Raw genomic sequence first — 55,700 nt, forward strand, 5'->3', positions numbered from 1 at the left:
CGAGAAGGCCAGGTTGCCGAGCGCGCCGCGCAGGTCGCCGATCGAGTCGACGACGACGGTGTTGACGCCCGCCTTCTCGGTGTAGACCGCCTTGCCCGCCGCGGCCGCCTCGGTCTCGAGCCAGTGGCCGAACGTCGGCCCACCCGTGTAGTCGATGACCTTCACCAGCGGGTGCAGCGCGAGGGTCTTGGCCAGCCCCTCGCCGTCCGCCTCAGGTGCGAGGGTCACGAGGTCCGGGTCGAAACCGCTGTCGCGCAAGGCTTGCCGGATCGCCGCGACGCTGATCGCGAGCGGCAGCACCGCTCGCGGGTGCGGCTTGACGACGACGGCGTTGCCGGTGGCGAGCGACGCGAACAGGCCGGGGTAGGAGTTCCAGGTCGGGAAGGTGTTGCAGCCGATGATGAGCGCGACGCCGCGCGGCACGACCTTGTAGTCCTTGGTCATGCGCAGCGGCTCGCCCTTGGCCGGCTTCTCCCACACCACGGACGACGGCACGCGCCGCTGCTCGAACAGCGCGTAGGCGATCGCCTCGTAGGCGCGGTCCTGCGCGTGCGGCCCGGCGGCCTGGAACGCCATGACGAACGGCTGCCCGCTGGTGTGCATCACGGCGTGCGCGATCTCGAACGACCGGGCGTGGATGCGGTCGACCGCCTCGAGGCAGACCGCTGCGCGCACCTCGGCGCCGGCGTCGCGCCAGGCGGGCACCGCCGCGGCCGCGGCCGCGAGCAGCCGGTCGACGTCCTGGTGCGGGTAGCCCACCCGCAGCGCCGGGCCGTAGGGCGAGACCTCGTCGCCCACCCGGCCGTCGGTGGCGGGCTGGTCGTCGAGCTCGTCGAAGTCGCGGGTGAGCTGGGCCTCGAACGCCTGCTGCCCGGCCTCGGCCGTCCCCTCGCCGTAGACGCGCGGCGACGGCGACTCGGGGTAGCGCGAGAGGTACTGCCGCGACGTCACCGCCGCGAGCGCCGCGTCGAGCGCCTCGCGGTGCGTCTCGACCAGCGCGCGGGCGGCCTCGGGCGCGCTCTCGGGCACCGGGTGGGGCTGCGGCACGAACGCGCCGGGGGCGTAGGTTCCTGCGTGCGGCTCTGCACTCATACGGTGACCCTATCCGCCGACGTCCGACGCACCCGTCGTGCCCACCGCCGCCAGGAGGCCTCCTCGTGACCCCAGTCCAACCGGGTTCTCCCGTGGCCGTGATCGGCGCCGGCACCATGGGCGCGGGCATCGCCCTGGTGGCCGCGCAGGCCGGTCACCCCGTGCGGCTGCTCGACGTCCGCGAGGGCGCCGCGCAGAGCGCCGTCGACGGGCTGCGCGGCAAGCTGCACCGCCTGGCGCAGCGCGGCAAGCTCGACGCCGAGGAGGCCTCGGCGGCGGCCGACCTGCTCGCCGTGGCCGGCGCGGTGGCCGACCTGGCCGGCTGCTCGGTGGTGGTCGAGGCGGTGGCCGAGGACCTCGCGGCCAAGCGGGCGCTGCTCGCCGACGTCGAGGCCGTGGTGGGGCCGGACGCCGTGCTGGCCACCAACACGTCGTCCCTGTCGGTGACCGCGGTGGCGGCCGGGCTCGAGCACCCCGAGCGCGTGGTGGGCCTGCACTTCTTCAACCCGGCCGACCGCATGCGCCTGGTCGAGGTCGTGCGCGGCGAGCAGACCGCGCCGGGCGTCGTCGAGGCCGCCGTCGACCTCGCGCGCGAGTGGGGCAAGACGCCGGTGGTGTGCACCTCGACGCCGGGCTTCATCGTCAACCGGGTGGCGCGGCCGTACTACGGCGAGGCGCAGCGCATGGTCGAGGAGGGCGTCACCGACGCGGCCACCGTCGACGCGGTGCTGCGCGAGGCCGGCGGGTTCCCCCTCGGGCCGTTCGAGCTCACCGACCTGGTCGGGCAGGACGTCAACCTCGCGGTGTCGCGCTCGGTCTGGGAGCAGACGTTCCACGACGCCCGCTACGCGCCGACCGTCTTCCAGCAGCGGCTCGTCGACGCCGGTCGGCTGGGGCGCAAGAGCGGGCGCGGGGTGTTCACCTACGGCGCGGACGGCGGCGCGACGGACGCCGAGCCGCGCACCGAGCCCTCGCGCGCCGTGCCCACCGGCCTGGTGCTGCGCCACGACGAGGAGGGCGACGGTTTCCCGGTGATGGGGGCGTTCCTGCGCCGGGCCGAGGCCGCCGGCGTGGTGCTCGAGCGGGTGCTGCTCGACGAGGAGGACCTCGTCGACGACGACGTGCCCGGCATCGAGCTGCCCGGTGGGGCGCTGCTGCGCGAGGCGAACGGCGAGCTGCCCTCGGAGTGCTGGACGCACGAGGCGTCGGGCGTCGTCCTGCTCGACTGGGCGCACGACCCCGCCACCTGCACCCGCGTGTCGCTGTCGGCGTCCGCCGACTGCCCGCCCGAGTCGCTCGACGCCGCCGTGGGGCTGTGCCAGGCCGCGGGCGTCGCGGTCAGCGTCGTCGGCGAGAGCCCGGGCGGCGTGGTGGCGCGCACCGTCTGCATGCTCGTCAACGAGGCGGTCGAGCTCGTCACGCGGGGCGAGGCGAGCGCCGAGGACGTCGACGTCGCGATGATCCTCGGCACCGGCTACCCGAGCGGCCCGCTGCAGTGGGGCGACCGCCTCGACGCGGCCGGGGTCGACGTCGAGACCGTGCTGCGCGAGCTGCACACGGTCTTCCCGACCGGCCGCTACCGGCCCAGCCCGGCGTTCCTGCGGCTGGCCCGCACCGGAGGCCGGCTGCGCGACGTCCAGGCGGGTGGACGTCGTGCCTGACGCCGACCAGCAGGAGCTCGCGCGCGCCAGCGCCGAGGCCATGCTCGGCGAGGACCTCGCGAGCGCCGGCCTCGGCATCACGCTGGACGACGTCGGGCCGGGCACCGCACGGCTGCGCATGACCGTGCGCGACGACATGGTCAACGGCCACGCGATCGCCCACGGCGGCCTGGTCTTCACGCTGGCCGACTCGGCGTTCGCGGTGGCGTGCAACAGCCACGGCATGGTCACCGTGGCCGCCGGCGCCGACATCACGTTCACCGCGCCGGCCCGGCTGGGCGACGTCCTGCTGGCCGAGGCGGTCGAGACCGACACCTTCGGCCGCAGCGGCAGCACCGACGTCCGGGTGACGCGCGCGGACGACGGCGCGCTCGTGGCGCTGTTCCGCGGCCGCTCACGATCGCTGGGCCGGCCCATCCCCGGTGTGCCGCAAGGGAATTCGCAGGAGGACGCATGAGCCTGCCGGTCGTCGAGCCGCGGCCCGACCTGTACGACGACGCCGAGCGCTGGTCCGTCGACGAGCTGCGCGCCACCCAGCTGGAGCGGCTGCGCTGGTCGCTGACCCACGCCTACGACCACGTGCCGCACTACCGCGCGGCCTTCGACGCCGTCGGGTTCGACCCGCGCGCGATGACGAGCCTGGACGACCTGCGGCACGCGCCGTTCACGGCCAAGGCCGACCTACGCGCGAACTACCCGTTCGGGATGTTCGCCGTGCCGCGCGAGCAGGTGAACCGGGTGCACGCGTCGTCCGGCACGACGGGCCGCCCGACGGTCGTGGGGTACACGGCCGAGGACGTGCGCACCTGGGCCGGCGTGATGGCGCGCTCGATCCGCGCGGCCGGCGGACGGCCCGGGGACGTCGTCCACGTCGCCTACGGCTACGGGCTGTTCACCGGCGGGCTCGGGGCGCACTACGGCGCCGAGGCGCTGGGCTGCACCGTGGTGCCGATCAGCGGTGGCATGACCGAGCGGCAGGTGCAGCTGGTCGCGGACTTCCGGCCGCGCGTGATCATGGTGACGCCGTCGTACTTCCTGTCGGTGCTGGACGAGATGGAGCGGGCGGGCGTCGACCCCGCGTCGTCCTCGCTCGAGATCGGGATCTTCGGCGCCGAGCCGTGGACCGACGCCATGCGCACCGAGATCGAGCAACGGGCGGGCATGCACGCCGTCGACGTGTACGGGCTGTCGGAGGTCATGGGCCCGGGCGTCGCCCAGGAGTGCGTCGAGACCAAGGACGGCCTGCACGTCTGGGAGGACCACTTCTACCCGGAGGTCGTCGACCCCGTCACCGACGAGCCGGTGGCCGACGGCGAGGTCGGCGAGCTGGTCTTCACCTCGCTGACCAAGCAGGCGATGCCGGTGGTGCGCTACCGCACCCGCGACCTCACCCGGCTGCTGCCCGGCACCGCCCGGCCCGGCATGCGGCGCATGCAGAAGGTCACCGGCCGCACCGACGACATGATGATCGTCCGCGGCGTGAACGTCTTCCCGACCCAGGTCGAGGAGATCGTGCTGGCGACCGAGGGCCTGACGCCGTACTTCCAGTGCGTGCTGACACGACCCGGCCGCATGGACGAGCTGACCGTGCGCGTCGAGGCGGCGGACGGCGTGGGGCGCGAGGGCCGCGAGGCGCTGGCCCGCGCCGTGGCCCAGCAGGTCAAGGACCGCATCGGCGTCACCGCGGCGATGGACGTCGTCGAGCCGGGTGGCGTCGAGCGCAGCATCGGCAAGGCCCGCCGCATCGTCGACGAGCGCCCGCGCTAGGCGGGGACGCCGCGCCTCAGGCGGGGACGCCGCGAGCGTCGAGGGCGCGCTCGACGAGGTGCAGGCCGTCCAGCCCGGGCAGCCCGTCGAGCTTCTGGTCGATCTTGCGCGCCTCGGCCCGGCCCTCGGGTCCACCCATCAGGTAGGTGAGCATGAAGACCACCTCGTCCTCGGGCATGACGCCCGAACCGACCGGGTTCCAGGCCTTCTGCAGCGCGAACCGGGTGATGCGCTGCGCCTTGCGGCTGCGCTCGAGCCGCTCGCGCGCCTGGCTGTTGTAGAACGCCACGTGCCGCGTCTCCTGCTTGATGATGCGGCGCAGCAGCTCGGTGAGCACCGGGTGGTCCTCGTGCCGGGTGAGCGCGAGGTAGCCGGCGTGGGTCGACCACTCGTTGATGGCGCCCCAGGTCATGTGGGTGGCGATGAAGTCCTCGCCCACCAGGTTGGCCAGCAGCAGCTGCTTGAGCGGGCCGGTCTTGGCCTTGCGGCCCTGCCGCTCGCGGACGTCGCGCAGGTGCGCGTTGCCGGTCTCGACACCGTGCGCCGCCAGGACGTCGGCCAGCGCCTCGCCGTGCCAGTACTCCTCGTAGTTCCACATCGTGAGGAACGTGGTGATGTCCGGGTCGTTGTGCGACGGCGTGACGAGCAGGTCGCGCAGGTAGCAGACCGTGTACGACTCCACGTCGCTCATGTACCGCAGGCAGCGCAACGCCCCGGGCGACAGCGGCCGCTCGGCGAAGGCGCCCGACAGGTCGAGGTCGTCCCACTGCACCGGTGCTGCGGTGCGGGCGTACTGGTCGATGAGGAAGGTCACGCGAGGAGTTCGTCCCGGGCAGCGCGCCGGATTGGTCGACGTCCGGCGCCGTCGTCCATCATCGGCGGGTGGATCCCCTGCGCGTGTGCTTCGTCTGCTCCGGCAACATCTGCCGCTCACCGATGGCCGAGGTGATCACCCGCCACCTGGTCGAGGACGCCGGGCTCGACGGCCAGGTCGAGGTCTCCAGCGCCGGCACCGGCGACTGGCACGAGGGGCAGGGCGCCAACCCGCCCGCCGTCCGGGCGCTCGCGGACGCCGGGTACGACGGCTCGCAGCACGTGGCCCGCGCGTTCGACCCGGCCTGGTTCGACGAGCTCGACCTCGTCGTCGCGCTGGACCGCGGGCACGAGCGGGTGCTGCGCGGCTGGGCCCGCACCGACGACGAGCGCGGGCGCGTCGTCCTGCTGCGATCGTTCGACCCGGCGGCGGACGGCGACGAGGTGGCCGACCCCTACGGCCACGACGACGAGGTCTTCGCCGCCTGCCGCGACGAGGTCGAGGCGGCCTGCCGCGGCCTGGTCGAGGAGCTGCGCCGACGGGTGTCCGCTCGCGCCTGACGCTGCGTCCGAAGAACTGGTCGCGATACCGACCAGATCGTCGGACGCGACGTCCCTCATCCGTTCGGCGGCAAAGGCGCGAAAACGGGCGCACCGGGTCTCTCCGGCGGGTTAGTCTCCGCGGCCACGGAGCGGCACGACGCAGACCAGGGGGTCTCGGCCGGACCGGGCAGGGGGAGTCCCATGCGCAACGCCCGCACCCGTTGGCTCGTCGCGGCGGTCGCCGCGGCCGGTCTCGGGGCCACGCTCGTCCCGGCCACGTCGGCGCAGGCCGACGTCGCCGACCCGGTGGTGGTCTTCCAGGACTACTCCAACCCCAAGGTCGTGCTGAAGTCCGGCGCGCCCGACGGCACGGCGACGCAGACGCTGACCCCCGGGTCGGTCGACGCGTTCACCTACGACGTGTCGGAGGACGGCAGCACCATGATCGTCGGCGGCGCGGTGCCGTCGGCCTCCGGGAACGACGCGAGCTACGGCTTGGTCCTGGTGACGGGCGGCGTGACCACGCTGCTGACGACGAACTGGGACACGCACCCCGCGCTCTCGGCCGACGGCCAGACGGCCTGGTGGCTGTTCGACGGCCACGTGTACACGTACCACGCGGGGACGACCACGCGCAGCAGCGCTGTGCTGTTCGCCGCCACGGGCTACGAGCCGGCGCGCTTCGAGGTCTCCCCGGACGGCCTCACCGGCGTGGTCATGCTCAAGAAGTACAACGCCGCCCGCACCGCCACCGTCGCGGGGAAGACCATCGCGCTGCCGCTGGACGGCGGCGCCGGTCCGCGGTGGAGCAAGAGCTACCCCGACTCCACCACCGTGCCGGACACCAGCAACCTGGCCTTCGCCGACGACAGCACCCTGATCTTCGGTGAGCGGTCCGGCAGCACCATGCGCTACTTCACGGTGCCCTTGCAGGCGGACGGCCTGGGCATGCCCACCGAGGGGCCGGCCGGCCGCTACCTGGTGCAGAAGTTCGGCAGCCAGTTCTGGAGCTGGGCGGACACGGCCGGTGTCACGAGCTTCGGCCAGGCCGCCGACGCCCTCACCGCTCCCGCCGCCGAGCAGAGCCGGATCGACGGCGACCACACCTCGGCGTACCACCCCGCTGCGGTCGCGCCCGGCATCATGCGGACGGCCGCCAACCGGGCCGGCGCGCACGCCAACCTGGTGACCCGCTACTCCTCGGTCTACACCGGGCAGAAGTCGTTGTTCGACGCGTGGAACGGCTACGTCTTCCCGACGTCGTCCGCGCTGGGCGGGCAGCTGTCCTACACCTCGCTGGGCAAGCTGCAGATGTCGACCGACGGCGGCCGCACCTGGCGCACGGCGTCCAGCACGAGCTACGACCACCCGGTGGCGTGGCCGGGCCAGAAGGGCGCGTACGGCATCGGCTACACGCCCTCGCTGACCCGCAACACGCGGTTCCGCTGGTACTACGCCGGCGACGTCTTCACCGCCCCCGGCTACAGCGCGCAGCGCAGCATCACCGTGATGCCGACCATCACGATCTCCGCGTCGCGCTCGGGCAGCAAGCTCACGCTGCACGGCCACATCTCGCGCGTCGGCGGCACCGCGTCGCTGTACAAGATGAGCTCCGGCGGCCGCAAGACCCGCATCGCGAGCGCGCGCATCTCCAGCGCCGGCTCGTACAGCTTCGGCGCGCGCACCCTCACCCGGGGCACCTACCGGATCTACGCGGTCGGCGACAGCACCTGGGCGACGAGCTACCGGGGTCTGACCCTGCGGTAGCGCGACCGGCCCACCACGACGGCTCGGCAGGCACGGCCTGCCGGGCCGTCGTCGTCCGGGTCGTTCAGGGTGAAGTCCGCGCGCCGCACCTGCCGCGCGGGTTACCCTCCGCTCGCGGCGACTGCTGTGGCGCCTGCGGTCGGAGGGGGATGTCGTGCCTGCAGCCCGTGCGGTGGGGGCGGTCGTTGCCGGTCTCGTCGGCTCCCTTGCCGCCGTCGCACCGTCCGCTCAGGCGGCCGACGACCCCCCTTCGCCGACGCACGTGCTCTACCGGACGTCGGCGCCAGCCAGCACGGGTAGCACCCACCGCTTGATGTTCGCGCCACCGGCCGGCGGAGGAGCCTTCGCGGCGACGCCGGTGTCCGTCGACACGATGACGTTCGACGCGTCGGACGACGGCCGGGTCCTCCTGGTCGGCGGCTACCAGCGCATCGGCGGCGAGAACATCTGGTTCCTGGTGCGCAGCGAGGGAGCGGCGTGGGAGCACGCCGCCTCCACCGTTCTGACGTCGACGTTCGAGGGCCGCCCGGTGCTCTCGCCCGACGGCTCCACCGCATGGTGGATCGACCGGGGGTTCGTCTTCACCCACCGAGGCGGGACCACGACGCGGTCGCCAACTCCGCTCTTCGCCGCGCCGACCACGGCCTACCGGCCCGTCGGTTTCGACGTGTCACCCGACGGGACCTACGGCGCGGCCATGTACGCGCGGTACGACTCCGCCGGGAAGACCGTGGCGTCCAAGGTCGTCGCCCGCCGCCTGGACGGTTCCGCCGGCGACACCGTCGACCGCTACTGGAGCACGACGAGCGCTCCCGTCCTCGCCGTCCCGACCACCTTCAGCTGGGCGGACGCGACGACGCTGCTCTACGGCACGCGCCGCGAGGGCGTGCTGGGTTACGAGGCCACCTCTCCGAGCCCCGACGGCGGGACGCCTGCCCGGCGTGGCGCTGACGGCCGCTACCTCGTCCAGCCGTTCGACGGCGGGTTCTGGAGCTGGGCGGACGTCGACGGCGTCACCAGCTACGGCACGAGCTCCGACCCTCTCGCCGCGCCGACGACGTCGAGCGATCGCGTGGACGGTCGGACGACGACCGACTACCTGCCGATCTCCGGCGGGGCCGTGATCATGGACCGCCCGACCAACCCGATGCGCACCTACGCGTACCTGTACCCCCGCTGGACGGACGTGCTGGTCGACGACACCGTCCCGTACCTCGCCTGGGCCGGCTACGTCGGCCCGACGCCTGGCGCCACCCTGGCTGACGACGGCCTGTCGACGTCATGGGGGTCGCTGGAGCAGTCCTACGACGGGCTGCACTGGAAGACGGTCGACCACAGCAGTGCCACGCGGGGGATCAGGTGGCCTGGGTCCGCCACCCGTCGGGCCAGCGGCTCCACCCAGCAGCTCCAGCGCAGCGTCTTCCTGCGGTGGCGCTACGCAGGCAGCTGGTACACGCAGCCGTCCACCAGCGTGGTCCGGCGGGTGACCGTGCACCCCAAGAGCCGCAAGCTGTTCCACGACTGGGCCTACCACGGCACGCGGTTGACCCTGCACGGCAGCTTCACCCGCGTCGGCGGCGTCGCGGTGCTGTACCGGTTGTCCGGCAACGGGCACCGCACCCGGCTGAAGTCGGTGCGCATGGGGGACGTGGGCAACTACACGTTCGCGCTGTACCGGCCGCGAGGGACCTACGAGATCGTCTCCCTCGCCGACTCGGGCTGGGGCGACGCGCGGTACCGCCTGCGCGTGCTCTGAGCCGGCTCAGGCACCGCACCAGCAACAGGCACGACGGGCCTCGCGAGCCCCGGCCCGTGCTCGGCATCTCGACGGACGGCCCGATCCGCATGTCGGCCGGGTCGCTGGGTAGCGTGCGAGCCGTGACGACGACGCCCGGCCGCCGCGCCGCCGGCGGCGTCGTGCTGGCGGTGTCGGCGTCGGTGCTGTTCTCGATCAACGCCACGGTCAGCAAGATCGTGCTGCAGCACGGCCTGGACTCGGTCGACCTCGTGTCGCTGCGCTCCGCCGGTGCCGCGGTGCTGCTGATGGGCTGGACGGCGCTCACGAACCGGCGCGCGCTGCGCGTCGGCCGCCGCGAGCTGGCCTTCCTCGCGGTCTACGGGATCCTCGGCATCGCCATGGTGCAGTGGCTCTACTTCGTCGCCATCGCCCGCATGCCCGTGGGGGTGGCCCTGCTGCTGGAGTACACCGCGCCGCTGATGGTCGCGCTGTGGGTGCGGTTCGCGCGCGGCGAGCAGGTGCGCTCGCGGGTCTGGCTGGCCCTCGCGCTGTGCCTGGCCGGCCTGGCCCTCGTCGCCCAGGTCTGGCAGGGCCTCACGCTCGACGGGGTCGGTGTCCTGGCGGCGCTCGGCGCGGCGGCGGCGCTCGCCACGTACTACCTGATGGGCGAGCGCGGCCTGGGCCAGCGCGACCCGGTCTCGCTGATGGGCTGGATCTTCACCTTCTCGGCGCTGCTGTGGGCCGTGGTGCGGCCGTGGTGGCGGTTCCCGTTCGACGTCCTGGCCGACCCGGTCGCGCTGCCCGGCGGCCTCGACGGCCTGACCGTGGACGTCGGCGTGCTAGCGGCCTGGGTCGTCGTCCTCGGCACCGTGACGGCGTTCGGGCTGGTGCTGCTGGCCGTCGGCCGGGTCGGACCGGCCCGCGTCGGCGTCCTCGGCATGCTCGAGCCCATCGGCTCCGGCCTGGTGGCCTGGTGGGTGCTCGGCGAGGACCTCGCCGCCGTGCAGCTCGCCGGCGCGGTGGTGGTGCTCGTCGGGATCGTCCTCGCCGAGACCGCGCGACGACGTCCGGACGGCGCCCGCGACGCCGTCCCGCTGCCGGAGGGCGTGGCCCCCGGCTAGGCGACGCAGCCGGGGCTACGCCACGTGCGAGCGCAGGAAGTCGACCGTGCGCGACCAGGCCAGCCGCGCCGACTCCTCGTCGTACGTGCCGAGCTTGTCCTTGTCGTTGTGGAACGCGTGCCCCGCCGGGTAGTAGAAGAACTGGACGTCGGCGCTGCCCGACTCGTCGCGGATCTGCTGCTCCTGCGCCCGCGCCTGGTCGACCGGGTAGAAGTCGTCCTGCTCGGCGTAGTGGCCCTGCACCGCGGCGGTCAGTCCCTGGTACTGGTCGGGCACGGCCTCGCCCACGCCGTAGAACGGCACCGCGGCGCTGACCTTCTCGCCCTGCTGGGTGGCCAGCGCGAGCACGAAACCGCCGCCCATGCAGAAGCCCACCGCACCCACGGTGGACGACGTCACCGCGTCGTGGGCGAGCAGCCAGTCGACCGCGCCGCCGAGCTTGTGCGCCGACTCGTCGACCGGCAGCTGCGACATCATCTCGCCGGCCTCGTCGCTGTCGTGCGCCACGCGTCCACCCATCAGGTCGGGCGCGAGCGTGACGAAGCCCTCGGCGGCGAAGCGGTCGCAGATGTCGACCATGTGGTCGTCCAGGCCCCACCACTCCTGCACCACCAGCACGCCCGGGCCGGTGCCCGCGGGGGGCGTGGCGAGGTAGCCGTGGATCGTGGTGCCGGCGCTGTCGAAGGTGACGTTCTGGCGCGGGTTGTCGTGCTGCTGGTCAGCCATGCGCCGATGCTAACCAGGCGCCCCGATGGCGGCCCGTCGAGCGGTCCCTAGGCTGGAGACATGACCAGTGCCAGCCGCCGTCGTCCGCGCGTCGTCGTCGTCGGGGGCGGGTTCGCGGGGTTGTCGGCGGTGCGCCAGCTGAGCGTCGCCGACGTCGACGTCCTGCTCGTCGACCGCAACGGGTACAACACCTTCCAGCCGCTGCTGTACCAGGTGGCGACCGGCGGGCTGAACCCCGGCGACGTGACGTTCGCGCTGCGGGCCTTCACCAGCAAGTTCCGCAACGCCGACTTCCTGCGGGCGACCGTGACGCGCGTGGACGCCGACGCCCGGCTCGTGCACCTCGCCGACCACGACCCGCTCGAGTACGACTACCTGGTCATCGGCTGCGGCGTGACGGCGAACTACTTCGGCATCACCGGCGCGAAGGAGAACGCCCTCGCGATCTACACCCGGGCCGGCGCGATCGCCACGCGCGACCGGGTGCTCACCGCGATCGAGAACGCCTCGCAGGGCAAGCCCGGCGCGCCCGAGCCCACCGTCGTGGTCGTGGGCGGCGGCGCCACCGGCGTCGAGATGGCCGGCGCGCTCGCCGAGCTGCGCAACGCGGCGGTGCCGATCGCCTACCCGACGCTGGACGTGGCCCGGGTCAAGATCGTGCTGGTCGAGATGACGGACGTCGTCCTCGGGCCGTTCCACCCCAAGCTGCAGGCCTACGCGGCCAAGCAGCTGCGCAAGCGGGGCGTCGACCTGCGCACCGGCACCGCCCTGCAGGAGGTGCGGCCCGACGCCGTGGTCGTGAAGGGCCCGGACGGCGCGCTCGAGACGATCCCGTGCGCCGTCACGGTGTGGGCCACCGGCATCACGGCCGAGCCGATCGTCGGCGGCTGGGGCCTGCCCACCGGCAAGGGCGGTCGTATCGCGGTCGGCGCCGACCTGCGCGTGCAGGGGCACCCCGAGGTCTTCGCGGTCGGCGACGTCGCGCTCGACCCCGAGGACCTCGCGCAGGTCGCGCAGCCGGCGATCCAGGGCGGCAAGCACGCGGGCGTGCAGATCCGCCGGATCCTCGCCGGCTCACCCACGCAGCCCTTCAAATACTTCGACAAGGGCACCATGGCCACGGTCGGCAAGGGCGACGCCGTCGTCCAGTTCCCGTTCGGGCTGCGGCTGCGCGGCACGCTCGCCTGGCTGTCGTGGCTGGGGCTGCACATCGTCGAGCTGATGGGCGGCCGCAACCGGCTGGCGACCTTGATCAACTTGTCGGTGCGGTACTTCAGCTGGCCCCGCAGCCTCAACGTCGTGGTGGGCGATCCGGCCGACTGACCTGCGAGACTGTCGGTTCGCGGCGATCAGAGGCATGCTGAGGACATGAACGCACGCGCCACGGGAAGCCGCAGAGTGATCCCCGGCAGCCCGTTCAACCGTCCCGAGGTCGCACAGGACCACCCGACCTACGCCGTCGGCGACCAGGTCTGCCACGACCGCCACGGCCTGGGCAAGGTCATCCAGGCGAGCGACCCCGCCGAGGTGGTCGCGGACTTCGGGACGACGGTGCGCCGGATCCCCCTGCCCTGCAGCAAGCTCACCAAGCTCTGAACGCCCCTCCCCCGGGTCGCGCCCGCGGGGTGCGGGACGGTGGTCCGCGTCTGGGACCATGGGGCACGTGACCTCGACGCCACCCACCCCGCTGGCCGACGCCGGTACCGCCCTCGGCGCCCTGGACGGCCGCTACCGCGCCGCCGTCGCCCCGCTGGTCGAGCACCTGTCGGAGGCCGCGCTCAACCGCGAGCGCGTGCGGGTCGAGGTCGAGTGGCTGGCCCACCTGGCCACCACCGGTGCCGTGCCAGGCGTCCGTCCCCTCACGGACGACGAGCTGGCCGGCCTGCGCGCCGTGGTCGACGGCTTCGGCCCGGACGACGTCGCCGAGCTCGCCGCGATCGAGCGCGAGACCGTGCACGACGTCAAGGCGGTCGAGTACTTCCTCAAGCGGCGGCTGCAGGCGGGGTCGTTGGCCGACCTGACCGAGCTGGTGCACTTCGCGTGCACGAGCGAGGACGTCAACAACCTGTCGTACGCGCTGATGGTGCGCGGCGCCGTCCGCGAGGTCTGGCTGCCCGCGGCCACCGCGCTGGCCGACCAGGTCGCCGACCTCGCCCGCGAGCTGCGCGACGTCCCGATGCTGTCGCACACGCACGGGCAGCCGGCGACGCCCACGACGCTGGGCAAGGAGCTCGCGGTGCTGGCGCACCGGCTGCGCCGCCAGCTGCGCCGCGTCGGGGCCGCCGAGTACCTCGGCAAGATCAACGGCGCGACCGGCACGTACGGCGCGCACGTGGCCGCCGTCCCGGGCACCGACTGGGTCGAGGTGTCGCGCAGCTTCGTCGAGGGCCTGGGCCTGACCTGGAACCCGCTCACCACCCAGATCGAGTCGCACGACTGGCAGGCCGAGCTGTACGCCGACGTCGCGCGCTTCAACCGCGTGCTGCACAACCTGTGCACCGACGTCTGGACCTACATCTCGCTCGGCTACTTCGTGCAGGTGCGCGGCCAGGGCACCGTGGGCTCGTCCACGATGCCGCACAAGGTCAACCCGATCCGGTTCGAGAACGCCGAGGCCAACCTCGAGATCTCGTCGGCGCTGCTCGACGTCCTCGCCTCGACGCTGGTCACCAGCCGGCTGCAGCGCGACCTCACCGACTCCTCGACGCAGCGCAACATCGGCACGGCGTTCGGGCACTCGCTGCTCGCCGTCGACAACGCGCGCCGCGGGCTGGCCGGGCTGGACGCCGCGCCCGAGGCGATGGCGCGCGACCTGGACGCCAACTGGGAGGTGCTCGGCGAGGCGGTGCAGTCGGCGATGCGCGCCGCCGGGCTGGCCGGGACGCCGGGCATGGACGAGCCGTACGAGCGGCTCAAGGAGCTCACCCGCGGACGTCGTGTCGACGGCGAGGCGATGCGCGCCTTCATCGCCACGCTCGGCCTGCCGGACGACGTCGCGGCGCGGCTGGCCGCGATGACGCCGGCGTCGTACACGGGCCTGGCGAGCGCGCTGGTCGACCGGCTCGGCTGACCCCGGCCGCCCCAGGCCTGCTCACGAACCGGGACAGCACGGGACAGCCCGGGCGGATCGGGCGTACGGTCGGGGTCGACCAGCCTGACCGACGACGTCCAGGAGCGCCGCCATGCCCGATCCCGACCAGCCCGTCGGCACCGACACCGCGGCCGAGCCCGCGCAGCGGCGCGACCGCACCCACTTCCTCTACATCGCCGTGATCGTGGCGGTGCTGCTCGGCATCCTCGTGGGCTTCGTCGCCCCCGACACCGCCAAGGAGCTCAAGCCGCTCGGCACGGCGTTCGTGAACCTCATCAAGATGATGATCAGCCCGGTGATCTTCTGCACGATCGTGCTGGGCATCGGGTCGGTGCGCAAGGCCGCGAGCGTCGGGCGGGTCGGCGGCTTCGCGCTCGTCTACTTCCTCGTGATGTCGACCGTAGCGCTCGCGATCGGGCTCGTCGTCGGCAACCTGATCAAGCCCGGCAGCGGGCTGCAGCTCACCGACGAGCTGGCCAAGACCGGCCAGAAGCAGGCGTCCGGCGAGGCCGAGACGACGACCGACTTCCTGCTCGGGATCATCCCCAAGACGCTGGTGTCGGCGCTGACCGAGGGCGAGGTGCTGCAGGCCCTGCTCGTAGCCCTGCTGGTGGGCTTCGCGATCCAGTCGCTGGGCGAGCGCGGGGCGGGCGCGCTGGCCGCGGTGGCCGGGTTCCAGAAGGTCGTCTTCAAGGTGCTGGCCATGATCATGTGGGTCGCGCCGGTGGGCGCGTTCGGCGCGATCGCGGCCGTGGTCGGCGAGACCGGCTCGGACGCGCTGGTGGCCCTGGGCAAGATCATGCTGGGCTTCTACGCGACCTGCGCCATCTTCGTGGTCGTGGTGCTGGGCACCTTGCTGCGCGTGGCGACGGGCCTGTCGATCTTCAAGCTGCTGCGCTACCTGGGCCGCGAGTTCCTGTTGATCCTGTCGACGTCGTCGTCCGAGACGGCTCTGCCCCGGCTGATCGGCAAGATGGAGCACCTCGGCGTCAGCCGGCCGGTGGTCGGCGTGACCGTGCCGACCGGCTACTCGTTCAACCTCGACGGCACGGCGATCTACCTGACCATGGCGTCGCTGTTCATCGCCGAGGCCATGGGCGAGCCGCTCAAGCTCGGCGAGCAGATCTCGTTGCTGCTGTTCATGATCATCGCGTCGAAGGGTGCAGCCGGGGTGACCGGCGCGGGCCTGGCGACGCTCGCCGGCGGCCTGCAGTCGCACCGGCCCGAGCTGCTCGACGGGGTCGGGCTGATCGTGGGCATCGACCGGTTCATGTCCGAGGCGCGGGCGCTGACGAACTTCGCCGGCAACGCGGTGGCCACGGTGCTGATGGGCACCTGGGTGGGCGAGATCGACCGCGAGCGCGCGGGACGGGTGCTCGACGGGCAGGACCCGTTCGACGAGGCGGCCTTCGCGTCCGGCGACGACCACCACGCGGTCGACCTGCGCGAGAAGGAGGCCACGCCGACGTCCCCCCGCTGACGCTTTCCCTCACCCGTGCCGGTTTCCCTCACCCGTGCCGCTCTGGCGCAGCCCGGAGCGGCCGGACAGAGGGAAACCGGCCGGAGCGAGGGAAGGCTCAGATGGTGACGGGGCCGGACGGGGTGTCGAACTGGCAGGCGAGCAGGCCCGGCGTGCCGTGCGGTGCGACGAACTGGAACGCGACCTCCTGCGGCACGAACGTCGTCGGCAGCCCGAGCCAGTCGAGCACGCGCTGCGCGTCGCCGGCGATCTGGACGCCGGACAACCGCACCTGCGAGTCGCCGGACGTCGACGGGTGCAGCTCGGCGTCGCCGGTCCACTGGACGACGAAGGGCAGCTGCGGGTCGGCGATCAGGCCCTTGACGCCGATCTGGCGCCAGCGCAGCTCGACGCCGTCCGGGCGGTAGCGGTTGCCCGCGGCCGCCTCGCGGCCCAGCCGGGCTTCGACCGGCGCGAGGTCGTCGACCTCGACGACCCAGCCCAGCCAGCCGCCGCCGGCCTCGCTGCGCGCGCGCACGGCCTGGCCGAACGGCGCCTTGTCGGACGCCGGGTGGTCGAGCACCTCGACGACCTCGACGTAGCGCCGGTCGAGCAGCGGCAGGATCATGTTGCGCGTGCCGAACCGCGGGTGGATCCCCCCGTCGACGGCCTCGACGCCGAGCGCGTCGGACAGCCGCTGGGCGGTCTCGCGCAGGCCTCCGCTCTCGGCGGCGTAGGACACGTGGTCGACTCGCATGCTCTGAAGGCTGCCACACGCCGCACGAGGCCCATCGGGCAGGTCCACCACCCGGGCGGCTCGGCGTCAGCGGCGCTTCTCGAGGAACGTCGCCAGCCGGCCCATCGCGTCGCGCAGGTCCTCGACGTGCGGCAGCGTGACGATCCGCAGGTGGTCGGGGTCGGGCCAGTTGAAGCCCGTGCCCTGCACCAGCAGCAGGTGCTGCTCGCGCAGCAGGTCGAGCACCAGCTGCTGGTCGTCGTCAACCCGGTAGACCTCGGGATCCAGGCGCGGGAACAGATAGAGGGCGCCCTGCGGCTCGACACAGGTCACCCCGGGGATCTCGCGCAGCAGCGCGAGCGCCGTGTCGCGCTGCTCGCGCAGCCGCCCGCCGGGCAGCACCAGCTCGTCGAGGCCGTGCCGCCCGCCGAGCGCCGTCGCCACCGCGTGCTGCGCCGGCACGTTGGCGCACAGCCGCATGTTGGCCAGGATCGACAGCCCCTCGACGTAGCTGCGCGCGTCGGACGTCGGTCCGCTCACGACCAGCCACCCCGACCGGAAACCCGCCAGCCGGTACGCCTTGCTCAGCCCGTTGAACGTCAGGCACAGGACGTCGTCCGCGAGCGACGCCGTGGCCACGTGCTGGGCGTCGTCGTACAGGATCTGGTCGTAGATCTCGTCGCTCATCACCACCAGCCCGTGCCGGCGCGCGACCTCGACGATCCCCTCGAGCACCGGCTGGCCGTAGACCGCACCGGTGGGGTTGTTCGGGTTGATGACCACGACGGCGCGGGTGCGCGGGCCGACCTTGGCGGCGAGGTCGTCCAGGTCGGGCTGCCACCCGGCGGACTCGTCGCAGCGGTAGTGCACCGGCCGGCCGCCCGCGAGCGACACGGCCGCCGTCCACAGCGGGTAGTCGGGCGCGGGGATGAGCACCTCGTCGCCGTCGTCCAGCAGCGCCTGCAGCGCCATGACGATCAGCTCGCTGACGCCGTTGCCCAGGTAGACGTCGTCGACGTCGATGCCGTGCACGCCCTTGCCCTGGTGGTACTGGACGACGGCGCGCCGGGCAGCGACCAGTCCCTGGCTGTCGCAGTAGCCCTGCGCGGTCGGCAGCGCCGCGACGACGTCGGCGAGGATCCCCTCGGGCGCCTCGAAGCCGAACGGTGCCGGGTTGCCGATGTTGAGCTTGAGCACCCGGTGGCCCTCGCGCTCGAGCCGCTGGGCCTCGGCCAGCACCGGTCCGCGGATGTCGTAGCAGACGTCGGCGAGCTTGCGGGACTGCAGCACGGTCACGGCGCCAGTGTCGCAGCCGAGATCTGGCGCGCGCGGTCCGGGCATTCGGGACTACCGTGGGCTCCTCGGACGAAGAAGACGTCCAGGGCCGCTCGGGTGGAAGGGGCTGGCATGAGCGTGCGCGTCGTGCCCGCCGGAGAGCCGCCGAACGGCGAGCCCGTCGGCGAGTGGCCCCTGCGGGCGGACGCCACGAGCGCTCGCCTGGCCCGCCGCCTCGTCACCCAGGCCATGGACGGCGCGCACGAGGCCGTGCTTCGTCGGGCCGCGCTGGTGACCAGCGAGCTGGTCAGCAACAGCGTGCGCCACGCCCGCGGCGGGATGTCGCTGGCGCTGCACCGGGTCGGCGAGGGGTGGCTGGTCGCGGTCGCCGACGACAGCAGCGCGCCCCCGACCCTGCGCGACAGCGCCCCCATGGCCGAGGACGGTCGCGGCATGCTCATCGTGGCCCGCGTCAGCGAGCAGCTGGGTTGGGCGCGCACCCCGACCGGCAAGGTGGTCTGGGCCCGCTTCGCCGACGACGCCACCGACGTCTGACGCGGCGCCGGGCGCACCGTAAGGTCGGCGCATGCCCGACCCGGACGACGTCGACGCGCCCCTGATCGACGCCCTGCGCCAGCGGGTGCTGGTGTTCGTGCGTGACCGCGACGACCGCAGCGTCGTGGTCGACTACGACGGACGACGGGTGCTGGTGGCGTGCACCGAGCCCGAGCGGCTCGCCGCCTGGTGGCGCGAGCACGCCGGGGCCGACGCGGACGCGCCGTACGTGCGCGAGCTGCCCTTCCGCCAGCTGGTCGGCCTGTGGGCGGCGCCGGACGTCGACCTGCTGGTCGACCCCGGACCGGGCGGCGGCGCGCTGGTGCCGGTGGGCGGCGCGCGGCGGCACCTGGACCTCGGCCCGGTCGTGGCGGGCAAGGACCCCGACGAGCCCCTGCCGTTCGCGGGGTTCACCGGCGGGCGGGCCAGCGTGCGCGTGCCGCTGATCGTGGTCGTGATCTCGTTGGTGCTGCTGGTGATGGGGCTCACCCAGCCGCGGCTGGTGCTGGTGCTCGGCGGTCTGGTCGGCGTGGGCGCCGGCTGGTTGCTCGGGCGGCGCGGCTTCGGCCAGCTCGCGGCGGCGCGCGCGGCGACCCGGCGGCTGGCGCAGTCCGACCGGCTCCGGCGCCAGGGCTAGCGCCCGGCTCGAGCCGGCTCAGGCCGACTCAGGCCGGTGGCAGGCCGTACAGCCGCAGCACGGTGAAGCGGACGACGAGCCGCTCCTCGGCCACCATCGCGGCGCGGAACTCCTCCCAGTCGGGGTGCTCGCCGTTCAGGGTGCGGTAGTGCTCGACCAGCTCGTCCACCACCGCGTCGTGCGGCTGCTGCGCCACCGGCCCGACCTGCGCCTCGCCCTCGGCGACCGCGTAGGCCCGCGCGTCGTCCGAGGCCGCGTGCAGGCTCACCCTCGGGTCGCGGCGCAGGTTCGCGGTCTTGGCCAGCGGGCTGCGGGTCGAGATCCGCACGAGGGCGCTGTCGCCGTCCGCGTGGTACGAGACGGTCGACAGCTGCGGGCGGCCGTCGCGCTTGAGGGTGGCGAGGACGCCGCGGCGCCGCTCGGCGAGCAGGCGCAGCAGCGCCTCGGACGTCGACGCTGAGGTCATGCAGCCATCCTGGCGTGCCGCCGTCCGTCAGGACGCGACCGGCGCGGGCTGGTGCTGCTCGACCGCGGCGACCTCGTCCTCGCCGCGGCGGTGCTGGCGCACCGAGTAGGCGACGGCGGCGGCCCACACCAGGTAGATCGCGGCGTACACGCCGTAGCGCGTCGTGGACGGCGCGTCGACCCAGTCGCTCTTGAGCAGGGTGCGCGAGTTGGTCAGCACGATGAGGCCGCCGACCAGCGAGCCCAGCACCCGCGGCGGCACGTGGCGCACGAGCCAGGCCGCGATCGGCGCCGCGACCAGCCCACCGAGCAGCAGCGCGAGCACCCAGCCGCCGTTGATGCCCTCGTCGCCGATGCCGACGAAGAAGCCGATGCTGGCCGCCACCGCCACGAGGAACTCGCTGGCGTCGATCGAGCCGATGACCTTGCGGGGCTCGAGTCGGCCGCTGGCCAGCACCGCCGGCGTGCCGACCGGCCCCCAGCCGCCACCGCCGGTGGCGTCGACGAAGCCGGCCACCAGGCCGAGCGGGCCGAGGAACCGCTTGCGCAGCGGCTTGCCCAGGTGCTGGCGGGACAGGCCGAAGGTCGTGAAGCGCACCAGCAGGTAGACGCCGAGGGCGAGCAGGACGAGCGACATGACCGGGGCCGCGACCTCCGGTGGCGCCGGCGAAGGCCCCCACGGCTCCGGGGACGCCGAGCTTGGCCACGACCGACCAGTCGACGTTCCCGAAGCGCCAGTGCGAGGCGCCGGAGGCCAAGGTGGTGCCGATCTCGGCGAGGTGCACCGTGGCCGAGGCGGCGGCGGGGTTGGCGCCGATGGCGAGCAGCAGGGTGGTCGACGTGACGCCGTAGGCCATGCCGAGGCTGCCGTCGACGAGCTGGGCTCCGAGGCCCACGAGGGCGAGCAGGACGAGCTTGCGCATGAGAGAGGTCTTCCGGTGCGGGCGAGCCCGGGCGGCTCGAGGTCGGGTGGGCGGCGCGCTCAGAGCGCGGGGGCAGCCACTACCGACAGGCGCAGGTGACGCGCAGGCCGTGGTCCAGCGCATAGTTGCGCGTGAGCAGGGCGGACGTCATGCGTCGAGCATCGCCACGCCGCGCAGACCGCGTCAACGGTCGAGACGATGTGTCCCGAGTGGTGGACGCCGACCCGCCGCTCAGACGAACAGCAGGTCGGCCTCGAGGTCGAGCAGGAACCGCTTGCGCGGCAGGCCGCCCCCGAAGCCGGTCAGCGAGCCGTCGGCCCCGACCACGCGGTGGCACGGGACGACGACCGGCACCGGGTTGGACCCGTTCGCCGAGCCGACCGCCCGCGAGGCCTCCGGCCCCAGACCGATGGCAGCAGCCACCTCGCCGTACGAGCAGGTCGTGCCGTACGGGATCTCGCGCAGCGCGGCCCACACCCGCTGCTGGAAGGCGCTGCCGGGCGGCGCGAGCGGCAGGTCGAACACGCGCCGCTCGCGGGCGAAGTACTGCGCCAGCTGGTCGGCGACCTCGGCGAAGAGCGGCAGGTCGTCGTCGCGCTCGGCCGTCCCGGCGCGCTCGAGCCGCTCGAGCCGGCGGTCGTGCGGGGCGAAGTGCAGTCCGGTGAGCTGCTCGCCGTCGTCCGAGGTCGCGAGCAGCCCGTCGACCGGCGTGGGCAGCACGGTCCAGCGCGTCACGTCCCGCAGCGTGCCACGCCCCACCGACAGCCCGCTCATGCCCGGCCGCCCGCGGTGCGCGCCCGCGGCGTCCGGCGCGAGATGCCGACGCCGACCAGGCAGACGACGCCGCCGACCACGGCCAGCAGGGCCGGCGTCTCGCCGAGGAGCACCCAGCCGAGCAGGATCGTCAGCGGCGGCACGAGGTAGGTCGTCGAGCCCAGCTTGCCGGCGCTCGTGCGCGCCAGGGCGTAGGCCCAGGTGGTGAAGGCGACGGCGGTCGGCATGACGCCGAGGTAGACCACCCACAGGCCGGCCGACGGCCCGGCGGCCCGCAGGTCGTGCACCAGGTCGGGAGCGAACGGCAGGCAGCAGACCGCCCCCACCGTGCACGCGACCCAGGTGACCTCGAGCGCGGGGAGCCGCGCGAGCAGCGGCTTCTGCGCCACGACGCTGACGGCGTAGGCGGTGGCCGCGGCGAGGCACAGCACCACGCCCCACACGTCGGCGTGCCGGCCGGACGACGAGACCACGCCGATCAGCACCACGCCGGCGAACGCGACGGCGCTGCCGACGACCAGCCGGCGCGGGAACCCCTCGCCGAGCAGGACGCCGGCCAGCGCGCCGATCAGCAGCGGACCGACGTTGACGAGCATCGCGGCGGTGCCGGCGTCCAGACGCTGCTCGGCCGCGTTGAGCGCGACGTTGTAGACCGCGAACCACAGCACGCCGCACAGCAGCAGCCGGCGCCAGCCGGCCGCGGTCGGACGACGGCGCGCCCGCGAGCGCAGCAGCAGGACGCCGAGGAGCAGGCTGGCGACCGCGCAGCGGCCCAGCGTGATCGGTCCGGGTGAGACCTGGTCGCCCAGGTGCCGGATGGCCACGAAGGCCGAGGCCCACAGCACGACCGTGACCCCGATCGCGGCCACCGGGGCGAGCCGGTGGCCGGTCGGGGCGTCGGGCGAGGCCGGAGCAGGTACGGGGGTGGCGGTCACGTCGACGCGAGGTGTTCCCATACCTGGCGAACGTCCGCCGACGCCGTGGTGTGAGGTGCCGCGGCCGGCGGGATCGAGTACTCCCAGCCGGGCTGCCACTCGAACTCCTGCCCGGCCAGCTGCTCGAGAGGACGGCCGAGCAGCACGTGGTCGAGCGCCCAGCGGGTCGCGACGTGCCCGACGACGAGCACGCGCTGGTGCGACCAGCGGCTGGGCAGGTCGTCGAGGAACCCGGCGACCCGGTCGACGGCCTGCCGCCAGGACTCCCCCCCGGGGTACGGCTGGTCGAGGTAGCGGCTGCGGTCGCCGAGCACGACGGCCCGCGGGGCGCCGTTCCAGGAGCCGTAGTCGCACTCGCGCAGCCGCCAGTCGTGCAGCACCGGGACGTCGCTGCCCTCGAAGGCGATCCGCACCGTCTCGGTCGCGCGGGCGAGGTCCGAGGTGAAGACCGCCGCGATCCCGTCGTCCCGCCGGCGCCCGCCGAGCTCGCGCGCCTGCTGCCGCCCGGCGTCCGACAACTCGCCCTGGCCCCAGCCGGTGGCGTGCCCGGACTCGTTGTCGAGCGTCGTGGAATGCGTCTCGAGGACGACGGAGATCGGCACGCGGTCACGCTAGGTCACCGACGGGCGTGCCGTCGGGCGCCACGCGCACCGGTGATCATGCTCGCGGGGCTCAACCAGGCGCGGTCGCGCGCCGATGCCACCACGTGCGCACCGTCGAGCCTCCTCCTGCGTCGGTGGGACGGGTCTTCGTCGTGTTCGCCGGCCTGAGCCTGCTGGTCGTCGCGGCGATGGGCGTGCTGCTCACGACGTCGTTCAGCGCCGGCGCCAAGGCGCGCGGCCTGGAGGCCGCCAAGACCCAGGCCCAGGTGATCGCCACCTCGAGCGTCGAACCGGCGCTCGCGGGGCGCGACGCCGCCTCCGGCCTGGACGTCGGCACGCTGGCCAACCTGCGGTCGATGACCGTCCGCCTGCGCGACGAGGGCCGTGTGCTGCGCCTGCGGCTGCGCTCGCCCGAGGGCCTGGTGGTCTTCTCCGACGACGGCTCCGGCTTCGGCGGCGCGGCCGACGACGAGGCCCTCGAGGCCCTGGAGGGCGAGCCGCACGCGAGCCTGACCCGGCTGAACGTCGACGCCGGCGACAGCGGCGCCGCCGGCGTGCGAGCCGTCGAGGTCTACCGCGCGCTCGGGCCGGCCACGCACCGCCAGGGCGTGCTCGAGCTCTACCTGCCCTACGCGCCGATCCAGGCCGAGAGCACCGCCGGCCTCCACCGGCTCTACCGGGACCTCAGCATCGGGCTGGCCGCGCTCTACGTCGTGCTCGTCGGCCTGGCGCTGACGACCACCCGCCGGCTGCGCGCGCACGCGGCCCGCAACGCCTTCCTCGCCGAGCACGACCTGCTCACCGACCTGCCGAACCGGCGCCGGTTCCACCGCGAGATCGAGCGGCACGTCGCCGACCCCGACCGCCCCGGGGGCGTCGTGGCCGTCGTCGACCTCGACCGGTTCAAGGAGGTCAACGACTCGCTCGGGCACCACAACGGCGACGCGCTGCTGCAGGCGCTGGCCGAGCGGCTGTCCGACGCGGTCGGGCCCGACGACGTCCTGGCCCGCCTGGGTGGTGACGAGTTCGGCCTGGTGCTCGCGCACGTGCACGACGCCGTGGCCGCCCGCGAGGTGCTGGTGGGCCTGCGCCGGCTGCTGTCGCAGAACGTCCAGGTCAGCGGGATCTCGGTGACGCCCGAGGCCAGCATCGGCTTCGCGCTGGTCGGCCGCGACGGCACCGACGCCGAGTCGCTGCTGCAGCGCGCCGACATCGCGATGTACGTCGCCAAGGGCAGCACCGACGGCGTCGTGCGCTTCGACGACGAGCAGGTCGCGTACGACGCCGACCGGCTGGCGATGGTCGGCGAGCTCCAGCGTGCGATGGCCGAGGACGAGCTGGTGCTGCACCTGCAGCCCAAGCTCGACCTGCGCCACGACCGGGTCGTCGGGCTCGAGGCGCTGCTGCGCTGGCAGCACCCGCGCCACGGCCTGATCTACCCCGACACCTTCCTGCCGCTCGCCGAGCAGACCGGCCTGATCGACCCGCTCACCGACTGGGTGCTCGACCGCGGGCTGCGGCTGCTGGGCGAGCTCGGGCTGCCCGCAGACGTCCGTCTCTCGGTCAACGTCTCGGCGCGCAACCTGGGCCACGAGCACTTCGCCGAGCGCGTGCTGGCGGTCGTCGCGGCGTCCGACGTGCCACCGCAGCAGCTCGTGCTCGAGATCACCGAGACCGCGGTGTTCTCGGACGTCGAGCGCGCCACCCGCACGTTGCACCGGCTCGCGGCCGCCGGCATCGCCATCAGCCTGGACGACTTCGGCCAGGGGCAGACCTCGATCGGCCACCTCTCGCGACTTCCGTTGCGAGAGCTGAAGATCGACCGCGAGTTCGTGCGCGACATGCTCACCGACAAGCCGCACCGCACCATCGTGCAGTCGCTCGTCGGCCTGGCGCACAACCTCGGGCTCACCGTCGTCGCCGAGGGCGTCGAGGACGACGAGACCCGCGCCGCGCTCACCGAGCTCGGCTGCGACGAGGGCCAGGGCTACGGCATCGCCCGCCCGATGGACGTCGAGCGCCTGCAGGCCTGGCTCGCCGACGCCGGCGTGCCGGCTACGACGGCCCAGGAAGTGCACCAATAGCAGCGGAGTGATGGATGGATGCGGCCGTGGGTGCGGCGATGACGTCGTGATCACAGCACCTTCGCCGCACCCACGCCCGCACCCAACCAGCCGAGCCGGGCCCCATGGGTAGGGGCCGTCCCCTCATCAAGGGGACGCGGGTCCGGGCGCCGGCCAGACCAGCTCGAAGCGTTCGAAGACCACGTCGACGTCGTCGGAGAACGCCCAGCCCGTGGCCGCGCACTGCCGGCTGAAGTACCCCGTGTGCGCCTCCAGCCACCAGGCCCGCGTCCGGTCACCCTCTCCCTCGTCCCACGCGAAGCGGTCGTCGACCGACGACAGCGGGCCGACGCGCACGTCCGTCGTCCGCACGACCGCCAGGGGCCGACCGTCGCCGGCGAGCACCGCGCAGCGGTCACCCACCCGCGGGAGCGGTTCGTCGCCGGCCACGAACTCCTGGAGCAGACCGGCCGTCGCCCGCTTGGGGCCGTGCAGCACCAGGAGGCCGAGCTCGTCAGCCATCTCCGCGGAGTCGCCGAAGGCGAAGCTCGTCACGAGCGGTCCGTCGTAGCCGCTCGCCGCGACGTACGACGTCCACATCGCGTCGACCGCCGAGTGGTCGGTGGGGGCGATGTCCATCAGGAGAAACCGAGGCGCGCCAACGGTTCCACGAGCTCTCGCTCCTCGTAGGACAGGTGCGAGAGCAGCGTGTCGGTGAGCAGGTCGACGGCGTCGCGCACCTTCGCCAGCCCGCCCGGCTCGCTCACCATCGCCACCAGCGCCTGGTCGACCTCCTCCAGCACGTCGTGGATGACGTGGTGCTCCTGCTCGAGCCGGTCGACCACGGGGGCCAGCCGCGGGTCGCGGCGCCGCAGGTGCGGGAACACGCTCTCGTCCTCGAGCCCGTGGTGGCCGGTGACGACGCGGCAGTACTGCAGGCAGTAGACGCCGAGCGTCCAGCTGTTCTGCCGCAGCGTCATCTGCGCGACGTGCGAGCGGGCGGCCTCGACGCTCTCGGCCGCGCCCGCCGTCCGCAGCACCTGGCCGACGAGGTCGCGCAGCTGGGCCAGCTCGGAGCGCAGCATGTCGTGCACGTCGACCAGGTGCTGGCCCACGGCCTGCTCGTGGTCGGTGTACTCGCGGTCGGGGTCCGGCTCCGGACCGGTGGGGCGCGTCGTCTCGTCCCAGGGCGGGTAGTCGGCCCACGTCGCGGTCAGGCGCGTGCCGTCGTCCGGTGTGGGGACGACGGCCAGCCCGGGCGCGGAGTGCGGAACTGCCGGGACGCTGACGGTGATGCGCTCAGAACCGTTGTCGCGCAACGGGACCTCGCCCTTCGGGCCACCACCCGCCCGCTCGGCTGCGACCAGCTCGCGGACGGCGGGTGCGACCTCGGCGGCGAACCGGCGCAGGTCGTCGGGGTCGTCCGAGCCCAGGACGTAGCCGCTCATGCCCTGGTCGAGCGTCAGCGCGGCGAGCTGCTCGGCCCACTGCGCGGCCGGGCCCTGCAGGAACTCGGCGCTGCCGGCGCTCGTGAAGCGCCCGTTGACGTTGTACAGCCGGCGCACGGCGGCCGGGTCGCGGCCGGCCTCGCGCGCGGCGTCGTCGATGGCGGCGTTCATGGCGGGCAGCGCGTCGACGCCGGCGTAGCCCAGGCTCGGCAGCCAGCCGTCGGCCAGCGCGCCGGTGACCCGCAGCATGCGCGGCTTGTACGCGCCGAGCCAGATGCCGACGTCGTGCGCGGGGGCCGGGCCGGGGTGCGCGCCCTTGACCCGGTAGTGCTCGCCCTCGGCCCGGATGGTGCCGCCCTCGGGGTCCCAGACCTGCCGGATGATCCCGATGGCCTCGACCAGCGCGTCGACGCCCTGCCCCGCGGTGCGCACCGGTCCGCCGACCGCCTCGACGGCCTGGTTGAAGGCGCCGCTGCCCAGGCCCAGCGCGACCCGCCCGCCGCTGAGCAGGTCGAGCGTCGCCACCGACTTGGCCAGCACGAAGGGCGGCCGCAGCGGCAGGTTCGCGACGTTGGGCGACACCGTGACCCGGCTGGTGCGGGCGGCGATCACCGACAGCAGCGTCCAGGTGTCGAGGAACTTTGCCTGGTAGGGGTGGTCCTGCACGGTCACCAGGTCGAGCCCGACCTGCTCGGACAGCACCGCCAGGTCGACGACCTGCTGCGCGCGCGCCGCGACCGGCGTCAGGAAGCTGCCGAACACCAGGTCGTGCCCGAGGTCGGTCACCTGCGTCTCCCGCCCGGACGACGTCCGCCGCCCTCCCCGCGATCATGCCTGCTGGCCGGGCGGGCCGCTCAGCCGCCCAGGGGGCCGTCGCCGCGCAGGTGCTCGAACACCAGGTGGGTCTGGGTCGACCGCACCGCGGGGTGCTCGGTGATCCGCCCCAGGATCAGCGCGCGCACGGCGTCGGCGGAGGCGGCCGCAGCGTGGATCAGGTAGTCGTCCTGCCCCGCCACGTGGAAGACCTGCAGCACGCCCGGCAGGGTCGGCGCGAGCGAGCGGAACGCCTCGACCGCCGCCTGCGTGTGCCCGTGCAGCCTGACGGCGATCAGCACCTGCAGCGGCCGGCCGACCCGCGCGGGGTCGACGTCGGCGTGCACCCCGCGCACGACGCCACGCTCGCGCAGCGCCCGGGTGCGGGTCAGGGCGGTGGACGGCGCGACGCCGGCCCGCGCGGCGAGCTCGGCGTTGGTGGTGCGCCCGTCGTCGCGCAGGGCGCGCAGCAGGGCCAGGTCGACGTCGTCCAGGCCCTCGACCGGCAGGGCCGCGGTGGCGTCGTCCGAGCGGTCGTTCGGCACGGCGGCCTCCTCGGGCGGTGGGGTTCGGCAGCGGTGGGTCAGGATCGACGTCCGCCGAAGGATCTTCGCCCAGCATGCCGCTCAGCCGCAGCATCGTCCACGCTTCCCCCATGTCGACGACGACCGAGCCGCCCGCGACCCTCATCGCCGCCCCCGGACCGCGCACCCGCGCCGTGCACGCCGGCCGGGCGGACCTGCCCGCGCTGGGGCTGCACGCGCCGCAGCTGGACCTGTCGTCGACCTACCCGCTGCCCGACGTCCTGACCGGCGGCGACTCCTACGAGGCGATGGCCACCGGCGGTCGCCCGACCGAGGGCGGCGCCGTCTACGCGCGGCTGTGGAACCCCACCGTCGCGCGGTTCGAGGACGCCCTGGCCGGGCTCGAGGGCACGCCCGAGGCGGTGGCGTTCGCCAGCGGCATGGCGGCCCTGTCGGCCGTGCTGCTCGCGTGCGTGCAGGCCGGGCGACCGCACGTCGTGGCCGTCCGCCCGCTCTACGGCGGCTCGGACCACCTGCTCGCCAGCGGGGCGCTCGGCACGACCGTGACCTGGGCGACCGCCGACGGCGTCGCCGCCGCGCTGCGACCCGACACCGGCCTGGTCGTGTGCGAGACGCCGGCCAACCCCACGCTCGAGCTGCTGGACGTCGCGGACGTCGTCGCGCAGGCCGGCGACGTGCCGGTTCTGGTCGACTCGACCTTCGCGACCCCGGTGCTCCAGACGCCCGCGATCCAGGGCGCCGCGCTGGTGCTGCACAGCGCGACCAAGTTCATCGGCGGCCACGGCGACGTGGTCGGCGGCGTCGTGGCGTGCGGGGAGGAGTGGGCGCGGCGGCTGCGGTCGGTGCGCGCCATCACCGGCGCGCTGCTGCACCCGCTGGCGGCCTACCTGCTGCTGCGCGGGCTGCCGACGCTGCCGCTGCGGGTGCAGGCGCAACAGGCGACGGCCGTCGCGGTCGCGGCGCACCTGTCCGACCACCCGGCGGTCAGCGTGGTGCACCACCCGTCGCTGGCCGGCGCCGACCTGCGCGGCCTGCTCGGGCGCCAGCAGCTCGGGCCGGGCAGCCTGCTGGCCTTCGAGGTGCGCGGCGGTGCCGAGGCGGCCGCCGCCGTGGCCGGGCGGCTGCGGCTGATCACGCACGCGGTCTCGCTGGGCGGCGTCGACACGCTGCTGCAGCACCCGGCGTCCCTGACCCACCGGCCGGTCGAGGCGAGCGCCAAGCCGCGCGCCGGCCTGCTGCGCCTCAGCTGCGGCCTCGAGGACGTCGCCGACCTGCTCGCCGACCTCGACCAGGCCCTGAGCCCGCAGGTCAGCCCCCAGCTCAGCGCGGCGGCGCCGCCTCGAGCGTGAGCAGCAGGGTCTTGGCCTCGGTGCCGCCGAGGTACTGCCCGTAGCTGCCGTCGCTGCGCACCACCCGGTGGCAGGGCACGACGACGGGCAGCGGGTTGGTCGCGCACGCCGTCCCCACGGCGCGCACCGCCCGGGGGCTGCCGGCCGCGAGCGCCACCTGGGCGTAGCTCTCGGTGCGGCCGTAGGCGATGGCGCGCAGGTGGTCGAGCACCGCGCGCCGGAAGCCGTGGGCGAGCTGGAGGTCGAGCGGCAGGTCGAAGGCGTCGCGCCGTCCGGCGAAGTACTCGTCGAGCTCGCGGGCGGCGGCGTCCAGGCGGGCGGGGGCGTGCAGCACCCGCGGGCTGACCGCGGCCGCGAGCCGCGCCAGCACGGCGTCGTGGCCCTCGCGGTCGAACGCGACGCGCACCAGGCCGCGGTCGGTGGCGGCGAGCAGCAGCGGGCCGACCGGGCTGTCGACCGTGCGGTAGGCGACGTCCAGCACGCCGGCCTGCTCGGCCGCCTCAGCCAGCCGGGCGCTCAGCCGGCGCTGCGCGTCGTCGTCCTGCTCGGGCAGCGCGGCGAACAGGTCGTCGAGGTCGTGGGTCATCGGTCCTCCTCCGGGCGGTAGGTCTGGCGCAGCCGGGCGATGCCGTCCGACGCCGCGCGGCGGGCCGCCGCGGGGGTGCCGCCGACGAGCTGCGCCACCTCGTCGTAGGGCAGGCCCACCAGGTGGTGGTAGGCCACGCACTGACGTTGCTTGAGCGGCAAGGCCTTGAGCGCCTGCCACAGGTCGCCGTCCCACTCGTCGCGGACGGCGTCGTGGTGCGGGCGCTCGGGGACGACGTCCGTCGGCACCGCGCGCCGAGCCGACGCCCGCACCTGGTCGACGGCCTTGCGGTGCGCGATCGTCACGAGCCACGCGGCGACGTCGCTGCCCGGCCGCAGCCGGGGGTAGGCCTTCATCGCCGACAGGAAGGTCTCGCTCCACGCGTCCTCGGCGAGGTGCGGCCCGACGACGGCGCGGCACACGCGCAGCACCATCGGCCCGTGGCGGGCCACGACGGCGTCGAACGGTTCGGGGCTCACACCCAGACAACGTGCCAGACGCCGCTTGTGTGAGGTGCGGACGGCCCGGATCTGGGTAGCCTCGGCGGCCGGAGGTCCTCATGAGCTACCCGGTCCCGGCCGACGGCCAGTACCCCCCGGATCGCTACACCGGCGACGGCGGCGAGGCGAGCGCCCGCTTCCGCCCGGTGGGCCAGGCGCCCGAGGTGGTCGGCGCCACGACGAGCACGCACTACCTGGCGACGGGCGCGTCGACCGGCGGGCAGTTCGGCCTGTACCGCTGGGACATGGGGCCCGAGCGCAGCGGCCCCGACCCGCACTTCCACCGCTCGATCAGCGAGTCGTTCTTCGTGCTGCAGGGCGTCGTGAGCCTGCACGACGGCACCGGGTGGCGCGACGCGGCCGCCGGCGACTTCTTGCACGTGCCCGAGGGCGGGGTGCACGGCTTCCGCAACGAGTCGGGCGAGCCGGCGTCCATGCTCATCCTGTTCGCGCCCGGGGCACCGCGCGAGGACTACTTCGAGACGCTGGCCGACACCGCACGGCGCGAGGCGATGGACGACGAGGCGCGCGCCGCGTTCTTCCTGCGCCACGACACCTTCTGGGTCTGAGGGCGTGCCCGCGGCGACGACCTGGACCTGGTCGCAGGTGCTGGCCCGCCGGCTGCGCCGGCACCGGCTGGTCGACGGAGCGCCCGGCGTCCCGGACGGCAGCGCACCGGACTCGGCGTCGTCCGCGCTCGTGGCCGACGTCTCATCGGCGGTGTGCGGCGTGCACGCGCAGGTCATGACGGCTGCGGAGGTGTCGGTCGGCGTGCGCGCGCCGGGCACGACGCGGCGGCACGTGCAGGCCGCGCTCTGGGACGACCGCGAGGTCGTCAAGACCTACGGTCCGCGCGGCACCGTGCACCTGATCGCCGCGCGCGACCTCGCCACCTGGTGCGGCGCGCTCGCCGCCGTGCCGTGGAGCAGCCCGCTGCCCGAGGGCGTGCGGCTGACCGCCGAGCAGACCGACCAGGTGGTCGAGGCCGTGCGCGGCGCGCTGGCCGACGACCCCGGCGACGGGCTCACCGTCGACGAGCTCGGCGTGCAGGTGGCCGACCGGCTGGGGCCGTGGGCGGGCGAGCTGGTGATGCCGGCGTTCCAGACCATGTGGCCCCGCTGGCGGCAGGCGGTGGGTCGCTGCGCCAGCCGCGGCGCGCTCTGCTTCGGCGCACCGCGCGGGCGCCAGGTGACGTTCACGGACCCGCAGCGGTGGGTGCCGGGCTTCGCGCCGCTCGATCGCGGGCCGGCCCTGACCGGTGCGGTGCGCGCCTACCTGCGGGCGTACGGCCCCGCCGAGCCTGCGCACCTCGCGCAGTGGCTGGCCGCGCCGCGCGGCTGGACCGCTCAGGCGCTCGAGCAGGTCGAGGGCCTGCGCGAGGTGTCCGTCGACGGGCGGGCGGGCTGGGTGGTCGAGGGCGACGAGGTCCCGGACGACGACCCGCCGGCCGGGCTGCGGCTGCTGCCGTACTTCGACGCCTACGGCGTGGGCTGCCAGCCGCGGTCGCAGGTGTTCCCGGGCGAGATGGCCCAGCGTGCCCTCAACCGCGGCCAGGCCGGCAACTTCGCGGTCGTGCTGCTCGACGGCGTCGTGCACGGCGTGTGGCACCAGAGGGCGAGCGGGAAGCGGCTGCTGGTGACGGTCGAGCCGCGCCGCCGGCTCACCGCGGCCCAGCGCCGCGCGCTGGACGAGCAGGTCGCCCGGGTGGGCGCCGTGCGCGAGCTCGCCGCCGAGCTGGTGGTCGGGACGGTCACGACCGGCGGCCACGCCTGAGGCGCGGGGCCGGGCACGACGTCCGGGTCGGGGCCGAGGTCCGGGTCAGGGCCGACGTCCGGCGAGCAGGTCGCGGGCCGAGCGCTGCCAGGCCCGGCTGGAGCAGCTGGTGTAGTGGCGCCAGTCGGCGCCGAGCACCGTCGCGACGCAGTCCGCGGCCCGCTCGGCGCCGGTCAGGCCCGAGCCGCCGAAGGTCCGGTCGAGCCCGCTGATCGTGGCGGGCACGCTGCCGCCGTACGCGCGCACCGAGAGCACGTGTCCCCACTCGTGGCGCACGACGTCGTCGAGCAGCGAGGCCGGCACGCGCGGGTTGACGTAGACGGTGTTGTGGAACCAGTCGGTCACGCCGAAGTTGCCGTACTTCGTGCTCATGACCCACACCGCGGGCCGGTGCTGGGCGTAGCCCGGGATGCGCGCGACCGCGGCCTGCAGCGGCGACAGGTGCGGCCGCGGGGCGGGCTTGGCGACCTTCTTGGCCCGCACCGGGGGGCGCGCGTGGGAGCGCGAGGTCGTGACCGGCCGCACGGCGACGCGGCGCACGGACGCCGGCGCGACGTCGCTCCAGACCGGCGTGGAGCCGAAGACCGCCGGCAGCTCGCTGGTGCTGAGCACCGGACCGGAAGGGCGCGTGGGGATCGCGGCCGCTGCGCTCCCCGCCAGCGCGGTGGCGGCCACGGTGAGGAGCAGGCCGGACACCACCATCAGCCGCAGGGTAAGCACAGGTCGCACGGTCCGCACCTCGAAGATCACGAGCCGGCTCGGGGCGCCGACCTCTCCTGCAGGTCGTCGGCCGCCGTCCGGGTGGTCTTGAGGTGTTCGGGCTCAGGTCGTGCGGTGCTGCTCGCGCCAGGCGGCCGCCGAGACGGCGTACGCGACCTCGCCCTGGTCGGTGCCGGGCAGCGGGTCGTCGAAGTGCACCTGGAACGTGCGCTCGTGGCGCAGCCCCACGGCGGCCATCACCGCGCGCGAGCCCTCGTTGACCGCCATGGTCTCGGCGAACACCCGTTCCAGCCCCACGGTCTCGAACGCGTGCCGCAGCAGCAGCCAGGCCCCGGAGCTGGCGAACCCCTGCCGCCAGGCGCGCCGCACCAGGCGGTAGCCGAGCTCGGCCTGGCCCTCGCGGGGGCCCTGGTCGGGCCGGTCGGGCGGGGTCAGGCACCACCACCCCACGAACCCGCCGTCCGGCGTCCGGACGTCGTACCCGGCCCAGTAGCCCAGGCCCAGCGCGTCGTTCGCCGGGTCGGTGCGGCGGCGGTGCGCGACGAGCACCTCCTCGCGGGTCGAGGCCCGGCCGGTGAGGTGGCGCATCACCTCGGGATCGGCGTCCAGCGCGACGAGGTCCTCGAGGTGCTCGTCGCCGAGCGGCCGCAGCTCGAGCCGGTCGCTGCGCAGGACGGGACGGCTCATGCCCGCTGACCCTAGGGTCTGGCAGGTGGGGACCGCACCGGACGCCGCGCCCGACCAGGCGCTCGAGGACCTCTGGCGCGGGTTGGCGCCTCAGGTGCTCGTCGCGCTCGTGCGCCGCACCGACGACTTCGGCGCAGCCGAGGACGCGGTGCAGGAGGCGCTGCTCGCCGCGGCGACGCAGTGGCCGCGCGACGGCGTGCCGACCGACCCGAAGGCCTGGCTGGTGCGCGTGGCCTCGCGCCGGCTGGTCGACCAGTGGCGCAGCGACTCGGCGCGTGAGCGGCGCGAGCTGGTCGTGGCCCGTCGCGAGCCGGACGACGCGCTGGTGGCTCCCGCGGCCGACGTCGAGGCCGAGCGCGACGACGGCGACGGCGACGCCTTGGCGCTGCTGCTGCTCTGCTGCCACCCGGCGCTGACCCCGGCGTCGCAGGTGGCGCTGACCCTGCGGGCGGTCGGCGGCCTGACGACGTCCGAGATCGCGCGGGCGTTCGTGGTGCCGGAGGCGACCATGGCGCAGCGGATCAGCCGGGCCAAGCGCCAGATCAAGGACGCCGGCGCGACGTTCCCGGCGCTGCGGGACGACGAGCGGGTCGAGCGTCTCGCAGCGGTGCTGCACGTGCTGTACCTGGTCTTCACCGAGGGGCACACGGCGACGACGGGCTCGGACCTGCAGCGGGTCGACCTGAGGCGCGAGGCGGTGCGGCTGGCCCGGGCGGCGCGCGAGCTGCTGCCGGACGACGGCGAGGTGGCCGGGCTGCTGGCGCTGATGCTGCTCACCGACGCGCGGCGCGGCGCCAGGGTCGGGCCCGACGGCGAGGTAGTGCCGCTCGCCGAGCAGGACCGCAGCCGCTGGGACCGCGCCGCGATCGCCGAGGGGCTCGAGCTGGTGGCGTGGGCGCTGCGGTCGACACCGCTCGGGCCCTACCAGGTGCAGGCGGCGATCGCGGCCGTGCACGACGAGGCCGCGAGCGCCGCGAAGACCGACTGGCGCCAGGTGCTCGGCCTCTACGACGTGCTCCTGCGGCTGGCGCCCAGCCCCCTGGTCGAGCTCAACCGTGCGGTCGCCCGGGCAGAGGTCGACGGTCCGCGGGCCGCGCTCGACGACGTCCGGGCGCTGGTGGACGACGGCCGGCTGGCCGAGCACCACCGGCTGCACTCCGTGCGGGCGCACCTGCTCGAGCAGCTGGACGACCTCGACGGTGCGCGGGACGCCTACGAGCGGGCCGCCGCCCTCACCACGAGCGAGCCGGAGCAGCGGTACCTGCTCGCGCGCGCCGCCCGCCTGCGCTGAGGTGCTGCGCGCGGCTGCAGGGTCAGCCGGTGGTGGTGGTGGTGGTGAAGGTCAGGAAGGTGTCGGGCGGGCGGCCCTCGACCGGGTCCTCGTCGCGCAGCTCCCAGGTGTCGCCGACCGCCTCGGTGGCGACGGCGGTCCAGAACGCCTCGACGCCGGGGTTGTAGCGCTGGAACCCGATCCGCCACCGGCCGGGGAACATCTCCAGCAGCTGGCGCGCCACCTCGCGGCCGGTCCCGCTGCGCCGCAACGCCCGCACGACGAAGAAGTCGGCGACCGAGCGCACGCCGTCCTCGCCGACGTCCGTCATGACGAAGCCCCCGAGCCCGGCCGGCACCTGCACCAGCCAGGCCCGGTGCTCGGGGTCGGCACCGGTGAGGAACTGGTCGAGCGTGCGGTTGTTGAACGTGCCGTCGGCGTTGGGCAGGTGGGCGCGCGACTCGGACAGGTCGTGCCGGTAGAGCTGCCCGAGGTGCTGCAGCACGGCCCGGTGCGAGCGGTCGACCTCGACCAGCTGCACCGGCAGCGCGACCGGTCGCGCGGGACCCGTCGTCATCGGCCGGTGGTGCCGTCGAGCTGCTCGCGGATCACGTCCGCGTGGCCGGCGTGCCGGGTCGTCTCGGTGGTCATGTGCACCAAGACCCAGCGCAGGCGTCGGCGGTGCTCGCCGACCGGGCGGGCGGTGAGGGCGTCCGGGTCACCGACCCGCTCGACGATCGCGTCGCTCTCGGCGCAGGCCGCCCGGTAGTCGGCGAGCACGTCCTGGGTGCTGCGGCCGGGCGGGACGGCCATCGTGAAGTCGGCCCGGTCGTCGTCCGCACCGGTGCCGGCGACGTGCCAGCCGAACCAGTACCGCTCCGACACCGCGAGGTGGTGCACCATCCCGATCAGGTTGGTGCCGCTCGGCAGCTCGACGCGCAGCTGCTCCTCGTCCAGGCCGTCGAGCTTCTTCAGCACGCAGCGCCGGGCGAACTCCAGGAAGGCCCGGCCCGTCTCGAGCTCGGAGGTGTCTGCCGTCGGCACCGGCTCGCGCTGGGTCTCCGCCACGCCCCGACCCTACCGACCGGGGCGTGGCGGAGCGCCTCAGAAGTCCTCGTCGAAGCCCACGGCGCCGGTGATCCCGACCTGGTAGGCCGAGACCCGGCGCTCGAAGAAGTTCGAGAGCTCCTGCACGTCCTGCAGCTCCATGAACGACAACGGGTTCGGCGACCCGTAGATCGGCGCGAGCCCGAGCCGCTGCATCCGGCGGTCGGCCACGTGCTCGAGGTAGGAACGCATGTCGGACGTCGACAGGCCGGCGACACCGCCGCCGAGCAGGTCCTCGGCGAACTGCGCCTCGGCGTCGACGCCCTCGACGAGCATCTGGCGCACCTGCTCGGCCAGGTCGTCGTCGAACAGGTCGGGCTCCTCCTCGCGCACGGTGTCGACGACGTCGAACGCGAAGGCCATGTGCATCGACTCGTCGCGGAAGACCCAGTTGGTGCCGGACGCCAGCCCGTTGAGCAGGCCGCGCGAGCGCAGGAAGTACACGTAGGCGAAGGCGCCGTAGAAGAACAGGCCCTCGATCACGGCGGCGAAGCAGATCAGGTTGAGCAGGAACGCCCGCCGGTGCTCGCGCGTCTCGAGCTGCTGCAGGTCGAACACCGAGTCGATCCACCGGAAGCAGAAGTCGGCCTTGTGCTTGATCGACGGGATCGTGTCGACCGCCGCGAACGCCTCGTGCCGCGCGGCCTCGTCCGGCACGTAGGTGTCGAGCAGCGTCAGGTAGAACTGCACGTGCACGGCCTCCTCGAACAGCTGGCGCGACAGGTAGAGCCGGCCCTCGGGCGAGTTGACGTGCTGGTACAGGTTCAGCACCAGGTTGTTGGCCACGATCGTGTCGCCGGTGGCGAAGAACGCGACCAGCCGCGACACCAGGTGCCGCTCGGCCGGACTGAGCCGGGCGAGGTCCTTGAGGTCGGAGTGCAGGTCGACCTCCTCGACCGTCCACGTGTTCTTGATGGCGTCGCGGTAGCGGTCGTAGAAGTGCGGGTAGCGCATGGGTCGCAACGTGAGGTTCATGCCGGGGTCGAGCAGCATCCGGCCCTCGCGCGCGCTCACTGGCACGCCTCGCACGCCTCGGGGTTCTCCAGCGAGCAGCTGATGGCCTCGTCGTCGGGCACCGGAGGTGGCGCGGCCGCCAGGCCCACCGACACGGTCGCCTGCTGGATCCGCGTGGCCGGCCGCGAGCGCAGGTAGTACGTCGTCTTCAGCCCGGACTTCCAGGCGTACGCGTACATCGACGACAGCTTCCCGATCGACGGCGCGGCCATGAACAGGTTGAGCGACTGGCTCTGGTCGACGTACGGCGCCCGCGCCGCGGCGAGGTCGACGAGCGCACGCTGCGGCAGCTCCCACGCCGTGCGGAACAGCAGCCGGACGTCGTCGGGCAGCTGGGTCAGGCCCTGCACCGAACCGTCGGCGCGCTTGACCGCCTCGCGCACCTCCGGCGTCCACAGCCCGCGCGCCTTCAGCTCGCGCACCAGGGCGCTGTTCACCTGCAGGAACTCGCCGGAGAGCGTCTCGCGCTTGAACAGGTTCGACACCTGCGGCTCGATGCACTCGTAGCACCCGGCGATCGACGCGATGGTCGCGGTCGGCGCGATGGCGACGAGCAGCGAGTTGCGCAGGCCGTGCTCGGACACGTTGCGCCGCAACGTGTCCCAGCGCTCGGTCTGGGTCGGGGTGACGCCCCACAGCTCCGGCTGCAGGTCGCCCTTCGCGGCGCGGGTCTGCGCGAACGTCGGGTGCGGGCCGTTCTCCCGAGCCAGCTCGCACGACACCTCGAGCGCGGTCAGGTAGATCTCCTCCTGCACGCGCGTCGAGAGCTCGAGCGCCTCGGCGGAGTCGAACGGCAGGCGCAGCGCGAAGAACACGTCCTGCAACCCCATGACGCCGAGCCCGACCGGGCGCCAGCGCGGATTCGAGGCGGCCGCCTCGCCGCTCGGGTAGTAGTTGATGTCGATGACCCGGTCGAGCAGGGGCACGGCTGTGCGCACGGTGTCGCGCAACGACTCCCAGTCCAGCTGGGGGTCGGTGCCGGGCGTGAGGTGCCGGGCCAGGTTGACCGAGCCGAGGTTGCACACGGCGGTCTCGTCGTCCGAGCTGACCTCCACGATCTCGGTGCACAGGTTCGACAGGTGCACGACCGGAGCGCCCGGTCCCTGCTCGTCGCTGGTCTGGTTGCAGGTGCGGTTGGCGGCGTCCTTGAACGTCATCCAGCCGTTCCCGGTCTGGGCGAGGGTGCGCATCATGCGGGCGTAGAGGTCGCGGGCGCGCACGGTGCGCACGACCCGGCCGTCAGCCTCGGCCTGGCGGTAAGCGGTGTCGAAGGCCTCGCCCCACAGGTCGGGCAGCTCGGGCGCCTGGTCGGGGTCGATCAGCGACCACGGCTCGTCGGCCTCGACGCGGCGCATGAACTCGTCCGGCACCCAGTGCGCCAGGTTGAGGTTGTGGGTGCGGCGGGCGTCCTCGCCGGTGTTGTCGCGCAGCTCGAGGAACTCCTCGACGTCCGGGTGCCACGGCTCGAGGTAGACGCACGCGGCGCCCTTGCGGCGGCCGCCCTGGTTGACCGCGGCGACGCTCGCGTCGAGGGTGCGCAGGAACGGCACGATGCCGTTGGACTGCCCGTTGGTGCCGCGGATCAGCGCACCGCGCGAGCGCACCCGGCTGAAGGCGATGCCGATGCCGCCGGCGAACTTCGAGAGCCGCGCCACCTGCTGGTAGCGCGCGTAGATCGAGTCCAGGTCGTCGCGCGGCGAGTCGACGAGGTAGCACGACGACATCTGCGTGTGCGTCGTCCCGGAGTTGAACAGCGTGGGGCTGCTCGGCAAGTAGGCCAGGCTGCTCATCAGCCGGTAGAACCGCACCGCCTCGGACGGCGAGACCGCCAGACCGCACGCGACGCGCAGCAGGAAGTGCTGCGGCGTCTCGATGACGAGCCGCGTGGTGGGGTGGCGCAGCAGGTAGCGGTCGTAGACCGTGCGCAGGCCGAAGTACTCGAAGCGGCGGTCGGCGTCGTCGTCCACCGCGAAGTCGAGCTTGCGCGCGTTGTCGCGCACGAACGCCGCGGTGCCGTCGCCGATCAGGCCCACGGCGTGGCCGAGGGCCACCGACTGGCTGAAGCTCGCGACGCCCTGGCCGCGCACCTCCTTGTCGACGTACCCGGCCAGCAGGCGGGCGGCCAGGCGCGAGTACTGCGGCTCCTCGCCGATCATCTCGGCCGCCGTCTGGATCGAGAGCCGGTCGAGCTCGGCGGTGGTGGCGCCGTCGTACAAGCCGCTGATCGTCTTGGTGGCGACCCGCAGCGGGTCGACGTCGACCAGGTCGGTGGCGACGCGCTCGACGGCGCGCACGATCTTGTTGACGTCGACGTCCTCGGCGTCGCCGTTGCGCTTGCGCACCTGCATGGTGGTGCGGCGCGGTGGCGCCTCGTCCACGACGAGGACGTCGGGGGGCGTGCTGGTGGTTGCGGTGATCTCTTCGGCGGACTGGTCGACGACCGTCACGGCTCTCTCCTCGCGAGCTCGGTCTGCTGGTCCGAGGTCGCGAGCGGGGTGACGGGTCGCGCCGACGTCCGCGCAGGGCGACGCCGAGCCAGCCGTCGGCCGTCCCTCGCGGCGTCGGACCACCACGCCCGGCGGGCGTGGTGCGCTGGCAGGTCTTCGGACTCGTGGGCCCGCCCGCCGCACGACGTCGGCCGACGTCGTCCGGCGGGCATCTACTGGCCGTCGCTTCCCAGGCTCGCGCCCAGTGCGTCATGACGGCGGTCGTTCCCACTCACCGCTGCGGGGCAGTCCCGGACTCGCACCGGGTTCCCTGTTGCCTCGACCCGCCTGGACGACGGGCCGAACCAGCTGCGCCGCTCACCATATGTAGGGGTGGTCCGGCGCGGTGGGAGGCAGATGTGGGGGCGGCGTGTCGGGCGTGTCGCGCCGCCGGAGCTCACCGGGCGAGGGCGGCCACCCGGCGCGACGCCCGCGCGGACGCGGCGGCCAGCAGCGCCCCGGTGCCCGCCACCGCGCCGCACACCGGCCACAGCGCGCCGGGCGCGGTCGCGTAGAGCAGGCCGCCGAGCGGGGCCGACAGCAGCATGCCGCTGGTGGCCGCCCCGGTGTAGAGGCCCTGGTACTGGCCGACGAGGTGCTCGGGTGCGGCGTCCAGGACGTGCGCGGTCGCCGTGGTCTTGTACAGGATCTCGCCCGCGGTCAGCACGACCATCGCGACGACGCTCGTGGCGGCCAGGCCCACCAGCGGCAGGTCGACGCCGAGCAGCAGGAAGCCGAGGCCCACCAGCGCGTAGCCGACGGCGACGACGACGAGCGCCGGACGTCGGCGCAGCGCGAGCGCCACCGGCACCTCGAGCAGCAGGATCAGCCCCGAGCCGACCGCGACCAGCGTCGTGTACAGCCCCAGCGGCTGGCCGTGGTCGCGCAGGAAGACCGGCAGCGTGGAGTAGAGCTGGCGGTAGACGAGGTCGACCAGCACGACGCCGACGAGCAGCACGCCCAGCGCGCGGTCGGCCCGCACCGACCGCCACAGGCCGGGACGGTCGGCGTCCGGGTCGGCGGTCCGGACGACGTCCGCCGGCAGCAGCTGCGCGGTGACCACCCGCAGGGCGACGGTCAGCGCGCCGTCCAGGACGAAGAGCGTGCTGAAGCCGGAGTGCGCGACGAGCACCGCCGCGAGCGGCGGTCCGACGACGAAGCCGGCGTTGGACGCCGCCCGGCTGACCGCCACCGACGCCCGGCGCTCGCCGACGGGTACCGCGAGCGCCGCGAGCGCTCCCTGGCTCACGGACGACGTCGCGCCCAGGTAGCCGATCACCGGGAGCGTGAGCACGAGGAGCGCGGTCGGCGTCCACGGCAGGAGCGCGGTGCCGACGCCGACGACCGTGGACGCGACGAGCAGCACGCGGCGGTGCCCGAGCTGGTCGCCCCAGCGTCCGCCGGTGAAGTTCCCCACCAGGCTGCCGAGCCCGTGCACCCCCGCGACCAGGCCGGCCGTGCCGACGCCGAGGTGGCGCTCGCCGGTCAGCCACAGCACCAGGAAGAGCATGAGGAAGGAGCTGGCCGAGCTGACGAAGCGCCCGGCGGACAGCACCCAGACGACCCTCGGCAGCTCTTGCACGTCGACACCTTCGCACAGCGAGTCTCTTTTGGGAACTGACTAGTACGCTGGGCGCGTGAGCACCCGGCGGGCCGATCCCGCCGACACCTGCGGCGTCGCCCAGGCCGTCGGCGTGCTGGGCGACCCCTGGACGCTGCTGGTCCTGCGGGACGTCGCGGGCGGGCGCACGCGGTTCGACCAGCTCGTCGACGAGACCGGGATCTCGCGCAAGGTCCTGTCGTCGCGGCTCGCGGCGCTGGTGGCCGACGGCGTGCTGGAGCGGCGCGCGTACTCGACTCGGCCGCCGCGGCACGAGTACCTGCTGACCGAGCGCGGGCGCGCGGCCCTGCCGGTGCTGGCGGCGCTGCAGGACTTCGGCGACACCTGGCTGCTGGGCGACGGCACGACGAGCGCGACGGCGGCGGACGACGGGGCCGAGGCGCGGCGCGTGGCCGGGTTGGTCGGCTCGCGGCTGCCCGCGCTGGACTCCCTCGACCCGGTGACCGACCAGCCGCTCACCGTCGTCTACTGCTACCCCGGCACCGGCTTCCCGGGCGCCACCGAGGTGCCGGGCGGGGTCGGCTGCACGCTCGAGTCGTGCACCTACCGCGACCAGCTGGGCGAGTTCGCCGCGCTCGGAGCCGCCGTGGTCGGGGTGTCGACCCAGCGGCCGCAGGAGCAGGCCGCCTTCGCCGAGCTCAACCAGATCCGGTTCCCGTTGCTGTCGGACGCCGGGCTCGAGCTCGCGACGGCGCTGCGGCTGCCGGTGTTCCACGCCGGCGGGGTGACGCGGCTGAAGCGGCTGACCTTCGTGGTCGACCACGAGCGCGTCGTGCGCGGCACGCTGTTCCCGATCCCGGACGTCACCGGCTCGGTCGAGGAGGCGCTCTCGTTGGTGCGGCGGCTCGCGGCGGCCTAGCTCTGGGCCATGTCGACGAAGCGCGAGTAGTGCCCCTGGAACGCGACCGTGATGGTGTCGGTCGGGCCGTTGCGGTGCTTGGCGACGATGAAGTCCGCCTCGCCCGCGCGGGGTGACTCCTTCTCGTAGGCGTCCTCGCGGTGCAGCAGGATCACCATGTCCGCATCTTGCTCGATGCTGCCCGACTCGCGAAGGTCGCTCATCTGCGGTCGCTTGTCGGTGCGCTGCTCGGGACCACGGTTCAGCTGGCTGATCGCGATGACCGGCACCTCGAGCTCCTTGGCCAGCAGCTTGAGGGCTCGGGAGAACTCCGAGACCTCCTGCTGGCGGGACTCGACGCGCTTGCCGCTGCTCATCAGCTGCAGGTAGTCGATGATGACGATCTTGAGGTCGTGGCGCTGCTTGAGCCGGCGGCACTTGGCGCGGATCTCCATCAGCGACATGTTGGGGCTGTCGTCGATGAACAGCGGCGCGTCGCTGAGCTCGCCCATCGTGCGGGCCATCTTGGTCCAGTCCGAGTCCTCGAGCCGGCCCTGGCGCAGCTTCTGCAGCGGGATCTTGGCCTCGGCGCTGAGCATGCGCATCGTGATCTCGGTACGGCTCATCTCGAGCGAGAAGATGACCGACGTCAGGCCGTTCTTGATCGACGCCGACCGCGCGATGTCGAGCCCCATCGTGGAGTTGTGCGTCGGGATCATCGACGGTCCCGCGAGGTACAGGTGGTCGTCGTTGTCGACCTGGATGCACCGCACCGGCACCGACGCGACCGGCCGTACCTCGGTGATGAAGCGCGAGCCACGTCGGGTGAACTGACGACGTCCACGCTCCTTGTGCGCCAGGCGCTTGCGCTCCAGCCAGAAGACCTCGTCGTCGGTGCTGAACGACACCGTGAAGGCGGTGGAGGTGTGCTCGTGCCGGCCGTTGACCGCCTTGGTCGAGAACCCGCACCGGTACCCCAGGCTGACGACGAGCTCGCGGACCCCGTCGGCGAGCCGACGGTTGGTGCTGGTGAACTGCACGACGCCGGTCGGCATGACGGTGCCGTCGGTGTCGAGCAGGCCGGCCAGCAGGTCGCGGCGCTGCTGCTCGCTCGCCCGCAGGTACTCGACCGGGATGTGCTTGTCGCCGAGCACCCCGATGGTGCGCAGCCGACCGCGCACCGTGCCGTGGGCGAGGTGGCAGGCCTGGCACCGCACGAGGCCGGACGTCGGCACTCCGCAGTCCGGGCACGTCGGGCGAGGCACGGGCGCGCTGACGGCCTTCGCCCGGCCACCGCAGGAACGCCCGCAGGTGCGGACCTGGCTCGTCTGCGGCACGAAGGCCGCGCCGCACACCACGCAGGCGCGCGCGGCCACGGGCTCGACCGGCAGCTTGAGGGAGTAGCGCATGGTCGCGGCTGTCGGCGTCACGACCAGGCCGTCGGCCTCCAGCCGCAGCACGATCTCGGGATCCGCGCTGGTCAGGCTCGACGCGTGGGAGGTGCCGTCGCCGAGCCAAGCACCGAGCGTGTACGGCTGCAGCAGGAGGTCACGCGCGGGCAGGGCCACGGGCTTCGTGGTCGGGACGCTGTGGTTGAGCCGTCGGTCCTTCGTGGCACAGCGCAGGGTCTGCGCGATCTCGGCCGTCGTCCGGACCGCGGCGAAGGTGCGCTGGTTGCGGTATCCGTTCGCTCCCACCCGAGCCGCCTGCGCGCTGCGCCGGGATGCGCGCGTCTCGGTCAGCCACTGGTGCTCCTCGTCGGCCACGAGCACCGAGCCGTCCGAGAAGTGCACCTCGAAGCAGGGGCGGTCGAGCATCACGTCGGTGGCGGCGACGACGCGGGTCGGACGCCCGTCGGCGCCGAGCACCTCGTCGCCCACCCGGACCTCGCCCATGGTGGTCCAGCCCTGGGGAGTGGGCAGGGGCGTGTCGAGCGACAGCGCCTTCCCGATCGCCGGCCTTGCCGCGAGGACGATCATCTGGCCCGGGTGCAGGCCGTTGGTGAGCCGGTCGAGGTCGGCGAACCCCGTGGGGACGCCGATCATGCCCTCGCCGCGGTGGCCGGCCGCCTCGATCTCGTCGACCGTCGGCTCGATGATCTGACCGATCGGCAGGTAGTCCTCGCTGGTGCGCCGCTCGGTGACCGCGTAGACCTCGGCCTGCGCGGCGTTGACCAAGTCGTCGACGTCGCCGCCGGTGGTGGCGTAGCCGAGCTGGACGATCTTGGTGCCGGCGTCGACCAGCCGGCGCAGCACCGCGCGCTCGCGCACGATGCGCGCGTAGTAGCCGGCGTTGGCGGCCGTGGGCACCGAGGAGATGAGCGTGTGCAGGTACGGCGCGCCGCCCACCCGGGCCAGGTCGCCGCGCTTGGTGAGCTCGTCGGACACCGTCACCGCGTCGGCGGGCTCGCCCCGGCCGTAGAGGTCGAGCACCGCGTCGTAGACCAGCTCGTGGGCCGGCCGGTAGAAGTCGTTGCTGCGCAGCACCTCGACGACGTCCGCGATGGCGTCCTTGCTCAGCATCATGCCGCCGAGCACGGACTGCTCGGCGGCGACGTCCTGCGGCGGGGTGCGGTCGAACGACTCCCCCGGGCTCGACGGCGGCGGTCCGTAGTCCTGCGCCTCGACGTCGGCGATCGACACCTGTGAACCCTCCCGGACTTGCCCCGCCGCGACCCTCTGCACGTAGTGCACCAGACGCCGCCGACAAGCCCAAACGCCCCTGGGGACGTCCCTGGTGAGAAGGTGTGGACGACCTGTTGACGGCCGCCCACAGCCTGTGGGGAGCCCTGTGGACGAGCACCCGGTGCGGTCGGGCGGTCCGTGCTCAGCTCCTGCGCCGACGGGTGTGCACATGCTGTGGACGGAAGAAACTTCTGCCCCGGACCGGATCGGAGGACCCGCCATCCAGCATGCGGACGGCACCGCGCGCGAGGTGCTGCGGCTCGCCGTCCCGGCGTTCCTGGCGCTCGTCGCCGAGCCGCTGTTCCTGCTCGCCGACTCGGCGGTCGTCGGGCGCCTGGGCACCGTGCCGCTGGCCGGGCTCGGCGTGGCCGCGGCGGCGCTCTCGACGGCGGCCGGGGTGTTCGTCTTCCTCGCGTACGGCACGACCGCCGCCGTGTCGCGCCGGGCCGGCGCGGGCGACCTGCCCGGCGCGCTGGGCGTCGGCGTCGACGGCCTCTGGCTGGCGGCGGGCACGGGCGTGGCCACCGGCGCGCTGCTGCTGGCCTTCGCGGCGCCGGTCGCCGACCTGCTCGGCGCCTCCGGCGCGGCCACCGCGCAGGCGGTCACGTACCTGCGGATCAGCGCGCTCGGCCTGCCGGCGATGCTCGTCGTGATGGCCGCCACCGGCGTGCTCCGCGGGCTGCGCGACACCCGCACGCCGCTCGTGGTCGCCGTGCTCGGCTTCTCGCTGAACCTCGCGCTCAACGTGACCTTCGTGCTGGGCCTCGACCTCGGCATCGCGGGCTCGGCCACCGGCACGGTGGTGGCGCAGTGGCTCATGGCCGGGGCGCTGCTCGCGGTCGTCGTCCGGGGCGTGCATCGCCACGCACCCCACGGCGGGCACCTGCGGCCGCACCCCGGACGCGTTCTCGGCGCCGCCCGCGACGGCGGACCGCTGCTCGTGCGCACCCTGGCGTTACGAGCCGTGCTGCTGCTGACCACGTGGGTGGCGGCGTCCGGCGGCGACGTCACGCTCGCGGCCTACCAGGTGTCGGCCACGGTCTGGACCTTCCTCGCCTTCGCCCTCGACGCGCTCGCCATCGCCGCGCAGTCGCTCACCGGCCACGCCCTCGGCGGCTCGGACGTCGCCCGGGCCCGCGCGCTCACCGCGCTCATGGTGCGCTGGGGCGTGCTGTGCGGCGTCGTCCTGGGCGGGCTGGTCGTGGCGCTGCACGCCGTGCTGCCGGCGCTGTTCACCCCGGACGCCGAGGTGCAGGCCGCGCTCGCGACCGCCCTGGTCGTGGTCGGGCTGCAGCAGCCGCTGAGCGGCCTGGTGTTCGTGCTGGACGGCGTGCTGATCGGCGCGGGCGACGGGCGCTGGCTCGCCGGCGCGGCGCTGGTGCAGCTGGTCGCCTACCTGCCGGTGGCGCTGCTGGTGCGCTCGGGCGGCGTGGCGACGTCCGGGCTGTGGTGGGGGTTCGGCCTGTTCATGCTCGCCCGCGGCGTGCTGCTGGCCTGGCGCGCGCGCGGTGACGGCTGGGCCGTCGTCGGCGCCACCCGCTGACCGCCCCGCCGGTGTCTTTCCCTCGCAGATGCCGCTGGCAGCAGCTCCGCAGCGGCATCTGCGAGGGAAACCGGCACGGGTGAGGGAAAGAACCGGGGACGCCGCGAGGCCCGCACCCCGGGTGGGGGTGCGGGCCTCGACGGGAGCCGGACGACGGTCAGCCGGCGACGACCTCGAGGGCCACCGTGGCGGCGACCTCCGGGTGCAGCCGCACGCTCACGTCGTGACGGCCCACGGCCTTGATCGGCTGGCCGAGCTCGATCTTGCGGCGGTCGAGCGTCGGGCCACCGTTCTGCGCGACGGCCTCGGCGACGTCCGCCGTGGTGATCGCGCCGAACAGGCGACCGCTGGCACCGGCCTGCGCCTGCAGGCGGACGGTGCGGCCCTCGAGCTGCGCCTTGACCTGCTGGGCCTGCTCGAGCGTGGCGATCTCGCGGGACGCGCGCGCCTTCTGGATCGCGTCGACCTGCTTCTGCCCGCCCTTGGTCCAAGGCGTGCCGAGCGAGCGCGGGATCAGGAAGTTGCGGGCGTAGCCGTCCTTGACGTCGACGACGTCGCCGGGGGCACCGAGGCCGGTGACCTCCTGGGTGAGGATGAGCTTCATCTGGGTCCTCCCCCGATCAGCGAGCAGAGCTCGAGTAGGGCAGCAGCGCCATCTCGCGGGCGTTCTTGATCGCGCTGGCGATCTGCCGCTGCTGCTGGACGGAGACACCGGTGACGCGGCGCGCGCGGATCTTGCCGCGGTCCGAGATGAACTTGCGCAGCAGCGCGGTGTCCTTGTAGTCGATGTACTCGACCTTCGCCGCCTTGAGCGGGTTGGCCTTCTTCTTCGGCTTGCGCACAACGGGCTTTGCCATCGTGGAGCTCCCCTTTCGTGGAGCCCGGGCCGCGTGCGAGGTCGGCCCGGGATGGTCGGTTCGGAACTGCTGGTCGGTGCCCGGTCAGGCCGGGCGGGTCGTGCTGGTCGTGCTCGTCGTCCTGGTGGTCCGCGCGGGGCTGCGGATCAGAACGGCGGGTCGTCGTTGAAGCCGCCGCCGCCCTGGCCGCCGGAGCTGCTGCCGCCGGAGGGACCGGTCGCCCACGGGTCGTCGGCCTGCTGGCCGCCGCCCTGGCCGCCCTGGCCGCCCCAGCCGCCGCCACCCTGGCCGCCGCCGTAGCCGCCACCACCCTGGCCGCCGCCCTGCCCACCGCCGCCGAAGCCGCCGCCACCGCCGCGCTGGGCCTTGGTGACCTTGGCCGTCGCGCGCCGCAGGCTCGGGCCGATCTCGTCGACCTGCATCTCGACCACGGTGCGCTTCTCGCCCTCCTTGGTCTCGTAGCTGCGCGACTGCAGCCGACCCTGGGCGATCACCGCGGTGCCGCGGGTGAGCGACTCGGCGACGTTCTCGGCCGCCTCGCGCCACACCGAGCAGCGCATGAACAGCGTCTCGCCGTCCTTCCACTCGTTCGTCTGGCGGTCGAACGAGCGCGGGGTCGAGGCGATCGTGAAGTTCGCGACGGCCGCGCCGGACGGCGTGAAGCGCAGCTCGGGGTCACCCGTGAGGTTGCCGACGATCGTGATGATGGTGTCGCCTGCCATGGCCTGCCCTTCGGTTCTGCGGTGGGTGGTGGACGTCGGTCGGTCGCGAGGACCGAGCGGCGTCAGCGCACCTCGGGACGGATGAGCTTGGTGCGCATCACGGACTCGTTGAGCCCGAGCTGGCGGTCGAGCTCCTGCGCGAGCGCCGGCTCGGCGTGCATGTCGACGACGGCGTAGATGCCCTCGGACTTCTTGTTGATGTCGTACGCAAGCCGGCGACGTCCCCAGACGTCGACCTTCTCGACGGTGCCGCCACCCTTGCGGATGACGTTGAGGAACTTGTCGAGGCTCGGTGCGACGGTGCGCTCCTCGAGATCGGGGTCGAGGATCACCATGAGCTCGTAGTGACGCATGCGTTAACCCACCTCCTCTGGACTCAGGCGGCCACGGTCTCTCCGTGACAGGAGGGCTGATACGTCGTGCGTCGCGGCACCCGGTGGCCGGATCCACCGGCCGGGGCCCGCGACGACGGGGTCAAGACTACCGGCTCGCGCTCACCCCGGGGAAATCCGTCCACAGGCCTGGCCGCGCCGCACCCGCGCGGTCAGCCGAAGCGGACGACGAGCGCGTCGTCCGCGCCCTCGAACGGCCCGCCGAGGGGGTCGTCCTCACCGCTGGCCCGCACGACGTCGTGCTCGGGACGGCGGGCGTCGCGCACCACGCACCAGACCAGCCAGAGCAGCCCGGCGGCGCGCACGAGCAGCAGCAGCGAGTACCAGGAGCCCGGCAGCCCCCGGTCGGGGTTGGACTGCGCCCCGACGTACAGCCAGACGCCGAAGAAGTAGGTCGCCTCGGCCCCCACCCACACCAGCTGGTCGCGCCAGCGCGGCCGGGCCAGCGCCGCGAGCGGCAGCAGCCACAGCGAGGCCTGCACCGGCCACGACTTGCCGGTGAGCACGACCACCGCCAGGACGACGAAGGCCACCTGCGCCACCCGCGGACGACGGTCGGTGGCCAGCACCAGCAGCAGCCCGACGACCAGGGCCAGCACCACGCCGAGCACCGACAGCGTGGTGACGGCGCCGGCCGACAGCGTGTGCGGCTCGAGCCCGAGCTTGGTCACCCAGCGCGGCCGCGGGTCCGACGCGACCGTCTGCGGCAGCACCCACAGCGAGCCGTAGCCCGCGCTGCTGCGCTGCCACGACTGGTAGGCGGCCTTCACGCCGTCGGCGTTGAGCACCCACCAGGGCGCCAGCACGGCGACCGTGGTGCCGACCGCTGCGGCGGCGGTCACGGCCCACTCGCGCCAGCGGCCGGTGCGCGCGGCCAGCAGGGCCAGCACGAGCAGGAGCACCACCGGGTAGCTGCGCGCGGTCACCGCGAGCCCGAGCAGCACGCCGGCCAGCAGCGGCCGTCGCCGCCCCCAGGCCAGCAGCCCGCCCGCCGCGAGGGTCACGCCCAGCAGGTCCAGCGACACCAGGGCCGACAGCGCGACCAGCGGGCTCAGGGCCACGACCGCGGCGTCCCAGGGTCGTCGACGTCCGGCGGCGGACGCCGTCAGCCAGACCAGCCCCACGAGCAGCACCGCCACCAGCACGGTCGAGACGTCGAAGTACGCGCGGTCGCGGGGCACCAGGTCGCCGGACGGCGTGACCTGCGCGACGGCCCACATGGCCAGCCCGGTCAGCACCGGCTGCGCCAGGTAGGACCCGCCGGCCGAGTCGACGTACGGCACGACACCCTGCGACAGCCCGCTCTGCTCGTACAGCAGCGGCAGGTCGCTGTAGCAGGCGTGGAAGAACTGGTCGGGCGTCGACCAGCCCTGCGCCCGGCAGTGCTGCTTCCCGACGACGCCGAGGGCCAGCACCACCATCGACAGGACGACGAGGACGCGCACCGCGGTCCACCAGCCGTGCCGGCCAGGACGGACGCGCTCGCCCGAGGGCCCGCCCACCACGGCGGACGAGGCCCGGACGAACGGGTCCTCGCGCGACGGGGCGACCACGCCGGTCGCGCCGTCCGCGCCGGTCAGGTCGGGGGCCACCGGCGCATCATCGCGCACCTCACCCGCCCGGTGGCGCACCGCCACCCGCTCCGGCGCCGTTGCCGGCACCCCCGCCGCCGGAGCCGGCCGTCGCGGACGGCGACTGCGGCGGCGTGGTGGGCGGGACCGGGACGGTGATCGTCGGCGACTGCGTGGGCGTCTGGGTCGGCGTCTGCGTCGTCGGCGTCTGCGTCGGGGTCTTGGTCTGCGTAGGCGTCTGCGTCGTCGGCGTCTGCGTGGTGGGCGTCTGGGTGGAGGTCGGGACGTTGCTCTTGCCGACGTACACCGGGTCCGGGAACTGCTCGACCTTCTGGCCCTCGAGCGCCGCCTTCATGAACTCGGTCCAGATCTCGACCGGGAACGACGCGCCGGTCACGTTGCTCAGGCCGCCGAGGCCCGACAGCGACTCGACCTTGCCGCCCTTGCCCTGCCGGTACATGCCGACCGCGGTGGCCAGCTGCGGGGTGTACCCGGCGAACCACGCCGACCGGCTCTCCTGCGAGGTGCCGGTCTTGCCGGCGGCCGGGCGGCCGAGGTTGCTGCCCGCGTAGGCGCCCGAGCCGTGGTCGACCACGCCGCGCAGCGCGTAGGTGAGGTCGGCCATGACGTCGGTGTCGAACACGCGCTTGCGCTGCACCTGCGCCTTGTAGACGTCGTCGCCGTTGGCCAGCGTCACCGACTTCAGCGTGTACGCCGCGGTGTGCACGCCCTGGGCCGCGAAGGTGGCGTACGCGTCGGCGACGTCGATGACGTGCGGCGAGGCGGTGCCGAGGACGTTGCCGGCGTTGTCCTGCAGGCCGGCGGTCTTCTTCGGGTACCCCGCGGCGACCGCGGCCTCGACCGTCTTGTCGGGGCCGACGTCCTGGTTCAGGCCGACGTACACGGTGTTGACCGAGTTCGCGGTCGCCGTGAGCAGGTCGATCGTGCCGAACGAGGTGTTGCCGAAGTTGCTCACCTCGTAGTTGCCGCCGAACGTCTGCGGCGAGCGCCCGTCGTAGCGCGAGCGCAGCGAGATGCCCTCCTTCAGCGCGGCGGTGAGGGCGAAGGGCTTGAACGTCGACCCCGCCTGCATGACCGCCTGGGTCGCGGCGTTGAACTCCTGCTTCACCGCGTCCGGGCCGCCGTACATCGCGACGACGGCGCCGTCGTCCGGCTTGACGGCGACGAGCCCGGCGCGCACGCCCTTGTCACCGGTGGTCGGCATCTTGTCCTTCATCGCCGCGACGGCTGCCGCCTGCGCGTGCTTGTCGAAGGTGCTGACGATCTTCAGGCCGCCGCGGTCGATGTCGGCGTCGGTGAGGCCGGCGCTCTTGATGACCTCCTGGCGCACGGTCTTGAGCAGGTAGCCGTTGGTGCCGCCGAGCCGGTTGTCCTGGCTGCGCTTGGCGATCTTGGGGTACCTGACCTTGTCGCGCTCGGCCTGGGTGATCCAGCCCTCGCGCACCATGCCGTCGAGCACGTAGTCCATGCGCGCCTGGGCGTTGTCCTTGTGCGTCACCGGGTCGTACAGCCCGGGGCTGCGGATCACCGCCGCGAGCAGCGCGCTCTGGGCGAGCGAGAGGTCCTGCGCCGACTTGCCGAAGTAGGCCTTGCTGGCCGTCTCGACGCCGAAGGCACCGCGGCCGAAGTAGATGGTGTTGAGGTAGTTCTCGAGGATCTGGTTCTTGCTCTCGACCTGCTCGACCTTCAAGGAGATGACGAACTCCTTGGCCTTGCGGGTGGCCGTGCGGTCCTGGGTCAGGAAGTAGTTCTTGACGTACTGCTGGGTGATCGTCGAGCCGCCCTGGGTCGAGCCGCCGCGCAGCTTGACCCACACGGCGCGGCCGATGCCGCGCGGCGAGAACCCCATGTTGTCGTAGAAGGAGCGGTCCTCCGCGGCGAGCACAGCCTTCTGCAAGTCGTCGGGCATCTGCGAGATCGGGATCGAGCGCCGGTTGACGTCGCCGAAGCGGCCCAGCTCGGTCTTGCCGTCCGACCAGTAGACGACCGAGGCGTTGGCCGTGACCAGCTTGTTCGGGTCGGGCACGTCGACCGACGCGTAGAGGACGGCGAACCCGGCCAGCCCCAGCAGGAACACCACCAGACCGCTGCCCAGCACGAGCTTCCAGGAGGGGACGAAGCGGCGCCAGCCTCGCTTGCCGGCTCGGGGGTAGTCGACGATGCGTCGCACGGGGCGCTGGTCTCCAGTGTCTGGGGGTCGGTGGCCGCCGCACGGGGCCGGACGTCGTCCAGTATGCGGCGGGTCGGGCCGGGCACCCACTCGAACGGGTCGCCTTCACCAGGTCGTCACGGCATCCCCCGAGGACGGCCGCGACGCGAGCGGTTTGCCTGGCGGCCGCGGGCCGCCTACAGTGCAATATATCGGCGCGATACATCGCGCCGAGGTGCGGACCGATCATCGCACGGTCCGCGGCAGAGCACCCACCCAGGGCGAGGAGGTCGACGTGGCACGCCGTTCCGACGTCCTCGACCTCGCGGTCCTGGGCCTGCTGCACGACAGCCCCCTGCACGGGTACGAGCTGCGCAAGCGGCTCGCCAGCGTGCTCGGGCCGTTCCGGGCGCTCAGCTACGGCACCCTCTACCCCTGCCTCAAGCAGCTGTCCGAGCACGGGTGGATCACCGAGCGCGCCGCCGGTGCCGACGCCGCCCCGGCGGGTCGACGGGCCCGGATCGTGTACGAGCTCACGGCCGCCGGCAAGGAGCACTTCGACGCCCTCGTCGACGAGTCCGGGCCGACGTCGTGGGAGGACGACAGCTTCGGCGTGCGGTTCGCGTTCTTCGCGCGCACGCCGACCGACGTCCGGCTGCGCATCCTCGAGGGCCGGCGCAGCCGGCTCGAGGAGCGGCTGGACCAGGTCAGCACCTCGGTCGCCCGCAGCCGCGAGCGCGCCGACCAGTACACGCTCGAGCTCCAGCGCCACGGCCTGGAGTCCGTCCAGCGCGAGGTGCGCTGGCTGAACGAGCTCATCTCGCACGAGCGGGACAGCAGCACCACCGAGAGCACCACCGAAGAGAACCCCCGATGAAGGAGAACCGCATGGGATCCGTCCGCGTAGCCATCGTCGGCGCCGGCAACTGCGCCTCGTCGCTCGTCCAGGGCGTGCACTACTACCGGGACGCCGACGCCAGTGGCACCGTGCCGGGCCTGATGCACGTGATGTTCGGCGACTACCACGTCCGTGACATCGAGTTCGTCACCGCGTTCGACGTCGACGCCAAGAAGGTCGGCTTCGACCTGTCCGAGGCGCTCGTCTCGAGCGAGAACAACACCATCACGATCTGCGACGTCCCGCCGCTCGACGTCCCCGTCCTGCGCGGCCCGACCCTGGACGGCCTCGGCAAGTACTACCTCGAGACCATCGAGCAGTCCGACGCCGAGCCGGTCGACGTCGTCCAGGCGCTGAAGGACGCGCGGGCCGACGTGCTCGTGTCGTACCTGCCCGTGGGCTCGGAGGAGGCCGACAAGTTCTACGCGCAGTGCGCGATCGACGCGGGCGTGGCCTTCGTCAACGCCCTGCCGGTCTTCATCGCCTCCGACCCCGTGTGGGCCCAGAAGTTCGAGGACGCCGGCGTCCCGATCATCGGTGACGACATCAAGTCGCAGGTCGGCGCGACCATCACCCACCGCGTGATGGCCAAGCTGTTCGAGGACCGCGGCGTCGTGCTCGATCGCACGTACCAGCTGAACGTCGGCGGCAACATGGACTTCAAGAACATGCTCGAGCGCGACCGCCTCGAGTCCAAGAAGATCTCGAAGACCCAGGCCGTCACGTCCAACATCGGCCACGACCTCGGTGCCAAGAACGTGCACATCGGCCCGTCGGACTACGTCCAGTGGCTCGACGACCGCAAGTGGGCGTACGTGCGCCTCGAGGGGCGCGCGTTCGGCGACGTCCCGCTGAACCTCGAGTACAAGCTCGAGGTCTGGGACTCCCCGAACTCCGCCGGCATCATCATCGACGCGATCCGCGCGGCGAAGATCGCCAAGGACCGCGGCATCGGCGGCGCGCTGCTGTCGGCGTCGTCGTACCTGATGAAGTCCCCGCCCGTGCAGCGCCCGGACGACGAGGGCCGCGCGAGCGTCGAGGCCTTCATCCGCGGCGAGGTCGAGCGCTGACCGCGCTGACCTGACGCACCACGCGACGAGGGGCACCCGGGAGATCCCGGGTGCCCCTCGTCGTCTGCCGGCGCGCCCCTGCGCGCACCCGCTCACCTCACTTGGAGGTGGCCTCCTGCTGGTCGGCGTTGCGGTCGCACGCCTTGCCCATGGCGGTGATGTCGCTGGCCGCCACGGTCAGCTTCTTGCTGTGGCTGTTCCAGTCGCTGATGAAGCGGCTGGCGTCGGTGCCGTGCCAGTTCTCGCCGATGCGGTTGACGGCGTTCTGGATCCGGCTCTGGACGTCGTCGAGCGTCTTGGCGTCCTTCTTCAGCTGGGCGGCGATCTCGCGGACGCGCTGGACGTCCATCCCCTGGTTGAGCGTCATGGTCTTTCCCCTTCAGGTCTGCGGTGGTGGGTCGGGCGGCGGGCCGTGGCCCGCGAGGTCACTGCGAGGTGGCGATCTGCTGCTTGGCCTCGGCCTTGGCGGTTTGCGCCATCTCCTCGATGAGCTTCTTCGCGTGCTTCAGCGAGGCCTTGTGCTCGCCCTCCCACTGCGACTGGAAGCGCTTGGAGTCCGGACCGCGCCAGGCCTCCTGCAGCCGCTGCGTCTCGCCCTCGAGCTTGTGGATCAGCTTCTGGATCTCGCCGGCCAGGTTCTCGAGGTGGTTGGCCTGGGTCTTGACGACCTCGGGGTTCATGCCCTTGAACGAGCTGCCCCCGCCGCTGCCGCCGTCCGTCGTCGCGTTCGCCATGATCTGCGTCCCTCCTGCTGGGTCCTGCCGGTCGGTCCGGCCTGCTGGAAAACCTAGAGCGAGTCGGCGGGGGCGTCGATGGGGAGGACTCCCCCGTCGTCCACCGCGACCTGCGCCAGCTCTGCCCGGCCCTTCTGGACGACGAAACCGCGCCCCGCAGGGACGTCGGGGTCGGTCACGGCCGGGAAGTCGGTGCGGAACAAGGTCTGCCCCTCGAAGCCGTCGGGCTGCAGGACGACGCCGCTGCGGGTGGTCTTGACCACGCCGGGCAGCCCGTAGCCGGACGACAGGTCGGAGGTGTCGCCCTCGACGACGGCCAGCTGCTCGTGCTCGACGAGCGCCTTGACCAGCTCGGTGACGTCGTCCTCGCTGCGGCCGTCGGCGACCTCGCCGATGCTCTCGACCGCGACGACCAGGCTGCTGGGCGCGAGCGAACCCGCTTCCAGCCGCCGCGTCAGCTCGCGCGCGAGCTCGACGATCTCGTCCTGGCCGGACGCGACCTGGCGCCACATCGGGTCGTCGCGCAGCCGGGATCGCTTGGGGGACAACAGGTACGCCTCGACCGACGGCCGCCACCGCTGCACGGCCCGGACGACGGTGCGCACCGCCGTGGTGCGCCCGCTGCCCGCCGGGCCGGTGACCACGAAGGTGCCGACCGGGTCGATGGTCTGCGGCCCGAGGGTCTCGGCGCTGACGCCGACGACCGGGCGGCCGTCGGCCTGCGCCGGCAGCTCGGCGAGCGGCGTGCGGTCGCCGAGGCTGCGCACGGCCGGGGCCTCGCCGACACCGGCCTTGCGCATGGCGGCGCCGAACGCCGCGACCGCGCGGGCCTGGGCCGACACGTCGCTCGTGCCGCCGAGCACCGCGACCTGCAGCTCCTGGTTGCCCAGCAGGCCGCGGCCCGGCGCGGACGCCAGGCTCAGCACGTCGGCCGGGGCGGACAGGAACGAGTAGTCGTCGGCGTGCGCCATGCGCAGCACCAGCCGCGTCGGCACCGCGGCGCCGAGTGCGGGCCACATGCCGTTGCGCTGGTCGATCGCCACGACCACGTGCACGCCGACCGGCCGGCCGTCACCGGCGATCGACGAGAACAGGTCGAGCCAGCGCTGGCGCTTGGCGGTGTCGTTGGCCTGGCGGAACGCCGTGAGGCCGTCGACGAGCACCAGCAGCCGCGGCTCCTGCGGCGCGTCGGCGAGGCGGCGGTACTCGGTGATGGTGGCGGCGCTGACCCGGCTGTAGCGCTCGGCCCGCTCGTCGATCGTCTCGCGCAGCTGGGTGAGCAGGCGCTGCACCCGCTCGTCGTCCGAGCCGTGGATGACGGCGCCGACGTGCGGCAGCGTCTCGATCATCGACAGGCCGCGCCCGGCGAAGTCCAGGCCGTAGACGTGGCACGGGCCGCCGCGCACCGTGTAGCCCGCCGCGACGGCGAGGCTGCGCAGCATCACCGACTTGCCCGATCCGGAGGCGCCGTAGACCGCGAGGTTGCCCTCGAGGTCGGGGCGGAACGACACCACGGGCTGCGCCTGGCGGTCGGGGTCGTCGCCGACGGCGAAGACGAG

General features: G+C 73.6%; 53 protein-coding genes, 1 pseudogene and 1 riboswitch (1 of these 55 running past the window's edge). Of the genes and pseudogenes, 22 read left to right on the top strand and 32 right to left on the bottom strand.

The genetic code is table 11. The features are described 5' to 3' along the window. On the bottom strand, positions 1–1,092 hold a 1,092-nt coding region (locus ACYVJ4_RS10755), incomplete at its 3' end, for an aldehyde dehydrogenase family protein (RefSeq protein WP_460460127.1). Between the two features lie 65 nt (positions 1,093–1,157). Here ACYVJ4_RS10755 and ACYVJ4_RS10760 point away from each other — a divergent pair. The 3 genes from ACYVJ4_RS10760 to paaK are packed head-to-tail and all read left to right on the top strand — an operon-like array spanning position 1,158 to position 4,520. After that, on the top strand, positions 1,158–2,753 hold the full coding sequence (locus tag ACYVJ4_RS10760; protein ID WP_460460128.1) for a 3-hydroxyacyl-CoA dehydrogenase: 1,596 nt from the start codon (positions 1,158–1,160) through the stop codon (positions 2,751–2,753). Beyond that, positions 2,746–3,210: a hydroxyphenylacetyl-CoA thioesterase PaaI gene (gene paaI / locus ACYVJ4_RS10765; RefSeq protein WP_460460129.1), complete on the top strand. Its 465-nt coding sequence runs from the start codon at positions 2,746–2,748 to the stop codon at positions 3,208–3,210. Before ACYVJ4_RS10760 ends, paaI begins: the two co-directional genes overlap by 8 nt. Next, a complete protein-coding gene (gene paaK / locus ACYVJ4_RS10770) occupies positions 3,207–4,520 on the top strand; it encodes a phenylacetate--CoA ligase PaaK (RefSeq protein ID WP_460460130.1) in 1,314 nt (437 codons plus the stop codon). The genes paaI and paaK overlap by 4 nt, the downstream gene beginning before the upstream one ends. Before the next feature lie 16 nt (positions 4,521–4,536). Here the strand turns inward: paaK and ACYVJ4_RS10775 are convergent, their stop codons facing one another. Further along, complete coding sequence (locus ACYVJ4_RS10775; RefSeq protein ID WP_460460131.1) at positions 4,537–5,334, bottom strand: ferritin-like domain-containing protein; 798 nt, start codon at positions 5,332–5,334, stop codon at positions 4,537–4,539. A 68-nt stretch (positions 5,335–5,402) separates the two neighbouring features. Here ACYVJ4_RS10775 and ACYVJ4_RS10780 point away from each other — a divergent pair, with 68 nt between their 5' ends. The 4 genes from ACYVJ4_RS10780 to ACYVJ4_RS10795 all read left to right on the top strand — a co-directional run bounded on the left by ACYVJ4_RS10780 (position 5,403) and on the right by ACYVJ4_RS10795 (position 10,502). Next, positions 5,403–5,894: a low molecular weight protein-tyrosine-phosphatase gene (locus tag ACYVJ4_RS10780; protein WP_460460132.1), complete on the top strand. Its 492-nt coding sequence runs from the start codon at positions 5,403–5,405 to the stop codon at positions 5,892–5,894. Between the two features lie 183 nt (positions 5,895–6,077). Continuing rightward, a complete protein-coding gene (locus ACYVJ4_RS10785) occupies positions 6,078–7,643 on the top strand; it encodes a hypothetical protein (RefSeq protein ID WP_460460133.1) in 1,566 nt (521 codons plus the stop codon). Between the two features lie 313 nt (positions 7,644–7,956). Further along, positions 7,957–9,399, top strand: a complete 1,443-nt coding sequence (locus ACYVJ4_RS10790) for a hypothetical protein (protein WP_460460134.1) — start codon at positions 7,957–7,959, stop codon at positions 9,397–9,399. Between the two features lie 122 nt (positions 9,400–9,521). Next, on the top strand, positions 9,522–10,502 hold the full coding sequence (locus tag ACYVJ4_RS10795; protein ID WP_460460135.1) for an EamA family transporter: 981 nt from the start codon (positions 9,522–9,524) through the stop codon (positions 10,500–10,502). A gap of 15 nt (positions 10,503–10,517) precedes the next feature. Here the strand turns inward: ACYVJ4_RS10795 and ACYVJ4_RS10800 are convergent, their stop codons facing one another. Further along, entirely contained in the window at positions 10,518–11,228 is a 711-nt protein-coding gene (locus tag ACYVJ4_RS10800) for a dienelactone hydrolase family protein (protein ID WP_460460136.1), read from the bottom strand. A 60-nt stretch (positions 11,229–11,288) separates the two neighbouring features. On the opposite strand from ACYVJ4_RS10800, the gene ACYVJ4_RS10805 reads away from it, so the two are divergent. The 4 genes from ACYVJ4_RS10805 to ACYVJ4_RS10820 all read left to right on the top strand — a co-directional run bounded on the left by ACYVJ4_RS10805 (position 11,289) and on the right by ACYVJ4_RS10820 (position 15,799). Beyond that, positions 11,289–12,551, top strand: coding sequence for an NAD(P)/FAD-dependent oxidoreductase (locus ACYVJ4_RS10805; protein ID WP_460460137.1), 1,263 nt, complete (start codon positions 11,289–11,291; stop codon positions 12,549–12,551). A gap of 45 nt (positions 12,552–12,596) precedes the next feature. Continuing rightward, positions 12,597–12,824, top strand: a complete 228-nt coding sequence (locus ACYVJ4_RS10810) for a hypothetical protein (protein ID WP_460460138.1) — start codon at positions 12,597–12,599, stop codon at positions 12,822–12,824. Between the two features lie 58 nt (positions 12,825–12,882). Next, complete coding sequence (purB, locus tag ACYVJ4_RS10815; RefSeq protein ID WP_460460139.1) at positions 12,883–14,298, top strand: adenylosuccinate lyase; 1,416 nt, start codon at positions 12,883–12,885, stop codon at positions 14,296–14,298. 112 nt (positions 14,299–14,410) lie between these two features. Further along, the gene (locus ACYVJ4_RS10820; RefSeq protein ID WP_460460140.1) at positions 14,411–15,799 is read left to right on the top strand and encodes a cation:dicarboxylate symporter family transporter; all 1,389 of its coding nucleotides are present in this window, start codon (positions 14,411–14,413) and stop codon (positions 15,797–15,799) included. 97 nt (positions 15,800–15,896) lie between these two features. On the opposite strand, the gene ACYVJ4_RS10825 is transcribed toward ACYVJ4_RS10820, so the two are convergent. Both ACYVJ4_RS10825 and ACYVJ4_RS10830 read right to left on the bottom strand, forming a co-directional pair. Further along, on the bottom strand, positions 15,897–16,535 hold the full coding sequence (locus tag ACYVJ4_RS10825; RefSeq protein ID WP_460460141.1) for a VOC family protein: 639 nt from the start codon (positions 16,533–16,535) through the stop codon (positions 15,897–15,899). Positions 16,536–16,601: 66 nt separating this feature from the next. Further along, positions 16,602–17,810, bottom strand: coding sequence for a pyridoxal phosphate-dependent aminotransferase (locus ACYVJ4_RS10830; protein ID WP_460460142.1), 1,209 nt, complete (start codon positions 17,808–17,810; stop codon positions 16,602–16,604). A 111-nt stretch (positions 17,811–17,921) separates the two neighbouring features. Here ACYVJ4_RS10830 and ACYVJ4_RS10835 point away from each other — a divergent pair, with 111 nt between their 5' ends. Both ACYVJ4_RS10835 and ACYVJ4_RS10840 read left to right on the top strand, forming a co-directional pair. Further along, the gene (locus ACYVJ4_RS10835) at positions 17,922–18,344 is read left to right on the top strand and encodes an ATP-binding protein (RefSeq protein ID WP_460460143.1); all 423 of its coding nucleotides are present in this window, start codon (positions 17,922–17,924) and stop codon (positions 18,342–18,344) included. Positions 18,345–18,375: 31 nt separating this feature from the next. Continuing rightward, complete coding sequence (locus tag ACYVJ4_RS10840) at positions 18,376–18,981, top strand: SseB family protein (RefSeq protein WP_460460144.1); 606 nt, start codon at positions 18,376–18,378, stop codon at positions 18,979–18,981. A gap of 28 nt (positions 18,982–19,009) precedes the next feature. On the opposite strand, the gene ACYVJ4_RS10845 is transcribed toward ACYVJ4_RS10840, so the two are convergent. The 5 genes and pseudogenes from ACYVJ4_RS10845 to ACYVJ4_RS10865 form a co-directional block, all read right to left on the bottom strand. Then, positions 19,010–19,447: a PPOX class F420-dependent oxidoreductase gene (locus ACYVJ4_RS10845; RefSeq protein WP_460460145.1), complete on the bottom strand. Its 438-nt coding sequence runs from the start codon at positions 19,445–19,447 to the stop codon at positions 19,010–19,012. 27 nt (positions 19,448–19,474) lie between these two features. Further along, positions 19,475–20,369 (bottom strand): annotated as a pseudogene (locus tag ACYVJ4_RS10850) (sulfite exporter TauE/SafE family protein). 231 nt (positions 20,370–20,600) lie between these two features. After that, positions 20,601–21,104 carry a methylated-DNA--[protein]-cysteine S-methyltransferase gene (locus tag ACYVJ4_RS10855; RefSeq protein WP_460460146.1) on the bottom strand — a complete coding sequence of 168 codons (504 nt, stop codon included), beginning with the start codon at positions 21,102–21,104 and terminating at the stop codon, positions 20,601–20,603. A gap of 35 nt (positions 21,105–21,139) precedes the next feature. Then, entirely contained in the window at positions 21,140–22,078 is a 939-nt protein-coding gene (locus ACYVJ4_RS10860) for a DMT family transporter (RefSeq protein ID WP_460460147.1), read from the bottom strand. After that, positions 22,075–22,680 (bottom strand): histidine phosphatase family protein, encoded by a 606-nt coding sequence (locus ACYVJ4_RS10865; RefSeq protein WP_460460148.1) that lies wholly within the window; start codon positions 22,678–22,680, stop codon positions 22,075–22,077. The genes ACYVJ4_RS10860 and ACYVJ4_RS10865 overlap by 4 nt, the downstream gene beginning before the upstream one ends. Before the next feature lie 134 nt (positions 22,681–22,814). On the opposite strand from ACYVJ4_RS10865, the gene ACYVJ4_RS10870 reads away from it, so the two are divergent. Next, the gene (locus tag ACYVJ4_RS10870) at positions 22,815–24,764 is read left to right on the top strand and encodes a putative bifunctional diguanylate cyclase/phosphodiesterase (protein WP_460460149.1); all 1,950 of its coding nucleotides are present in this window, start codon (positions 22,815–22,817) and stop codon (positions 24,762–24,764) included. 126 nt (positions 24,765–24,890) lie between these two features. Here ACYVJ4_RS10870 and ACYVJ4_RS10875 read toward each other — a convergent pair whose 3' ends face one another. The 3 genes from ACYVJ4_RS10875 to ACYVJ4_RS10885 all read right to left on the bottom strand — a co-directional run bounded on the left by ACYVJ4_RS10875 (position 24,891) and on the right by ACYVJ4_RS10885 (position 27,549). Next, the gene (locus ACYVJ4_RS10875; protein ID WP_460460150.1) at positions 24,891–25,382 is read right to left on the bottom strand and encodes an ASCH domain-containing protein; all 492 of its coding nucleotides are present in this window, start codon (positions 25,380–25,382) and stop codon (positions 24,891–24,893) included. Next, entirely contained in the window at positions 25,382–26,977 is a 1,596-nt protein-coding gene (locus tag ACYVJ4_RS10880; protein WP_460460151.1) for an LLM class flavin-dependent oxidoreductase, read from the bottom strand. Before ACYVJ4_RS10880 ends, ACYVJ4_RS10875 begins: the two co-directional genes overlap by 1 nt. Before the next feature lie 68 nt (positions 26,978–27,045). After that, entirely contained in the window at positions 27,046–27,549 is a 504-nt protein-coding gene (locus ACYVJ4_RS10885; RefSeq protein ID WP_460460152.1) for an Lrp/AsnC family transcriptional regulator, read from the bottom strand. Between the two features lie 110 nt (positions 27,550–27,659). Between ACYVJ4_RS10885 and ACYVJ4_RS10890 the strand changes: the two genes are divergently transcribed. Next, positions 27,660–28,898 (top strand): trans-sulfuration enzyme family protein, encoded by a 1,239-nt coding sequence (locus ACYVJ4_RS10890; RefSeq protein WP_460460153.1) that lies wholly within the window; start codon positions 27,660–27,662, stop codon positions 28,896–28,898. Here ACYVJ4_RS10890 and ACYVJ4_RS10895 read toward each other — a convergent pair. Both ACYVJ4_RS10895 and ACYVJ4_RS10900 read right to left on the bottom strand, forming a co-directional pair. After that, positions 28,870–29,484, bottom strand: a complete 615-nt coding sequence (locus tag ACYVJ4_RS10895; RefSeq protein ID WP_460460154.1) for a methylated-DNA--[protein]-cysteine S-methyltransferase — start codon at positions 29,482–29,484, stop codon at positions 28,870–28,872. The genes ACYVJ4_RS10890 and ACYVJ4_RS10895 overlap by 29 nt on opposite strands. Continuing rightward, a complete protein-coding gene (locus ACYVJ4_RS10900; RefSeq protein WP_460460155.1) occupies positions 29,481–29,963 on the bottom strand; it encodes an RNA polymerase sigma factor in 483 nt (160 codons plus the stop codon). The genes ACYVJ4_RS10895 and ACYVJ4_RS10900 overlap by 4 nt, the downstream gene beginning before the upstream one ends. 80 nt (positions 29,964–30,043) lie before the next feature. Between ACYVJ4_RS10900 and ACYVJ4_RS10905 the strand changes: the two genes are divergently transcribed. After that, positions 30,044–30,553 (top strand): cupin domain-containing protein, encoded by a 510-nt coding sequence (locus tag ACYVJ4_RS10905; protein ID WP_460460156.1) that lies wholly within the window; start codon positions 30,044–30,046, stop codon positions 30,551–30,553. A gap of 4 nt (positions 30,554–30,557) precedes the next feature. Then, positions 30,558–31,757: a winged helix DNA-binding domain-containing protein gene (locus ACYVJ4_RS10910; protein WP_460460157.1), complete on the top strand. Its 1,200-nt coding sequence runs from the start codon at positions 30,558–30,560 to the stop codon at positions 31,755–31,757. 45 nt (positions 31,758–31,802) lie between these two features. Here the strand turns inward: ACYVJ4_RS10910 and ACYVJ4_RS10915 are convergent, their stop codons facing one another. Continuing rightward, positions 31,803–32,486 carry a hypothetical protein gene (locus ACYVJ4_RS10915; RefSeq protein ID WP_460460158.1) on the bottom strand — a complete coding sequence of 228 codons (684 nt, stop codon included), beginning with the start codon at positions 32,484–32,486 and terminating at the stop codon, positions 31,803–31,805. A 93-nt stretch (positions 32,487–32,579) separates the two neighbouring features. Continuing rightward, positions 32,580–33,164 carry a GNAT family N-acetyltransferase gene (locus ACYVJ4_RS10920; protein WP_460460159.1) on the bottom strand — a complete coding sequence of 195 codons (585 nt, stop codon included), beginning with the start codon at positions 33,162–33,164 and terminating at the stop codon, positions 32,580–32,582. 25 nt (positions 33,165–33,189) lie between these two features. Between ACYVJ4_RS10920 and ACYVJ4_RS10925 the strand changes: the two genes are divergently transcribed. Continuing rightward, positions 33,190–34,455, top strand: coding sequence for an RNA polymerase sigma factor (locus ACYVJ4_RS10925; protein WP_460460160.1), 1,266 nt, complete (start codon positions 33,190–33,192; stop codon positions 34,453–34,455). A gap of 22 nt (positions 34,456–34,477) precedes the next feature. On the opposite strand, the gene ACYVJ4_RS10930 is transcribed toward ACYVJ4_RS10925, so the two are convergent. The 5 genes from ACYVJ4_RS10930 to ACYVJ4_RS10950 all read right to left on the bottom strand — a co-directional run bounded on the left by ACYVJ4_RS10930 (position 34,478) and on the right by ACYVJ4_RS10950 (position 40,623). Continuing rightward, the gene (locus tag ACYVJ4_RS10930) at positions 34,478–35,011 is read right to left on the bottom strand and encodes a GNAT family N-acetyltransferase (RefSeq protein WP_460460161.1); all 534 of its coding nucleotides are present in this window, start codon (positions 35,009–35,011) and stop codon (positions 34,478–34,480) included. Next, positions 35,008–35,502, bottom strand: coding sequence for a DinB family protein (locus tag ACYVJ4_RS10935; RefSeq protein WP_460460162.1), 495 nt, complete (start codon positions 35,500–35,502; stop codon positions 35,008–35,010). The genes ACYVJ4_RS10930 and ACYVJ4_RS10935 overlap by 4 nt, the downstream gene beginning before the upstream one ends. A 36-nt stretch (positions 35,503–35,538) precedes the next feature. Further along, entirely contained in the window at positions 35,539–36,534 is a 996-nt protein-coding gene (locus ACYVJ4_RS10940; RefSeq protein WP_460460181.1) for a ribonucleotide-diphosphate reductase subunit beta, read from the bottom strand. Between the two features lie 17 nt (positions 36,535–36,551). Continuing rightward, positions 36,552–38,903, bottom strand: coding sequence for a ribonucleoside-diphosphate reductase subunit alpha (locus tag ACYVJ4_RS10945; RefSeq protein ID WP_460460182.1), 2,352 nt, complete (start codon positions 38,901–38,903; stop codon positions 36,552–36,554). Positions 38,904–39,132: 229 nt separating this feature from the next. Further along, positions 39,133–39,367, bottom strand: a riboswitch (cobalamin riboswitch). 71 nt (positions 39,368–39,438) lie between these two features. Beyond that, positions 39,439–40,623, bottom strand: coding sequence for an MFS transporter (locus ACYVJ4_RS10950; protein WP_460460163.1), 1,185 nt, complete (start codon positions 40,621–40,623; stop codon positions 39,439–39,441). 55 nt (positions 40,624–40,678) lie between these two features. Here ACYVJ4_RS10950 and ACYVJ4_RS10955 point away from each other — a divergent pair, with 55 nt between their 5' ends. Then, positions 40,679–41,521 carry a winged helix-turn-helix transcriptional regulator gene (locus tag ACYVJ4_RS10955; RefSeq protein ID WP_460460164.1) on the top strand — a complete coding sequence of 281 codons (843 nt, stop codon included), beginning with the start codon at positions 40,679–40,681 and terminating at the stop codon, positions 41,519–41,521. On the opposite strand, the gene dnaB is transcribed toward ACYVJ4_RS10955, so the two are convergent. Then, positions 41,518–44,136, bottom strand: coding sequence for a replicative DNA helicase (dnaB, locus tag ACYVJ4_RS10960; protein WP_460460183.1), 2,619 nt, complete (start codon positions 44,134–44,136; stop codon positions 41,518–41,520). The genes ACYVJ4_RS10955 and dnaB overlap by 4 nt on opposite strands. A 217-nt stretch (positions 44,137–44,353) precedes the next feature. Between dnaB and ACYVJ4_RS10965 the strand changes: the two genes are divergently transcribed. Beyond that, the gene (locus ACYVJ4_RS10965; protein WP_460460165.1) at positions 44,354–45,727 is read left to right on the top strand and encodes an MATE family efflux transporter; all 1,374 of its coding nucleotides are present in this window, start codon (positions 44,354–44,356) and stop codon (positions 45,725–45,727) included. 157 nt (positions 45,728–45,884) lie between these two features. On the opposite strand, the gene rplI is transcribed toward ACYVJ4_RS10965, so the two are convergent. The 6 genes from rplI to ACYVJ4_RS10995 form a co-directional block, all read right to left on the bottom strand. Next, entirely contained in the window at positions 45,885–46,331 is a 447-nt protein-coding gene (rplI, locus tag ACYVJ4_RS10970) for a 50S ribosomal protein L9 (RefSeq protein ID WP_460460166.1), read from the bottom strand. 16 nt (positions 46,332–46,347) lie between these two features. Then, positions 46,348–46,584: a 30S ribosomal protein S18 gene (gene rpsR / locus ACYVJ4_RS10975; protein WP_460460167.1), complete on the bottom strand. Its 237-nt coding sequence runs from the start codon at positions 46,582–46,584 to the stop codon at positions 46,348–46,350. A gap of 146 nt (positions 46,585–46,730) precedes the next feature. Continuing rightward, on the bottom strand, positions 46,731–47,306 hold the full coding sequence (locus ACYVJ4_RS10980) for a single-stranded DNA-binding protein (protein WP_460460168.1): 576 nt from the start codon (positions 47,304–47,306) through the stop codon (positions 46,731–46,733). A 62-nt stretch (positions 47,307–47,368) separates the two neighbouring features. After that, positions 47,369–47,659, bottom strand: a complete 291-nt coding sequence (rpsF, locus tag ACYVJ4_RS10985; protein WP_460460169.1) for a 30S ribosomal protein S6 — start codon at positions 47,657–47,659, stop codon at positions 47,369–47,371. A gap of 191 nt (positions 47,660–47,850) precedes the next feature. Beyond that, the gene (locus tag ACYVJ4_RS10990; protein WP_460460170.1) at positions 47,851–49,290 is read right to left on the bottom strand and encodes a glycosyltransferase 87 family protein; all 1,440 of its coding nucleotides are present in this window, start codon (positions 49,288–49,290) and stop codon (positions 47,851–47,853) included. A 19-nt stretch (positions 49,291–49,309) separates the two neighbouring features. Further along, on the bottom strand, positions 49,310–51,460 hold the full coding sequence (locus ACYVJ4_RS10995) for a transglycosylase domain-containing protein (protein WP_460460171.1): 2,151 nt from the start codon (positions 51,458–51,460) through the stop codon (positions 49,310–49,312). 274 nt (positions 51,461–51,734) lie between these two features. Between ACYVJ4_RS10995 and ACYVJ4_RS11000 the strand changes: the two genes are divergently transcribed. Together ACYVJ4_RS11000 and ACYVJ4_RS11005 are read left to right on the top strand one after the other, a co-directional pair. Continuing rightward, on the top strand, positions 51,735–52,316 hold the full coding sequence (locus ACYVJ4_RS11000) for a PadR family transcriptional regulator (RefSeq protein WP_460460172.1): 582 nt from the start codon (positions 51,735–51,737) through the stop codon (positions 52,314–52,316). Positions 52,317–52,327: 11 nt separating this feature from the next. Beyond that, positions 52,328–53,407 (top strand): inositol-3-phosphate synthase, encoded by a 1,080-nt coding sequence (locus tag ACYVJ4_RS11005; RefSeq protein WP_460460173.1) that lies wholly within the window; start codon positions 52,328–52,330, stop codon positions 53,405–53,407. Positions 53,408–53,504: 97 nt separating this feature from the next. Here ACYVJ4_RS11005 and ACYVJ4_RS11010 read toward each other — a convergent pair whose 3' ends face one another. The 3 genes in view from ACYVJ4_RS11010 to ACYVJ4_RS11020 are tightly spaced (at most 58 nt apart) and all read right to left on the bottom strand, a layout consistent with a single transcriptional unit that may run on beyond the window. Then, a complete protein-coding gene (locus ACYVJ4_RS11010) occupies positions 53,505–53,774 on the bottom strand; it encodes a WXG100 family type VII secretion target (RefSeq protein WP_460460174.1) in 270 nt (89 codons plus the stop codon). A gap of 58 nt (positions 53,775–53,832) precedes the next feature. After that, on the bottom strand, positions 53,833–54,141 hold the full coding sequence (locus tag ACYVJ4_RS11015; RefSeq protein ID WP_460460175.1) for a WXG100 family type VII secretion target: 309 nt from the start codon (positions 54,139–54,141) through the stop codon (positions 53,833–53,835). 53 nt (positions 54,142–54,194) lie between these two features. Further along, positions 54,195–55,700, bottom strand: the final stretch of a protein-coding gene (locus ACYVJ4_RS11020) for an FtsK/SpoIIIE domain-containing protein (protein ID WP_460460176.1). It continues 2,931 nt past the right edge of the window; the window shows 1,506 of its 4,437 coding nt (coding positions 2,932–4,437); its start codon lies beyond the right edge, outside the window; it ends in the stop codon at positions 54,195–54,197.

It is taken from the genome of Angustibacter peucedani, from assembly GCF_054779595.1.

Bases quoted from the DNA above. Each gene is read 5' to 3' on its own strand.
- paaK (WP_460460130.1), top strand. From the start codon at position 3,207: ATGAGCCTGCCGGTCGTCGAGCCGCGGCCCGACCTGTACGACGACGCC.
- ACYVJ4_RS10785 (WP_460460133.1), top strand. From the start codon at position 6,078: ATGCGCAACGCCCGCACCCGTTGGCTCGTCGCGGCGGTCGCCGCGGCC.
- ACYVJ4_RS10790 (WP_460460134.1), top strand. From the start codon at position 7,957: ATGTTCGCGCCACCGGCCGGCGGAGGAGCCTTCGCGGCGACGCCGGTG.
- ACYVJ4_RS10800 (WP_460460136.1), bottom strand. From the start codon at position 11,228: ATGGCTGACCAGCAGCACGACAACCCGCGCCAGAACGTCACCTTCGAC.
- ACYVJ4_RS10805 (WP_460460137.1), top strand. From the start codon at position 11,289: ATGACCAGTGCCAGCCGCCGTCGTCCGCGCGTCGTCGTCGTCGGGGGC.
- ACYVJ4_RS10810 (WP_460460138.1), top strand. From the start codon at position 12,597: ATGAACGCACGCGCCACGGGAAGCCGCAGAGTGATCCCCGGCAGCCCG.
- purB (WP_460460139.1), top strand. From the start codon at position 12,883: ATGGGGCACGTGACCTCGACGCCACCCACCCCGCTGGCCGACGCCGGT.
- ACYVJ4_RS10820 (WP_460460140.1), top strand. From the start codon at position 14,411: ATGCCCGATCCCGACCAGCCCGTCGGCACCGACACCGCGGCCGAGCCC.
- ACYVJ4_RS10825 (WP_460460141.1), bottom strand. From the start codon at position 16,535: ATGCGAGTCGACCACGTGTCCTACGCCGCCGAGAGCGGAGGCCTGCGC.
- ACYVJ4_RS10835 (WP_460460143.1), top strand. From the start codon at position 17,922: ATGAGCGTGCGCGTCGTGCCCGCCGGAGAGCCGCCGAACGGCGAGCCC.
- ACYVJ4_RS10840 (WP_460460144.1), top strand. From the start codon at position 18,376: ATGCCCGACCCGGACGACGTCGACGCGCCCCTGATCGACGCCCTGCGC.
- ACYVJ4_RS10845 (WP_460460145.1), bottom strand. From the start codon at position 19,447: ATGACCTCAGCGTCGACGTCCGAGGCGCTGCTGCGCCTGCTCGCCGAG.
- ACYVJ4_RS10875 (WP_460460150.1), bottom strand. From the start codon at position 25,382: ATGGACATCGCCCCCACCGACCACTCGGCGGTCGACGCGATGTGGACG.
- ACYVJ4_RS10890 (WP_460460153.1), top strand. From the start codon at position 27,660: ATGTCGACGACGACCGAGCCGCCCGCGACCCTCATCGCCGCCCCCGGA.
- ACYVJ4_RS10895 (WP_460460154.1), bottom strand. From the start codon at position 29,484: ATGACCCACGACCTCGACGACCTGTTCGCCGCGCTGCCCGAGCAGGAC.
- ACYVJ4_RS10905 (WP_460460156.1), top strand. From the start codon at position 30,044: ATGAGCTACCCGGTCCCGGCCGACGGCCAGTACCCCCCGGATCGCTAC.
- ACYVJ4_RS10920 (WP_460460159.1), bottom strand. From the start codon at position 33,164: ATGAGCCGTCCCGTCCTGCGCAGCGACCGGCTCGAGCTGCGGCCGCTC.
- ACYVJ4_RS10930 (WP_460460161.1), bottom strand. From the start codon at position 35,011: ATGACGACGGGTCCCGCGCGACCGGTCGCGCTGCCGGTGCAGCTGGTC.
- ACYVJ4_RS10940 (WP_460460181.1), bottom strand. From the start codon at position 36,534: ATGCTGCTCGACCCCGGCATGAACCTCACGTTGCGACCCATGCGCTAC.
- ACYVJ4_RS10945 (WP_460460182.1), bottom strand. From the start codon at position 38,903: ATGCAGGTGCGCAAGCGCAACGGCGACGCCGAGGACGTCGACGTCAAC.
- ACYVJ4_RS10965 (WP_460460165.1), top strand. From the start codon at position 44,354: ATGCTGTGGACGGAAGAAACTTCTGCCCCGGACCGGATCGGAGGACCC.
- rplI (WP_460460166.1), bottom strand. From the start codon at position 46,331: ATGAAGCTCATCCTCACCCAGGAGGTCACCGGCCTCGGTGCCCCCGGC.
- rpsR (WP_460460167.1), bottom strand. From the start codon at position 46,584: ATGGCAAAGCCCGTTGTGCGCAAGCCGAAGAAGAAGGCCAACCCGCTC.
- ACYVJ4_RS10980 (WP_460460168.1), bottom strand. From the start codon at position 47,306: ATGGCAGGCGACACCATCATCACGATCGTCGGCAACCTCACGGGTGAC.
- rpsF (WP_460460169.1), bottom strand. From the start codon at position 47,659: ATGCGTCACTACGAGCTCATGGTGATCCTCGACCCCGATCTCGAGGAG.
- ACYVJ4_RS11005 (WP_460460173.1), top strand. From the start codon at position 52,328: ATGGGATCCGTCCGCGTAGCCATCGTCGGCGCCGGCAACTGCGCCTCG.
- ACYVJ4_RS11010 (WP_460460174.1), bottom strand. From the start codon at position 53,774: ATGACGCTCAACCAGGGGATGGACGTCCAGCGCGTCCGCGAGATCGCC.
- ACYVJ4_RS11015 (WP_460460175.1), bottom strand. From the start codon at position 54,141: ATGGCGAACGCGACGACGGACGGCGGCAGCGGCGGGGGCAGCTCGTTC.